Genomic DNA, 57,156 nt, shown 5'->3' on the forward strand with positions numbered 1-57,156 from the left:
CGGACCGAGCTGCCATTGGCCGATAGGCAGGCAATCTCGCATCGGTCGTCCAGAGAGAGCTGCTTGTAAGTCCGCCCCATGGCAACACCTCCTCAAGGAAGTGTTGCACTTCGTTTGTGAACTCAGGCCATCGAGACCGGCGGCACGATGCTCACGGCATCGCCCGACGCAAATTCTTCGACGCCTTCGCCGATCGCCGCGACAATCCCGGCGGCTTCCAGCCCGAGGCCGGACGGCAGCGTCGCGGTCTCGATATAGCTGCCCCGGCGCAGCGAGGCCTCGGCGCGGTTGAGCCCGAGCGCCTTGACTCGGATCTGAACCTCGCCGGGCGCCGGCGGCGCAACCGCGATCTCCTCGATACGCAGCACCTCGGGACCACCATGCTGGTGAAAGCGGACGACGCGGGCCATGGGCCGAACTCCAAAACAATTGAATGGAATGCCGCTATGCCCGGCGGCGATCGCCGGATAAATCACCCGTTGGCTCCGACGATCGAAACTAGGAGTTTTGAATTGGATCGCCTCACCAGCATGGCCGTCTTCGTCAGGGCGGTCGATCTCGGCTCGTTCGCGGCCGCCGCCGATGCGCTCGAGATGTCGGCCCCGATGGTCGGCAAGCATGTGCGCTTCCTCGAACAACGGCTCGGCGTCCGCCTGCTCCATCGCACCACGCGGCGGCAGAGCCTGACCGATTCAGGGCAAGCCTATTACGAGCGCTGCCGCATCGTGCTCGGCGAGGCCGAGGCGGCCGACGCGCTCGCCTCCGATCAATCGTCGCAGCCGCGCGGGCGGCTGCGGGTGACGATGCCGGCGTTGCTCGGCCGCTACTGCGTCGTCCCCACGCTGCTGAAGCTCGCGCAGAAATATCCCGCGCTCGAGCTCGATCTCGCGTTCGGCGATCCGATCGCCGATCTGATAGAGGGCGGTTACGACCTTGCGATCAGGACCGGCGAGCTAAACGAGCAATCCGGCGTGATCGCGCGGCGCATCGCGCGCCAGCGCATGGTGGTGTGCGGCTCGCGCGCCTATCTGAAGGCCCATGGCAGGCCGCGCACGCTCGACGAGCTCGGCCGGCACCAGGCGATCGTCTACCGCCGCTCGGGCCGCGTTCGCCCCTGGCTGTTCCCGCGCGACGGTCTTGCGCCGCACGAGGTCTGGCCGGCCGGGCGGCTCAGGCTCGACGACCTCGAAGCCATCGCGGATGCCGCAGCGCGCGGCATGGGGCTGGCGTGGCTGCCCTCCTGGCTGGTGCGCGAACGCCTCGACACCGGCGCGCTGGTCCGCGTTCTCGGCGACAGCGGGGAATTTCCCTACGATTGCCACGCGCTGTGGCTGCCGACGCCGCGACTGCCACTCAAGATCCGCTTTGCGGTGGATGCGCTCGCGGCCGCGCTGCCGAAGCTCGTGGCGTAGCGCCGCGCCCCCGATTTGTTTGCAACGATTTCGCGCGCGCATCGTTGGCCGGTCAGCGCGGAACGTGCGGTCTCGTCCGATCCAGGTTCCGTGCCGCCTGTTGATGGAGCGCCAGTATGAACCAGCGCGATGACGACCTGAAAACCGCGATCGAGCGCAGCAACCCGAACGGCGTCGAGCCGCCCTTCTCCGAGGACGATCTGCAGCGCCGGCAACTCGGGCCGCGCGGCGTGCCCGGGCAACCGGACCCGGCGAAGATGACGCCGCAACGCGCCAAGAAGACGCCGGTCGATTCCGGTTCCGGCGGCCACACCGCCTGAACGCCGAAACAACGAAGAAACAAGAAAGGTTTCACGATGAGGATCACCAGCTTCAAGGACATGTATGTCGCCGAGCTTCAGGAACTCGCAAGCGTCGAGGATCAGCTCGCCGTGGCGCTGGCGCGGATGGCGGAGATCGCCTCGCATCCGTCGCTCAAGGATGCGTTCAGCCGCCATCACCGCGAGACCATCGTGCAGGGCGAGCGGCTGAAGTCGCTGCTGCGCATGCACGGCGCCGATCCGCTTGAGCACACCGACCAGGCCATGCAGGCGCTGATCCACGAGACCGCCAAGATGGTTTCGCTGCTGCCCGACGACAATCTGCGCGATGCCGGCCTCGTCGCGTCGGCGCAGAAGCTCGCGCATTACGAGATCGCCGCCTATGGCAGCGCGGCCGCCCTCGCAGGCCAGCTCAACCTGCGCGACGACCAGCGGCTCCTGCACGACAGTCTCGACGAAGAGCGGCACGTCGACACGCTGCTGACGGCGCTCGCCAAGGGTGAGATCAACCAGGACGCCCTCGCCGCGTGACACGGCAGGATGGGTAGCCCGTAGGATGGGTAGAGCGCAGCGAAACCCATCAGCTCATCTCGCGAGCGGCACCACTATGGGTTTCGCGGAGTTCTATCATCGGGCCGCGCCTTGCGCGGCCCCGTTGGCTCTACTCATCCTACGCATCGACGCGCGCGGGAAAAATGCTGCTGCAAATTTCGCGCTTCGCGGAGCTGCTGTCGTTTTTATCTCGCGACTATTGCCCTGCATGGGCCGTTCGATCAGCCTCTCGTGATTGATGCCATGGGGAAGACGAACGATGAGCTTCAGGTTCAGGCAGGTTTTCGCAGACACCCAACAGGCGCTCGGCGCCGATCCGGCGCAGGCGCAGGCCGTGTTCCAGGCGACTTCGCAACTCGGCGACGGCGTCAATAGCCGCGTTGCCGTGCGGCAATTCAATGTCAGCGTCGACGAGCCGCCGGCGCTGGGCGGCCTGGACACCGCACCGAACCCGGTCGAGTACATCCTCGCCGCGCTCGGCTCATGCCAGGAGATCACTTATCGGCTCTATGCCGACGCGCTCGGCATTCCCCTCAACGGCGTGTCCGTCAAGCTGTCGGGCGCCATCGATCTGCGCGGCTTCTTCAGCGTCGATCCAGACGTGCGAGCTGGTTTCCAGCAGATCGAGGCCGAGGTCGCCATCGACAGTCCGGCCTCCGCGGCAGACATCGCTCGGCTGAAGGACACCGTCGACCGTCATTGCCCCGTGCTGGACATCCTGCGCAACCCGACCCCGGTGGATCTGAAGCTGCGCACCGGACCGCTCAGCGTGGCCGCCTAACGCTCCATGTGAGCGTTAACTCACTCTCCACCATGCGCCGAGGCCGGCAGCGGTAACCATAAGGCTTAACAGCGCGTCAACGCTCCCCCAACAAGTCTAACTGTTTCTGATGGGGGAGAATGGCCCGTGGACGCATTTGCATTCGAATTTATGGGATTGGCGATGATCGCGCTCTGTCTCGTCGTGTTGGCGATGCCCGCCGCGCGCCGGCCGTCGAAGAACATCCGCTGCGAGTGAGAGCCGCGAGAAATAACGCGCTCAAACGTCATCGAATGGCGATATGCTCGCGCTGACGAGTCCTGACCTGGGACGCAAATTGCGGGAATTGACGACGCTTGAACGACACCGACGTCCCGCAGCCCGGCACACCGCCCTCCACCGCGAGCTCGACGCACTCGCCGCTCGAGGTGCTGCTCATCTTCTTCAAGCTCGGCGTCAGCTGCTTCGGCGGCCCGATCGCCCATATCGGCTATTTCCGCGACGAGTTCGTCACCCGCAGGCGCTGGCTTGACGAACAGGCCTATGCGGATCTGGTCGCGCTCTGCCAATTCCTGCCGGGCCCTGCGAGCAGCCAGGTCGGCTTTTCGCTCGGCCTGATGCGCGCCGGGTACCTGGGGGCGCTGGCGGCCTGGACCGGATTCACGCTGCCCTCGGCGATCGCGCTCGTGCTGTTTGCCTTCGGCGCCAGCGGATTGAGCGGCCCTGCGGGTAGTGGCCTGGTGCATGGCCTCAAGCTGGTTGCGGTGGCGATCGTCGCCCAGGCGGTCTGGGGCATGGCGCGCTCGCTCTGCCCCGACCGCGAACGCGCCTCGATCGCGACGGTCGCGGCACTCGTCATCCTCGCCAGTTCGTCGTCGATCGCGCAGATCGGCGCCATCGTGCTCGGCGCTATCGCCGGGCTTTGGCTCTGCCGGGCGCAACAGGCCAACGGGGTCACCCATATCGCGATGCCGGTATCGCGCCGTGTTGGCGTCGCGGCGCTGATCCTGTTCGTCGCGCTGTTGGTCGGACTGCCGCTGCTGTCGCGGACATGGCCCGGCCTCGGCCTGTTCGAGGCCTTCTACCGCTCGGGCGCGCTGGTGTTCGGCGGCGGCCACGTCGTGTTGCCGCTGCTGCGCGAAGCCGTAGTGACGCCGGGCTGGATCGGCGACGATGCGTTCCTGACGGGCTACGGCGCCGCGCAGGCGGTACCGGGCCCGCTATTCACCTTTGCCGCCTATCTCGGCGCCGTGATCGGCCGCCTGCCGGGCGCGATCGTCGGCCTCGTCGGTATCTTCCTGCCGGGAATTCTCGTGCTGCTCGCGGCGCTGCCGTTCTGGGACAGCTTTCGCAAACGGCCGGCGGCGCAGGCGATGATGCGCGGCGTCAACGCCGCCGTCGTCGGCATTCTGGGGGCCGCGCTCTACAATCCGGTGTGGACCAGCAGCATCCACCGTCCGCTCGATTTCGGCATCGCGCTGGCCGGCTTTGTCCTGCTCACGGCATGGCGCGCGCCGCCGCTCGTGGTGGTCATGCTCAGCGCGGCCGCCGGCATCGCCACGGGGCTCCTGCAATCGTGAATGACCGCGCGGTCGTTTCGCCGGGTGGATTAAGAACGCCTTCATGCCTCGCCGCCACGATAGCGGATATATGCCGAACGCTTCTAAACAACCGGATCCGACCCGGGTTCCCGTGCTGGACCTGCTGCGGCTTGCCGCGGTCGGGGCCGTGATCCTGTATCATTACGGCTTCTGGGGCGTGGCATCGAACGGCGTGCAAAAAGTGGCGATTCCATACCTCGCCCCGGTCGCGCAATACGGCTTCCTCGGCGTCCCGGTGTTCTTCGCGATCTCTGGCTTCGTCATTGCCTATTCGGCCGAAAGCCGCACGCCGGTCGGTTTCGCAATCGCCCGCTTCAGCCGGATCTATCCGACCTTTGTCATCTGCATGACGCTGACCTTCCTCGCGACGTTGCTGCTGGGCCACGCGTATTTCCACGTGACGTGGGGGCAATGGCTGGCAAACCTGTTCATCGCGGCCCCGATGCTCGGTCAGCCCTACATGGACGACGCCTACTGGTCGCTGGTGATCGAGGTCGTGTTCTACGTCTGGATCGCGCTGTTCCTGGCCTGGGGCATCTTTCCGCGGCGCATCGACACGATCATCGTGGCGTGGATCGCGATCACCTTCGCCAATGAGCTGACCCTCGACGTTCCCCTGTTCGAGAAGCTGTTCATGGCCGACGACAGTGGCTTCTTCGCCGTCGGGCTCCTGATCTATGAGCACTACCGCGGACGGCGCGACACCAGGCTCTACAGCCTGCTGACGCTGGCGATAGGCACGGCGACGTTCCAGGCCGTGCACAAGCTGGAGCGGCTCGGCGTCCACACCCATGGCAGCTTCGATCCCCGCGTCGTGACGGTGATCTGCATCGTCTCGCTCGGCATTGTGTTCGCCGCCACCCGTATCAAGTCGGTGCCGCTGCCGGAAAGCCTCGTCAGGGCCGTGGGAGGCATCACCTACCCGCTCTATCTGCTGCATCTGCAGCTCGGCTACGTCATCCTGCTCCTGATCACGCCAACGCCGGACGCGCTGTCGACCGCGCTGGTCGTGACGGGCATGGTGCTGCTGGCATGGTTCGTCTGGCGCTTCCTCGAAGGCCCCGTGCATTATCTCGTCAGGGACAGGCTGACGACGCTGGCCTCGCGGCACGGATGGCCGTCGCGCATTCGTGCGGGCGAAGCCCGGATCGATCGGGACGACGTTGCCCCGCCAATCGAGGCCAGGCGCATCGCCAACCGCTGATCAGTCCGGCGCACATCGCCGGAACAGCATCCACCCAACGTTGCCGCCGCCGCGAACTTGGGCCGAAGCGAACACCATCATTCATCTGCGATGCGTGGAGACGACGGTCAGGCGCAAGCGGGCGGACGGCGCCCGGGGCGCCTCTGTATCCTCAGACCCGCCCGCTCCATTCATGATCTCCGGGCATTTCCATTGTCAGTTCATTCGCCAGCTCGAGCGCTTCCTTGACGTCAGGCGTACCTAGACCTTCCGTGAACGTTCGGACAACGGGTAGCAGCAGCTCGGCCGCTCGCGCCTGTTTGCCGGAATGTCGCCAAAGGCGCGCCAGGCTGACAGCTGACCGCAATTCTAAGGACCGCGCGCTTTGCCTGCGCGCCAGCTCGATCGAGGCGAGGAACATTCGCTCGGCGGATTCGACGGACGATGATTTCGCGTGATTGAGTGTCATCTCACCTTGCAGACGATAGATCTCGGCTTCGTAAAAATGCTCTCCCGTTCTTCTCCCGATCGCCAATGCGCTGTCGAGTTCGTGCAAGGCAGCATCCGGCAAGCCGGCACTTGCATAAGCCTTCGCGAGCAGGCTCCTGAACCAGCAACTGGCTAGCCGAGCGCTCATGCCCTCGTAACCGTCGATGGCCATTCGCATCTGGTTCAATCCCTCATCGACATTCCCAAGCTCGGTCATCGCCCATCCTCGCAGGATGGTCGTCTGATGCTTCCAATGCAGGAAGCCGTGTTCCGATGAGAGAGCCAGTGCCCTGTTGGTGTAGTCGTGGGTCCCTTCGACATCGCGGAGATGCTGGCAAACGTAAGCGCCGAATGTCAGCGCAAACGACAGCGTGAAGGGGTGGCGAAGGTCTTCCGCTTCCGAAATAGCCTGCTGGCTATATCGGCACGCCGCGTCAGGACGGCCCAGAAACCACGACACGTACCCGAGATACGAGAGCGAGACGATGCCAGGATGGATGCCATGCGTTGCCGTCAGGGCGCCGTGTAGATCAGGACTGTACAGATTCCTGAAGCGATGAAGGTGATGTTCGGCGGCGACAAACCGCCCGCGGTACAGCATGGTCATCGCGATCGCCCGATGCGCCTCGATCAGATATCCCGTCTGTTGCGTCGCGGACGAACTTTGGTTCGATGCCTCGCGCCTTGCGAACCGCAGGAGCTCCGCGCTCAGCTCATGCGCCCGTGCGAGATCGCCGCGGATGAAGTGGCACACCCAAAGTCCGCGCGTCGCCGCAAAGACCTTCGCCATGTTGCCAAGATTCCGGCCGAGTTCGAGCGCGCGAACATAGTTCTCCTCGACTTCCTGGACGGCGTATCCCTTTGCCGCGATCAGGGCGGTGCCCAGGGCGATGCGAAGCTCAAGCTCGGACTCGTTTCGGTCCTGCATGCGGGGTGAGGCTTGCAGAACCCCGAGCCCACGACGCAAATGACCGATCGCCTCCAGAGTCGCACCCTTCATTGCGGCCTGCTTTCCGGCCTTGAGCCAGAAGCCCGCAGCCGGCTCGCTTTGGCCAGACTCGGTCAGGTGGTAGGCAAGAAGCTCCGGTTCGCGCTCGATCTTTTCCGGATATTTTTCGGCCAGCACGCGTGCGATCTTGGCGTGCAGCGTCCGTCTTTCCCTGTGCAACAAGCTTTCATGCGCCGCATTCTGGATCATCACGTGCTTGAACGAGTACAGCGCCTCCGGCAGAAAGCCGAAGCGGACGATCAATCCGGCTGCCTCCAGATGGTTCAGGGCGGCTTCGATCTGGTCCGCCGGCGCCTCGGCAACCTCGCGAAGGATCTCATAAGAAAACTCGCGGCCGATGGTGGCGCCGATCTGCGCGATTTTCTTGAATGATCCCATCCGGTCGAGGCGGGCCATCAGGGAATCGTTCAATGTCGCGGGAATAGCGAGCTGATGCCACGGACCGGACAAGACGTAACGTCCATGTTGCTCAGTCAAGACGTCGGATTCGAGAACGGCCTTGGTCAGCTCTTCAAGGAAGAGCGGCACGCCATCGGTTTTGACAATGATGTCCTCAATCACCTCTCGGGGAAGCTCCTTTTCTCCAGCCACACGTTCGACCAATATCGTGCGGACCTGTCGGCCGAGACGCTTGAGGTTCGCACTGATGGTGTGCGCGTGATCCTTCCAGCCCGGCTGAAACTCCGGACGACAGGTGATCACGACAAGGATCGACGTGGTGCGAACGTTCTCCACCAGCAGATCGAGCACGGCCCGCGAGGTGGGATCGATCCAATGTGCGTCCTCAAAATCGACCAGGAGCGTCTGCTCGCGCGCTTGCGCGAGCAGATGGTTGACGAGCGTGGCGATCGTCGCATCCTTCAGCTGTTGCGGCGAGAGATCCAGGGCCGCGTAGCGGTCCCCGGTGGGAATTGAAAGCAACGCCGCAAGGATCGGCACCACTGTCGCCGCCTCGCCGTTCGAGGCGGCGACACCGGCTTCAAGCTTTGTCAGCCAAAGCGCAGACGCGTTCTCGCCGTCAAGGCCAAGCGCGAATTTGAGATGCTCGATGAAGGGATGAAAAGCGGTGCTGCTGTAATAGGGAGAGCACTGGAACGAAACTTGTCCGTGCTGATCACCTGCGATCCGCTCCCGCAATTCCTGAACGATCCTGGATTTTCCAATTCCCGGCTCGCCCGTCAGCAGCACGACCTGCCCCTCATGGGCTTTCGCTTGCTGCCAACGCGTGAGCAGCAACGCCACCTCTTCGGTGCGGTTGACGAGCGGCGTCAATCTGGAGCCCATGGCCGCGGCAAATCGCGTCTCGGCGCGGCAGGGCCGAACCACGAGCCAGGCCTGGGCCTTCGCGGATATCCCCTTCAGCGCGTGCAATCCGAAGTCCTGGTAGTCGAACTTTCCTCTCAGCAGGGATTGCGTCGAAGACGCAATGACGACGCCGTCCGGAGGCGCCAAGGCCTGCAGACGGGCTGCCAGATTTGGCGTCTCGCCGACTGCGGAATCGTGCTCCTCGGTGTCCTGTCCAACCAGGTCTCCGACGACAACAAGGCCGGTCGCAATCCCGATGCGCACACTGGGCCCATGACTTGCAACGTCGCGGGCGTCACTCGCTCTCGCCGACGACAGGCTCCGTACAATTTCGAGCGCCGCACGCACCGACCGCTCGGCGTCATCCTCATGGGCATTCGGATAGCCAAAATAGACCAGAATGCCGTCCCCGAGGTAGCGGGCCGCGAAGCCTTCGTACCGCTTGACCACGCTGACGCACTTTTCCCTGAAGCTCGCGATCATGTCGCGGACGTCTTCGGGATCGAACTGCTCGGACAGCGAGGTCGATCCGACCATGTCGCAGAACATCACGGTCAGCTGGCGCCTCTCGGCGCTCACCGCTGCGCCTTCCGCGACGCTCCTACCGCCGGCGGGACCTTTTGCCGAACGGGTCAGGGAAGCAACCGCGCGCTGCAAGCGCTTGCGGTCTCCCAGCGGAAGTCCAAGTTCGACCAGATCCTGCTCGGTCAAATCGGGCAGGATGTCCAAACCGATGCGATGCAGGACAAAGAGGTCGCTATACTGGCCGAGATCAACGGTTTCGAGCCAGTGCTTGAGAGCAGCCTCCATATCGGCGCTTGGCTGTTTCTCCGGCATTGTGATCCGTCCGACTGCGGGCCATTGGCGACAATGGGCCTCGTTCGACGATGCCAAGGGACCTGTTTACCCCAGACTGGACGCGTTCACAAAGTGCGAAAACAAGGAGCAGGCCGATCGAAGACGCACTCTGCCCTCGGTCGCTCGGATATTCGAGATAGAGCACGCGCTGGTATTTTGGCCCTTCGCCGACTGCGATGACGTTCGCCAATTCTGTAGGCGAAACCAGAGTCGCCCCCTCGGGCGCCACCATCCGACCTCCGGCATGCTCGGCACTCGGCGCGACAAAGGCGCCCGGCGAACGATGGCGTGACGTACGAATTTGCGCGCGGAGCCATTCGATTTTGCGCGCCATGACAGGCCCCCTGCCACTGAGTTGCCCGACGGCGCAAGCCCCAACGCGAAAATATTTCGCTTTATCCGAAAGACAAACTCAGCGTATGGTTCGCCCGTCTCACCTGATCGAGGGGCGCTTCGCGATCGTCACGAATGCGGGTCGAGATGCGCCGGGCAACTCATGTCCTGAGGATGCGAAGGTGTGACCCACCGGCAGCGCAATACATTCGGTGTCGTCCCGGCGAAGGCCGGGACCCATAACCACGAATGCGAATTGGCTTGCAGAGCTGTGGCCACAGCTCGTTTCAACAACACAGCCCTGTGGTTATGGGTCCCTGCTTTCGCAATAGCGTATATACATATCCTCCGCAGTCTTTCCGGAGTCTTCTCAAAGAGTTGGCCGAAAACTGCGGAGAACTTGCTCGTCTGCACTAGGGTTGCGCCCACCGATTTCGGCTCTCGCCTTGTAGCTAACCCCTTGATGATGAGTCGGTTTTCTAGCCTCGAAGAGATGTGTAAATGCCCTAGTGCTTTCGCAGGGACGACGATTGTGGACGTCGGCGGTACCATACGTTCGGTGCCGTCCTAGCGAAGGCCAGAACCCGTTACTCCATGTGAGAATTGTTGCGCGGTGCTGGGGCAGCGATCCCATTCAGTATCAAATTCAATGGCTACGGGCCCCAGCCTTTCGCCCGCACGACGGCCGAATTCCCGGCACGACCGGGCCGAAAACACCCTCGAATCATGCCCAATCAATTCAAAAATGGCCCGTCCCTCACCCCGCGCGGGGCCAAAATCCCTGCAAGACCCTTGACATAGCTGCCCTTTCGGCAGAACGCGTGTGGTCAAGCCGTTATGGACACTTCATGGATTTGATTAGCACGACCTCCGACCTCGCCGCCGCCTGCGACCGGCTCGCCAAACACAAGGTCATCACTGTCGACACCGAGTTCCTGCGGGAGACGACCTACTATCCGCTGCTCTGCGTCGTGCAGATGGCGAGCGCGGAAGAAGCGGTCGTGGTCGACGCGCTGGCACCCGGCATCGACCTCAAGCCGTTCTTCGACCTGATGTCGAACGAGGCCGTGCTCAAGGTATTCCACGCCGCGCGGCAGGACATCGAAATCGTCTGGCACCTGTCCGGCACGATCCCGCATCCGATCTTCGACACCCAGGTCGCCGCCATGGTGCTCGGCTATGGCGACAGCATCGCCTACGACCAGCTCGTCGACCGCGTCACCGGCCACCGCCCCGACAAGACCCATCGCTTCACCGACTGGTCGCGCCGGCCGCTGAGCGACGAGCAGCTGCATTACGCCGTCTCCGACGTGACCCATCTGCGCGAAGTGTTCGCGGCGCTCGACGCCGATCTGAAGAAGCGCGACCGCAGCGACTGGGTCAGCGAGGAGATGGAGGTCCTGACCTCGCCGAAGACCTACGACTTCCATCCGGAGCGCGCCTGGGAGCGGCTCAAGACCCGCGTGCGCAAGCCGCGCGAGCTCGCGGTGCTGATCGAGGTCGCGGCCTGGCGCGAGCAGGAGGCGCAGAGCCGCGACGTGCCGCGCTCGCGCGTGCTCAAGGACGATGCGGTCGGCGATATCGCCACCCATGCGCCGACCTCGCTGGAGAAGCTCGGCAATCTGCGCTCGCTGCCGAAGGGCTTTGAGCGCTCGAAATGGGGCGCCGACATCATTGCCGCCGTGCAGCGCGGGCTCGCCCGCGACCAGGCCATGCTGCCCAAGCTGGAAAAGCCGAGAAACAATTCCAACGGCGCGGCGACCGTCGAGCTGTTGAAGGTGCTGCTGCGCATGACCTCGGAGCGCCACGGCGTCGCCAGCAAGGTGATCGCCACCGTCGACGACCTCGAGCAGATCGCGGCCAGCGATCAGGCCGAGGTCGGCGCCCTGCACGGCTGGCGCCGCGAACTGTTCGGCGAGGCCGCGCTCAAGCTCAAGCACGGCCAGCTCGCGCTGGCGATCGACAAGGGCCGCGTGGTGCGGGTGGACCGGGGTTAGCGCGTCCGCCTGATGCGCGCCAGGTTCCACCGGCAGTCGGCCAGTGGCCGAACGCGTTGCCCCGGAGTTCGACCGGCACAGGCTGAGGTTGCGTCACGCAAGACCACCGCGCTTGCTAAGGCGCAATTTTCGTGTTGCAATCCGTTCACAATCGGATTTGCGGCCGTTCGACTGTGCGTTTCGCGACGTTGATATCCAAGGCTTCGATGTACAGGGCCTCGAGAGGCGAAACTTCGGACTTGAAGACTTTGGATCTGACGACCCGGGAAGTGAACAGACAGCGCAAAGTCCGCTTGTGGCGTGGCACGTGGAAAACGTGGCCGCGTCTTTTTTATGTCTAAACTGGGAGAGAGACGATGCCGAAGGGTACCGTCAAATGGTTCAACCCGACCAAAGGTTACGGGTTCATCAAGCCAGCCGTCGGCGACAAGGACGTGTTCGTCCACATCTCGGCGGTCGAGCGCGCGGGCCTCAGCACATTGAACGAGAACCAGTCCGTCGAGTACGAGCTGGTCGAGAACCGCGGCAAGGCGTCGGCAGAGAACCTCAAGGTTCACTGAACGCCGCTGCCAGCGGAATTCATCCTGATGCCTCCCCCGGCCGCATCACCCCGGGGGATGTCTCCTGCAACCGCGCGCTAAGGCGCCGGCGCGATCAGGGTATGGTCGGTTGCGCCGCTGCCCAGGGTCTTGCAGAGATCGCCTTCGAGCTTGAGCCGGCCGCTTGCCAGCAGCCGCAGCGCCTCCGGATAGATGCGATGCTCGATGGTGATCACGCGCGCGGCGAGCGTCTCGGCGGTGTCGTCGTCAGCGACCGTGACCGCGCCCTGCATCACGATCGGTCCGGCGTCGGTCTCCGGGATCACGAAATGCACCGTCGCTCCGGACAGCTTGACCCCTGCACGCAACGCCTGGCCGTGCGGATCGAGACCCGGAAAGCAAGGCAGCAGCGAGGGATGGATGTTGAGCATCCGCCCGTACCAGTGCCGCGCGAACTCGGCGGTGAACAGCCGCATGAAGCCGCCGAGGCAGATCAACTCGACCTGCCTGTCGTCGAGCGCGCGCTGCAGCACGGCCTCGAAGCCGGCGCGGTCCTTGCCGAACGGCTTGCTCTCGATGACGATGGTCGCAATGCCGCTGGCGGCCGCCTTCTCGAGCCCGGCGGCATCGGCGCGGTTCGAGATCACGGCCACGATCTCGGCTGGGAAATCCGCAGCCTTCGCAGCCTCGATCAGCGCGGCCATGTTGGAGCCGCGGCCGGAGATCAGGATGGCGACGCGGCGCTTCATCGCGAGAGATCGAGATGACCGTTATAGACCACGCGATGCTCGCCTTTGGCTTCGATCACCTCGCCGAGCAACGTCACGGTCTCGCCGCCGGCGGTGAACGCCTCGGTCACGGCGTCGACCGCATCAGCCTTGACGATCGCGATCATGCCGATGCCGCAGTTGAAGGTGCGCAGCAGCTCGAGCTCGGCGATGCCGCCCTGCTCGGCCAGCCATTTGAACACCGGCAGCACCGGCAGCCGCGCCAGATCGATGCCGACGCCGAGATGCTTCGGCAGCACGCGCGGAATGTTGTCGGTGAAGCCGCCGCCGGTGATGTGGGCGAGGCCCTTCACCGCGCCGGTGTCGCGGATCGCGCGCAGGCAGGATTTCACATAGAGCCGGGTCGGCGTCAGCAGCGCGGCGCCAAGCGTCATGACCGGCGCGAACGGCGCCGGCGCGTCATAGGCAACGCCGGACTGCTCGACGATCTTGCGCACCAGCGAATAGCCGTTGGAATGCACGCCGGAGGAAGCCAGCCCGATCACGGCATCGCCGGCCGCGATATCCTTCGTCGGCAGCAAGGTGCCGCGCTCGGCCGCGCCGACCGCGAAGCCGCCGAGGTCGTAATCGCCATCCTTGTAGAGGCCGGGCATCTCGGCGGTTTCGCCGCCGATCAGCGCGCAGCCGGATTCCCGGCAGCCCTCAGCGATGCCGGCGACGATCTGCGCGGTGGCCTCCGGATGGAGCTTGCCGCAGGCGAAATAGTCGAGGAAGAACAGCGGTTCCGCGCCCTGCACGACGAGGTCGTTGACCGACATCGCGACCAGATCGATGCCGATGCCGCCATGAATGCCGGTCTCGATCGCGATCTTCAGCTTGGTGCCGACGCCATCGGTCGCGGCCACCAGGACCGGATCCTTGAAGCCGGCGGCCTTGAGGTCGAACAGCCCGCCGAAGCCGCCGATCTCGGCGTCCGCGCCAGGCCGCGCGGTGGCCCGCACCATCGGCTTGATCAGATCGACCAGTCGATTGCCGGCGTCGATATCGACACCCGAATCCGCGTAAGTGAGCCCGTTTTTGCGCTCGGTCATGCCCAATTCCAGATGATCAGGGGCTGGTTACGAGGAATTCCGCCCCCGCGCAATGGCTCGCGGCGCTGCCGCCGCGATACTATGTAGATAACACAAGGCGGCTGCGCAAAAGAGCCGGATATCGAGTAAAATCAGGCTTCTAGCCGGGAAGCGATCCAAGTTGAGCATTCCGAACATCATCACCCTCGGCCGCATCATCCTGGTGCCGGTGATCGTCTGGGCCATCGTGTCCAGCCAGATGGAGATTGCGTTCGCGATCTTCGTGATCGCCGGCGTCTCGGACGCGGTCGATGGTTTCCTCGCCAAGCGCTTCAACATGACGAGCGAGCTCGGCGCCCTGCTCGATCCGCTCGCCGACAAGGCGCTCCTGGTGTCGATCTATGTCGCGCTCGGAATCTGGGGCGCGGTGCCGCGCTGGATCGTGATTCTCGTGGTGTCACGCGACATCATGATCGTCTCCGCCGTGATTGTGTCATGGTTGTTCGACAAGCCGGTCGAGATGAAGCCGCTGATGGTGTCGAAGCTGAACACGGTGGCGCAGGTCGCGTTCGCAGCGCTGGTGCTGGCCTCGCTCGGCTTCGGCTTTCAGCCACACCCTTACGACCTGATCCTGATGGGCCTGGTCACGATCTTTACTTTGGGTTCGGTGTCCCTCTATCTCGTGGAGTGGGTGCGGCACATGAGCACGATCGAAGCTCGGTAGGCGGGATCCGGAAAAGCGGAAGCCGGTTTTCCCGCGACAAACGCGACGCGTTTGCGCATGGCTAAAATGAAGTGGTTTGGAGACTTGCGTGGCCAGTAGCGTTCAACCTCGTCAATTGGCCTTGGCCCTGCCGCACGAGGAGAAGCTGACCCGCGACGATTTCCTCGAGGGCCCTGCCAATGAGGCGGCGCTGGCGCTGATCGACGGCTGGCCGGACTGGCCGAACCGAATCATGCTGCTGGTCGGGCCTGACGGCTCCGGCAAAAGCCACCTCGCCGCGATCTGGGCCGAGACCGCCGGCGCGCGCTCGACCGCGGCGCATGCGCTGACCGCCGACACGGTGCCGACCGCGCTTGCGACCGGTGCGCTGGTGGTCGAGGATCTGAGGCCGTCGGATTTCGACGAGCGCGCGATGTTTCATCTGATGAATCTGGCGCGCCAGGACGATGCCTACGTGCTGATCACGGCGCGCGTTCCGCCGTCGGCGTTCGAGATCGAATTGCGCGACCTGCGGTCGCGGCTCCGCGCGGTGCCGACCGTGACGCTGCTGCCGCCGGACGACCAGCTGTTCCGCGGCCTGATCGTCAAGTTCTGCGCCGACCGCCAGATGAGCGTGGACGAACCGCTCGTCAGCTATCTGAGCAACCGGATCGAGCGTTCCTACGTTGCCGTCCGGCAAGCGGTCGAGCTCCTGGATACCGAGGCACTCCGGCTCGGCCGTCCGGTCACTCGGGCGCTGGCGGCGGAGCTGTTGCGCGATGCCTGATCCATCCCCGCGGCTTGACGGCGCAGGTGAGCGGAACATCAATGTCATCGAAACGTCATCGCAATATCACATGGTCTCTGCGGCTCTCGGCTAGACCGCCCTGGCCCCCTGCCCTGAATTGGACCAGCACTTGATGGACTCGGTACAAGCTACTGAAATCAAAGAAAAAGAGGCGGAATTTCCCGCCATTCCCGCAATCGCGACCAGCCCCGAGCGCTTCATTAACCGGGAGCTCTCCTGGCTGCACTTCAACCGGCGGGTGCTCGAGGAATCGGTCAATCTCGGCCATCCCGTGCTGGAGCGGGTCCGCTTCCTGTCGATTTCGGCGAATAACCTCGACGAGTTCTTTATGGTCCGTGTCGCCGGCATCAAGGCGCAGGTCCGCGAGGGCATTACCGAGCGCAGCCCGGACGGCCTGCTGCCGGCCGATCAGCTCGTGATGATCAACAAGACAGTCTCGCAGCTCGCCTCCGACCAGCAGGCGATCTGGAGCGACCTGCGGGATATCCTGGCCAAGGTCGGCATCCAGCTGGTCGACGCCCGCGACGTCACCAAGTCCGAGCGCAGCTGGATCGAGGATCACTTCCTCCACAACATCTTCCCGTTGCTGACGCCGCTGGCGATCGACCCGGCGCATCCCTTCCCGTTCATCCCGAATCTCGGCTTCACGGTGGCGCTGCAATTGTCGCGGATCTCCGACGGCAAGGCGATGAACGCGCTGATCCGCATGCCCGGCAAGATCGACCGCTTCATCCGCATCCCCTCCACCAAGGAAGGCGCGCCGGCGCGGCTGATCACGCTGGAGCAGGCTACCGGTCTCTTCATCGGCCGCCTGTTCCCCGGCTACACCGTCAAGGGCCAGGGCGCATTCCGCATCATCAGGGACTCCGAACTCGAAATCGAGGAAGAGGCCGAAGACCTCGTTCGCCTGTTCGAGACCGCGCTCAAGCGGCGCCGCCGCGGGTCGGTGATCCGGCTCGAGATCGAGGCCACGATGCCAGAGGAGCTGCGCATCTTCGTGCAGCACGCCCTGTCGGCAGCAGACGACGAAGTGATCCTGGTCGACGGAGTGCTGGCGATGAACGAGCTGTCGCAGCTCACCCGCCTCAATCGCCCCGACCTCGAATTCCCGCCCTATGTGCCGCGCCACCCCGAGCGGGTGCGCGATCATGGCGGCGATATCTTCGCCGCCATTCGCCAGAAGGACCTCGTGGTCCATCACCCCTACGAATCCTTCGACGTCGTGGTGCAGTTCCTGCAGCAGGCAGCACGCGATCCCGACGTGGTCGCGATCAAGCAGACGCTCTATCGCACCTCGAACAACTCGCCGATCGTGCGGGCGCTGGCGGAAGCCGCCGAAGCCGGCAAGTCGGTGACCGCGCTGATCGAGCTGAAGGCGCGCTTCGACGAGGAAGCCAACATCCGCTGGGCCCGCGACCTCGAACGCGCCGGCGTGCAGGTGGTCTACGGCTTCATCGAATTGAAGACGCATGCCAAGCTGTCGATGGTGGTGCGCCGCGAGGGCGGCAATCTCACGACCTATGTGCACACCGGCACCGGCAACTATCACCCGGTCACCGCGCGCATCTACACCGACCTCTCCTACTTCACTTCGGATCCGATCATCGGCCGCGACGTCGCGCGGGTCTTCAACTACATCACCGGCTATGCCGAGCCGAGCGACATCGAGAAGATGGCGGTGTCGCCGCTGACGCTGCGCAAGCGGATCATCGAGCACATCCACGGCGAGATCGCCCACGTCAAGCACGGCCGGCCCGGCGCGGTCTGGATGAAGATGAATGCGCTGGTCGATCCCGATATCATCGACGCGCTGTACGAGGCCTCGCAGGCCGGCGTCTCGGTCGAGCTCGTGGTGCGCGGCATCTGCTGCCTGCGGCCGGGGCTGCCGGGACTGTCGGAGAACATCCGCGTCAAATCGGTGATCGGCCGGTTCCTGGAACACGGCCGAATCTATTGCTTCGGCATGGGTCAGGGCCTGCCGAGCACAAAAGCTGCTGTGTATATCTCGTCCGCCGACATGATGCCGCGGAACCTCGACCGTCGCGTCGAGGTTCTCTGTCCGCTGCAAAATCCCACGGTGCATCAGCAGGTTCTCGAACAGATCATGGTCGCGAACCTGAAGGACACCGAGCAAAGCTGGCAATTGTTGCCGGATGGGTCGTCAACGCGTATGAAGGCCGCGAAAGGCGAAGAGCCCTTCAATCTGCATGACTACTTCATGACAAATCCGAGTCTGTCCGGCCGTGGTAAGTCTCTCAAGGAATCTTCACCGCGCCGTCTCACGCGTCGCAACGAGCGTCAGCAGCCATCGTCTTAAGGGGGCCTTACGGTGAAGCGGCCGCGGAAGCGCGCTTCCAGCGTCGCTGTCATCGATATCGGCTCGAACTCGGTTCGTCTCGTGGTCTACGAGGCGATGGCGCGCAGCCTCATCACCATCTTCAACGAGAAGGCGCTGTGCGGGCTCGGACGCGAGGTGCAGAGCACCGGCCTGCTCGCAACCGATGCCGTCAACAAGGCGCTCACCGCGCTGCGCCGTTTTCGTGCGCTGTGCAAGATCCAGCAAGTCGGCCGCGTCTACGCGATCGCGACCGCGGCCTGCCGCGACGCCAAGAACGGTCCGGACTTCATCGCCAAGGCCGAGCGCATCTGCGGCGCCAAGATCGAGATCCTCACCGGACCGCGTGAAGCGAAGCTGTCCGCGCTCGGCGTCGTCTCGGGCGTGCACAATCCGAACGGCATCGTCGGTGATCTCGGCGGCGGCTCGCTCGAATTGATTGACGTCAAGGGCAGCCGCGTGCGCAGCGGCGTGACGCTGCCGCTCGGCAGCCTCGCGCTGCAGGACCTCTCCAACAAATCGCTCAAGCGCGCCGAACGCATCGTCAAGAACGAGCTGCTCGGCGTCGCCCAGCTCAAGACCGGGCGCGGCCGTACCTTCTATGCGGTCGGTGGCACCTGGCGTGCGCTGGCGCGCATTCACATCATCCAGAGCGGCTACCCGCTCAAGGTGATGCACGGCTATTCGATCCCGGCGGCCGACGCACTCGACTTCGCGCAGCGGCTGCGACGGCTGGCGGCCACCAACATGCTGGCCAATATCGAGTCGGTCGCCGATGCGCGGCGGCCGCTCTTGGCCTACGCCGCGCTCGTGCTCGAATACATCATCCGCGTGGCCCAGCCGAAGACCATCGTGTTCTCGACCTTCGGCGTACGCGAGGGCCTGCTCTACGAGATGCTGCCGCAGGCCGAACGCGCCAAGGACGGACTGCTCTGCGCCGCGCAGAATCTCAACGAATTGCTGTCGCGCTCGGCCCGCCACGCCCAGGAGCTGACGGCGTGGACCGACCGGCTGGTGCGCGTCGTCAGGCTGCGCGAGACCGAGGAAGACCGCAGGCTGCGGCACGTCGCCTGCCTGCTCTCCGACATCGGCTGGCGGGTGCATCCCGATCATCGCGGCGAGGAAACCCTCAGCCTGATCATGAACGGCAATTTCGGCTCGATCACGCATCAGGGCCGCGCCTTCGTCGCGCTCTCGGTGTTCTATCGCTACGCCGGGCTCAGCGAGGAAAACGAGCCGCCGCCGCAGATCCGCGCGCTGGTGACGCCGGCGATGGACGAGCGCGCCCGCGTGCTCGGCGCCGCATTTCGCGTCGCGCATCTGATCACGGCGGCGCGCACCGGCGTGCTGCCGGCAACCCATTTCCGCACCCAGGGCCGCAAGCTGATGCTGGTGTTCGAGCACCGGATGGTGGATCTGGTCGCCGACCGCGTCGGCAGCCGCTTCAAGCAATTGGCGCGGCTGGTCGGGCGCGCCGGCTCGATCGTGCGGCGCTAGACCTCACGCCGCCTTGGCGGCGTGCTTGGCCTTGCGGAGTGCGTGGCGGCGCCAGATCGACCCCACGACCAGCACCACGATGATACCGAGCACCGCGAGCGCGATCTCGCCGCCATTGCCGCCATGCGCGAATTGCGGCGACATCCCGACCGACGTCAGCCAGGAATCGAGCTTGGTACCGAGCGGTCCGGCGAACAGCGCGTCCAGCTTCGGATGCACGGCGGGATCGGTCGCGATGACGTCGCCCGCGATCCAGCCGAGCAGCGCGGCACCGGCCCAGACCAGGACCGGCAGCTTGGTGAGCAGCGCCATGATCAGCGCCGCGCCGGCAACGATCAGGGGAACGCTGATCGCAAGTCCGAGCACCAGCAGCGGCACGCTGCCGTTGGCGGCGGCGGCCACCGCGATCACATTGTCGAGGCTCATCACGATGTCGGCGACGACGACGATCTGAACCGCGGCCCACAGATGCGAGGCCGCGTGCACGCTGTCCTCGTCCTCCTGCTCCGGCACCAGCAGCTTGGCGGCGATCACGATCAGCGCCAGCCCGCCGACCAGCTTCAAATAGGGAAGCTCCATCAGGCTGGCGACGATGCCGGTGAAGATGACGCGCAGCAGCACCGCCGCGGCGGCGCCAAGAATCATGCCCCACAGGCGCTGGCGCGGCGCGAGCCCGCGGCAGGCGAGCGCGATCACGAGCGCGTTGTCGCCCGACAGCAGGACGTTGATCCAGATGATCTTGCCGACGGCGACCCAGAACGTCGGCGTCGCCATCTCGTTCTTGAATTCGGTGAAGAACGCGCCGATGTACGCCGGATCAAAGATCTGCCACAGCCAGTCCACAGCGAGTCCTATTCGGCCTTGCGGCCGCCCCTGGCGGCGGTCGTCCGCCGCTCCCCGGTTCTACTTCGACGCGATCTCCTCGGGAGACCGCGCCACTTTCAGCAATACGGTGTCAGCCGACGATCTCGTTGCCGGCGAAGAACTGCGCGATCTCGATCACCGCGGTCTCCGGCGCATCCGAACCGTGCACCGAATTCTCGCCGATCGACTTCGCATAGAGCTTGCGGATGGTGCCTTCGGCGGCCTTCGACGGGTCGGTCGCGCCCATCACGTCGCGATATTTCAGGATGGCGCCCTCGCCTTCCAGCACCTGGACCACGACCGGGCCCGAGGTCATGAAGTCGACCAGCTCGCCGAAGAACGGACGCGCCTTGTGGACGGCGTAGAAGGTCTCGGCCTGGCCGCGGGTCATGCGGATGCGCTTCTGCGCCACGACCCGCAGGCCCGCCTTCTCGATCACCGCATTGACCGCGCCGGTCAGGTTGCGCTCGGTGGCGTCGGGTTTGATGATCGAAAAGGTGCGTTCAATCGCCATGATTTCGTCCTTGTAAACGTGGCCGGGAGTTGCCGGGGCTTATATCGGCGCGATGGGGTAACGGCAAGCGACCCTGTGACGCGTTAGCCTTTAGTTTTGACGCATTTTCGCGACGAAAATCGTCGTTTGGGCGCCCTCCAGACAGCGGCCGGCTCGGCCAACTTACCGCGATTTCACCTAGGTGAACCCATTCTGTCAGCGCCGTGCCGCTGCCGTTCAGCTCAAGCCACATAGGCTCTGCAGCGATCGGACGCCTTGCTGGCCCCCATCCGCAAGCCTCACAGGACGTCTCGGGAAATGTCACCGCGGGCGCGTCGCGCGCGCCCATACCTCGAGGAGACGATCATGTTACGCAAACTCTCGCTTGCCGCCGTCGCCGCGGTTTCGCTCGGTGCCGCCGCGCTCGCCCCGACCTCCGCTTCTGCGTGGGGTGGTTGGCATGGCGGCTGGCACGGTGGATGGCACCACGGCTGGTGGGGCGGTCCGCGCGTCATCGTCGGCGGCCCGGCCTATTACGGCGGTTATGGCTACGGTGGCGGCTGCTACGTGCGCCGGGTGGTGCCGACGCCGTGGGGCCCCCGCTGGCGCCTGGTCAACCGCTGCTACTGATCCATCGATCTACGACTGCTCCCCTGACTTGCTTCTCGCCCCGGCCCTCGCGCCGGGGCTTTTTTCAGGCGCGCCGGGGAACCCGGGCATACGAGGGGACCCACTACCTCAAAGCGAGAGCAAGGCGCGGAAACCAAATTCGGGGTCGCGACTTGTCATGGCGAGGAGCTACTCGAACATGCGAGGTGGAACTCGCCGAGAGACATGCCATGACGATGACAATGAGCAAGATCGACAGGGACGCCGATCAGATTGATCACAAGACCTGCCGTTACATCTGCGATGCCGTGGGTGAACGGCTTCAGCAAAGCATGCGGCCAGAGCCCGCGCTTTCGTCTCGCCTCCAGCAACTCCTCGATGAGATGCAACGACGGGAAGCCGATCGCCACTAGATGTTGAGGGCTGACGAGCAGCCCAATCGCGTTTTTGCAACAGCCCTTCGGGAGAGATTTTACAAACAGACGGGTTGCGTTTAGCGGCGTGTCCGGTGACAACGCTGCATGCTTTCCATCACTGACATCTCGGTCCGGATCGCCGGACGGCTGTTGATCGATCACAGCTCGGCGCAAATTGTGCCCGGAGCCCGCGTCGGATTTGTCGGCGGCAACGGCGTCGGCAAATCGACGCTGTTTCACGCCATCCGGGGCGACATCCCGACCGAGAGCGGCAGCATCGCGCTGCCGCCGCGCTGGCGTATCGGCAGCCTCGCGCAGGAAGCGCCCGACGGGCCCGAAAGCCTGATCAATGTCGTGCTGAAGGCCGACCTCGAGCGCGACGCGCTGCTGCGCGAGGCCGAGACGGCGCACGATCCGCACCGGATTGCCGAAATCCAGACCCGGCTGGTCGACATCGACGCCCATTCCGCGCCCGCCCGCGCCGCGGCGATCCTCTCCGGCCTCGGCTTCTCGACATCAGACCAGGCGCGGCCGTGCGCGGAATTTTCCGGCGGCTGGCGCATGCGCGTGGCGCTGGCGGCAACACTGTTCTCCGCGCCCGACCTTCTGCTGCTGGACGAGCCGACCAACTATCTCGATCTCGAAGGCACGTTGTGGCTCGAGAACCACCTCGCCAACTATCCACGCACCGTGATCGTGATCAGCCACGACCGCGACCTGCTGGACACCTCGGTCGATCAGATCTTGCACCTCGATCGCGGCAAACTGACGCTCTACAAGGGCACCTATTCCTCGTTCGAGGAACAGCGCGCCGCGCGCGAATTGCTCGACGCCAAGCACGCCAAGCGGCAGGCCGATGAGCGCAAGCGCCTGCAGGACTTCGTCGACCGCTTCAAGGCCAAGGCCTCGAAGGCGCGGCAGGCGCAGTCGCGCGTGAAGATGCTGGAGCGGATGAAGCCGATCACCGCGCTGGTGACCCAGGATGTTCATGAGATCTCGTTCCCGGCGCCGGAGAAGCTGCTGTCGCCGCCGATCATCGCGGTCGATGACGTCTCGGTCGGCTACGAGCCCGGCAAGCCGGTGCTCAATCGCGTGACGCTGCGCGTCGATACCGACGACCGCATCGCGCTGTTAGGGGCCAACGGCAACGGCAAGTCGACGCTGGTCAAGCTGCTGGCGGGCAAGCTCGCGCCGTTTGCCGGCAGGATCACGAGGGCCGACAAGCTGTCGGTGGGCTATTTCGCCCAACACCAGGTCGACGAGCTCAATCTCGATGGCTCGCCCTATGATCACATCCGCAAGCTGATGCCGGAGGCGCCGGAGAGCAAGGTGCGCGGCCGCGTCGGTGCGATCGGCTTCTCCGGCAAGGCCGGCGACACGCTGGTGAGGAGCCTGTCGGGCGGCGAGAAGGCGCGGCTGCTGCTCGGGCTCGCGACGTTCTACGGCCCCAACATGATCATCCTGGACGAGCCGACCAACCATCTCGATATCGACAGCCGTGCGGCGCTGGCGGAGGCGATCAACGAATTCCCCGGCGCCATCATCATGGTCTCGCACGATCGCTATCTGATCGAGGCCTGCGCCGACCGCTTGTGGGTGGTGGCGAACCAGACCGTCACGGCCTATGAGGGCGATCTCGACGAATATCGACGCATGATCCTGTCGGCCAATGACGGCCGGCCGGCCTCGCGCGAACGCGTCAAGGAGGCCGCGAAGCCGGAGCGCAGCCGCATTGAGAAGCGCACGTCGCCCAGGCAGCGGGTCACGCAAGCCGAGGCCGAGATCGAGCGCATCAACGGCATCATCGCCAAGATCGATACCGCGCTCGCATTGCCCGATATTTTTACCCGCGACCCCAAGCAGGCCGCGCAACTGACCAAGGCGCGCGCCGGCGCCGAGAGCGCGTTACAGCGCGCCGAGGAAGACTGGCTGGAAGCCAGCGCCGAACTCGACGAAGCTGCGAGTTAGACCGGGCGGAGCCACATATCCGTGTCGTCCCTGCGAAAGCACTAGCGTATATACATATCCTCCGCAGTCTTTCCGGAGTCTTCTCAAAGAGTTGGCCGAAAACTGCGGAGAACTTGCTCGTCTGCACTAGGGTTGCGCCCACTGATTTCGGCTCTCGCCTTGTAGCTAACCCCTTGATGATGAGTCGGTTTTCTAGCCTCGAAGAGATGTGTAAATGCCCTAGTGCGAAAGCAGAGACCCACAACCACAGATGGTCGTTGCTGCGCGATCGTCGAACGACGAGTCCCCTCAACCACATCGGCCGCGGCGTATGGGTCCCTGCTCCCGTGCGCAATTGCGCACTAGGCAGGGACGACGTGTGGAGAGAGCCGGGGCTCTCATCTATCCGGTGTGATGTCCGCGCGTCCGGTGTCATGCCCGCGCACGCAGATCTGCCGCTGCGGCGAAAACGCTCTAGCCGTGCGAGGCCTTTTTCTTCTTCGGCTTCGCCTGCTTCGGCTCGGGCACGGGATCCGGGCCGCGCTCGACGGATGACAGGCGCCCCGAGGTAAAGGTGTAGATGCCGGCGCGCGCGCCACGCGACCAGGTCACGACCGCAACGCGCCCGCCGCCCGGAGCACTGGACAGGTTGACGCTGTCGGGAGCGCCGATGCCGCGCACGACGTCGCATTCAGTGTGGCCGAGTGCAACGCTGCCGCCCGTTGGCTGCGGCGGCGGTGCACCGCCGGCCTGCGCGTTGGCATCGGTGGCGCCCGGCGGCGGTGCCATGCCTGGACAACTGCCGTCGGCACTGACGAGATCGTCGTTCGTTACCGGCTTGTCCGGCGTCAGTGGCGGCGATTCGATCGAGATGTTGCGGATGAACACCCGCCCGGGACGCGAGAACCATTCCGCATCGCGCGAAAACAAATCGGATCCGGCGCCCGAACAGCCGGCAAGTCCCGGTGCAAGCACCAGCAACGCCAGCAGCGACTTCCGACTGAATGTTCCGTCCCGCACGATCGACAAAGCTCCTACCCCTTACCTAAGGGCTTGTCCGAACATCACTTTGCGGCATGACCGTGGCCCGCCCCAAGAAACGTCGAATTATCATTAATTAGTAGCTATCGCTATTGGCGCCGCTGCCAGCGTCCCCGCTCGTCGGTCTGCCAATAGGTGACCTCGAAGCCGCGCGCCTTGCAAGCGGTCCAGCTTTCCCTGGCCGAGGCCACCGCGTCGGGGTCGTCGCCGTTGAACACGAGGACCACCCGCTCGTAGCTGTCGCAGTCGGCCGGCAGCGCCGCGTTGTCGACCAGGAAGCGGACATTGGCCCGATTCGGATTGCCCTCCTCGATCGACAGGATGATCGGCTGGTCCTGCGCGTCGGCGACGCGCGAGGTCGCGTGCGGCAGGAATGAATCGTCGCTGTAGGTCCACAGATGCGCGTCGAGCGTCTCGGCGCGCTCCTGCGACGTCGATTGCACGACCACGCGCCAGCCGCGCTCGAGCGACTTCTCGAGCAGCGGCGGCAGCACGCTCTCCAGCGTGATGTTCTGCAGGTGGTAGAACAGAACCTCGGTCATGCGCCGGCCGACACTCTATTTCCCGGCTTCATAATAGTCGGAGACCAGCCGCTCGAGCAGCCGGACGCCGTAACCCGAACCCCAGCTCTGATTGATCTCGGTCTTCGGCGCGCCCATCGCGGTGCCGGCGATGTCGAGATGCGCCCACGGCGTGCCGTCGACGAAACGCTGCAGGAACTGCGCTGCCGTGATCGAGCCGCCGTTGCGCCCGCCGGTGTTCTTCATGTCGGCAAATTGCGAATCGATCTGCTTGTCGTATTCGGGACCGAGCGGCATGCGCCACACCTTCTCGCCGGTCTCGAGGCCGACCTTGGCCAGGCGCTCGGCGAGTTCGTCATTGTTGGAGAACATGCCGGCGTGATCGGTGCCGAGCGCGACCATGATCGCGCCGGTCAGCGTGGCCAGATCGACCATGAATTTCGGCTTGAACTTCTTGGCGACGTACCAGAGCACGTCGGCGAGCACGAGGCGTCCCTCGGCGTCGGTGTTGATGATTTCGATGGTCTGGCCGGACATCGAGGTGACGATGTCGCCCGGACGCTGCGCATTGCCGTCGGGCATGTTCTCGACAAGGCCGATGGCACCGACCGCGTTGACGCGGGCCTTGCGCGCCGCCAGCGCGTGCATCAGCCCGACCACGCAGGCCGCACCGCCCATGTCACCCTTCATATCCTCCATGCCGCCGGCCGACTTGATGGAGATACCGCCGGTGTCGAAGCAGACGCCCTTGCCGACGAACGCGACCGGCGCCTCGCTCTTCTTGCCGCCGTTCCAGCGCATGATCACGGTGCGGCCGGGTCGCGCCGATCCCTGCGCGACGCCGAGCAGCGCGCCCATGCCGAGCTTGGTCATCGCCTTGACGTCGAGCACCTCGACGCTGACGCCGAGTTTGCGAAGTTGGCTGGCGCGGCGTGCGAATTCCTCGGGATACAGCACGTTCGGCGGCTCGTTGACGAGTTCGCGCGCCAAATTCACACCGTCGACGACGGACGCTTCAGGCGCATAGGCCTTCCTCGCGGCGGCAACATCGTCGATGGCGATCGAGACGTCGGCCCGCAGGGTGCCGTCCTCGCCGTCCTTCTTCTTGGTCTTGTAGCGGTCGAACTTGTAGGCGCGCAGACGGATGCCGGTGGCGATCGCGGCGGCCTGGCCGGCGGCCATCGCGGCATCGGGCAGTTCCGCGACCACGGTCATCGAACCGCTGCCGGCATTGAGCTTGCCGGCCACCGCGCCGCCAAACTTGAGAAAATCCTTCTCCTTGAGGTCGGCCGCCTTGCCGGTGCCGATCACGATCAGCCGCTCGACCTTGATTCCCTCCGGCGCCAGGATGTCGAGGACCGCCCCACTCTTGCCCTTGAACTGGTTGGCGGCCGCGGCCCGCTTGACCGTCTCGGCGGCGGCCCCCAGCGCCTTCCGGGCGGCGGCTCCCAGCTTCAATTGGTCGTCGCAAAAGACCACCAGAATACCGCGAGCGGACGCGGAGATCGGAACAAAGCCGACCTTGACGGCGTCGGACATAGGAAAATCCTCCAGAACTCAGGGTGTTGCTCGGACCTGAGGCGGTCCTTCCGGCACGCGGGGTGAGCATTGCGATGGCGGTCCGGAACCAGTCCGGACCGGGCTTGTCATACACTATGACCTGCCGGCTGCGCCGCTGCCAAGCGCCGGAGTGGCCGGAAGGCCACAAAAGCGATTAATTAACCATAAATTAAGCGTGCCTTGGCCCGGCCATTTTGTTGACGGATCAAAGGGATGGTAGTGAGAGAGTGACTAGAGAGTGAGCCGGACGGGTCCGCGGCTCGACCATAGGGGAACCCGGGTTGACGGGGATGGTCGAAAGCCGTGCGTTTGGTTGCGTGCAGGGGGCCTTGGGGGTCGTGCGGTAGCGATGGGGTCGATCGACAAGTACATCTTTAAGACGACGCTGGCGTCGTTTGCGCTTGTCCTGGTCAGCCTCACCGGCGTGATCTGGATTACGCAAGCGCTGCGCGGCATCGACCTGATGACCAGCCAGGGTCAGACCATCCTCACCTTCCTTGGCATCACCGGTCTCGTGATTCCCGCCCTGGTGCTGATCATCGCCCCGATCGCGCTGATGATCGCGATCTCCCACACGCTGAACAAGCTCGCCACCGATTCCGAAATCATCGTCATGAACGCGGCGGGCTTCTCGCCGATCCGGCTGTTCCGGCCGTTCTTCCTTGCCACCTGCGTGGTGGCGGCGCTGGTCGCCTTCATCGGCGCCTATCTCGCCCCCGACGGCATGCGCCGAATCAAGCAGTGGGACGCCGAGATCACCGCCGACGTGCTGACCAACATCCTGCAGCCCGGCCGCTTCGCCCAGCTCGACCAGAACCTGACGATCCGGATTCGCGAGCGCTTGCCCGGCGGCGTGCTCGGCGGCGTCTTCGTCGACGATCGCCGCGATCCGCAGGAGCGCGTCACCATCATCGCCGACCACGGCACCGTGCAGAAGACCGATCGAGGCTCGTACCTCGTGCTCTATGACGGCAATCTGCAGCGGTTCGAGGTTGGCAAGCGCGATCCGGCGCTGGTCGCGTTCGCCCGTTACGCCTTTGACATGTCGAAATTCTCGCAGGGCCGCGACGTCACGCTCGGGATTCGCGAGCGCTATCTCTGGGAGCTGATGTGGCCGGACGAGGAAGACAAGACCTATCAGCAGCTGTCGGGCCAGTTCTTCGCGGAGCTGCATGATCGCTTCATGGCGCCGATCTATCCGTTTGCGTTCGCTGCCCTCACCTTCGCCTTCCTCGGCGCGCCGCGCACCACGCGCCAGAGCCGCAATTTCTCGATCGGCGGCTCGGTATTCGCGGTGTTCGGCCTGCGCATGGTCGGGTTCGCCTGCTCGGTCATGGCGGTGAAGACGCCGCTCGCGGCGCTGGTGCAATATCTGATGCTGTTCGGCGGCATCGGCATCGGCATCTGGATGATCGTCGGCGGCGTGGTCGTCGAACCGCCGCCGCGGCTGATGGAAGCGATCAACAGGAATAACGAGCGCATTGCGCGCCTCTTCCGGAGGCCGGCAACCGCATGAGCATGGTCACAAACACGCTCGGGCGTTATTTCGCCGGCCGCTTCGTGGTCGCGGCGGTGGGCGTGTTCGCGGGCATCTTCGTGCTGCTCGTGCTGGTCGATTACATCGAGATGGTGCGCAAGACGTCGGGCCTCGTCTCGGCCTCCGCGATCACGGTCGCGGAAACTTCGCTATTCCGGGTGCCGCAGCTGCTCGAGAAGCTGATGCCGTTCTGCGTGCTGATCGGCGCCATGACCTGCTACCTCGCCTTGTCGCGTCGGCTGGAGCTCGTCGTGGCCCGCGCCGCCGGCGTCTCGGCCTGGCAATTCATCTCGCCGGCGCTGGCCAGCGCGATCATGCTGGGCATCTTCGCGACCACCGCCTACAATCCGGTATCGGCCAATCTGCGTGAGCTCTCCAAACGGATGGAAGCCGAGCTGTTCGGCTCGGCGCCCGGCGGCGGCATTCAGGACGCGTCCGGCTTCTGGCTGAACCAGATCAACGACGAGGGTCAGGCGATCATCAATGCGGCCCGCAGCGAGCAGCAGGGCGTCCGCCTGACCGGCCTCACCGTGTTCCGATTCGATACGGCGCTCCAGTTCAAGGAGCGAATCGAAGCGCGCGAAGCGGCGCTCGAAGACGGCCGTTGGGTGTTCAAGGGCGTGCGCCGATTCACCCTCGATAAGCCTCCGGTGGATCAGGACACCTTCTACCTGACCACCACCCTTACCCCGGCACAGGTGCGCAACAGTTTCTCCACCCCGGAAACTGTGTCCTTTTGGCAACTGCCGAACTACATCCGTTCGTCGGAGAGCTCAGGGTTCGCGACGGCTGGCTATCGCTTGCAGTATCACAAGCTCATCGCGCAGCCGTTTTTGCTGGCTGCGATGGTGATGTTGGCGGCTTCTGTGAGCCTCCGCTTCTTTCGGATGGGCGGCGTGCAGAAGATGGTTTTGAGTGGCGTGGGCGCAGGCTTTCTGCTCTACGTGCTGTCGAAAGTAACTGAAGATTTGAGCAAGGCTGAGTTGATGCATCCCATCGCTGCGGCGTGGTTGCCCGTCGTTGTGGGCAGCCTCACCGGTTTCTTAGCCTTGCTGTACCAGGAGGACGGGTAGTGGCTATCGTCGCCGCCCGCCAGTTGAGGTCGCCTGCTCTCGGGCGGCGCAGTGTGCTGCGCCGTCAACGGAGCCGCATGGCCGCGTTTGGCGTTTCGATCTCAGCTCTCCTCGCCGCGTTCGTCGTGGTCAGCGCGCTCGACGTTGTCGCGTCGACGCCGGCTGCTGCGCAGGCCTTCACCTACAATCCGCGTCCGCCGAAGCCGCCCCGCCCGCCGGCCAAGAATGACGGGCAGATGCTCGTTCAGGCGACCGAGGTCGATTACGACTACAACAACCAGCGCATCTCGGCCGTCGGCAACGTCCAGATGTTCTACAACGGCACCAGCGTCGAGGCCGACAAGGTCATCTACGACCAGAAGACCAAGCGTCTTCATGCCGAAGGCAACATCCGCATGACCGATGCGGAAGGCAAGATCACCTACGCCAACATCCTTGATCTCAGCGACGACTACCGCGACGGGTTCGTCGATTCGCTGCGCGTCGACACTGAAGACCAGACCCGCATGGCGGCGACCCGCGCCGATCGGTCCAGCGGCAATTACACGGTGTTCGACAACGGCGTTTATACCGCCTGCGCGCCCTGTAAGGATGATCCGAAGAAGCCGCCGCTCTGGCAGGTCAAGGGCGCGCGCATCATCCATAACCAGACCGAGAAGATGCTCTATTTCGAGAACGCCCAGCTCGAATTCTTCGGCGTTCCGATGGCGTATCTGCCCTATTTCTCGACGCCCGATCCGACCGTGAAGCGCAAGAGCGGCTTCCTGATGCCGGGCTTCACCACGTATTCGGCGTTCGGCGTCGGCGTCGAAATCCCCTATTACTTCGCGCTCGCGCCGGACTTCGACGCGACGTTCAATCCGCGCATCACCTCGAAGCAGGGCGTGCTGTTCCAGGGCGAATTCCGTCAGCGCCTGTCGAACGGCGCCTATCAGATCCGGCTCTACGGCATCGACCAGCTTGATCAGGACGCTTTCAAGGGCCAGCCCGGTGACCGCCAGTTCCGCGGCGGCATCGAGACCAAGGGTCAGTTCGCGCTGAACGACAAATGGACCTGGGGCTGGGACGGCGTGCTGCTGTCCGACTACTACTTCATGTCCGACTACCGGCTGGCCCAGTACAAGGATCCGTTCGGATCGTTCCTGTCGCTGCCGACCGAGGCGATCTCGCAGCTCTATCTGACAGGCGTCGGCAACCGCAGCTTCTTCGACGCACGCGCGATCTATTATCTCAGCTACTCCGGCAACCAGAACCAGGTTCCGGTGGTCGCGCCTGTTATCGACTACAACAACGTGATCAACAGCCCGATCTTCGGTGGTGAGTTCAGCTACAAGGTGAACTTCACCAACCTGACCCGCGAGACCGCGGTGTTCGACCCGATCACGACGACGGCCAACACCAACGGCCTGTGCCTGACCACATCCGCTGATCCGATGGCGCGGACGCCGTCGCAGTGCCTGCTGCGCGGCATGCCGGGCACCTACACAAGGCTGACCGCCGAGGCGCAGTGGCGTAAATCCTATACCGACCCGCTCGGCCAGATCTGGACGCCGTTCGTCGGCGTCCGCGCCGATGCCATCAACGCCGACATCTCGAACCAGCCGGGCGTTTCCAACTTCCTGCCGGTCGGCGACACCCAGACGGTCCGCCTGATGCCGACCGTCGGCTTCGAATACCGCTACCCCTTCATCAATGTGCAGCCGTGGGGCACGACGACCATCGAGCCGATTGCGCAGGTCATCATCCGGCCCGACGAACCCAGCGCCGGCAAGCTTCCGAACGAGGACGCGCAGAGCCTGGTGTTCGATACCTCGAACCTGTTCGCGATCGACAAGTTCTCGGGCTACGACCGCGTCGAAGGCGGCAGCCGCGCCAATGTCGGCGTGCAGGCCACCACGCAGTTCGATCGCGGCGGCAGCGTCAAGGCGATGTTCGGACAGTCCTACCAGATGTTCGGGCTGAACTCGTTCGCGGTCGCGGACGTCACCAACACCGGCATAGATTCCGGCCTGCAGAATCCGCGTTCGGACTATGTCGCGAGCCTCGCCTACTCGCCCAACCGCACCTACACGTTCAGCGTCCGCTCGCGGATGGACGAGGCGACCTGGAACATCAACCGGTTCGAGGCCCAGGCCAGCGCGAACTTCGACCGCTGGTCGGTCAGCCTGATGTACGGCGACTATGCCGCGCAGCCGGAGCTTGGCTATTTGACGCGCCGCGAAGGCATCCTCGCCAGCGGATCGATCAAGGTGGCGGCGAACTGGGTGGTTCAGGGCGCGGCGCGCTGGGACCTTGAAGCGAACAAAATCAACCAGTACGCGTTCGGCGCGGGCTATGTGGACGACTGCTTCGTGCTGGCCGCCAACTATGTCACGTCCTATACCTATCAGGCCGGCTCGACGCCGCCTGTCCTCAGCCACGCGTTCATGTTCCAGATCGGGCTGCGGACGATCGCGCAGACTTCCACGTCCAGCAGTTCGGCTGGTATGCAGTAGCGAGCGAGCGGTCTAGCGGGGGGCTTGGATTGCCTGCGGGCCTGTGGCTCCGGCTTGAATTGGTTTAAACGGCTGACATGACGATAATGACGACCGCTAGCCTGCCAACGCGCCGCCATCAGCTAGTGTTGAGTTCCCTGCTGGCTCTTTTCCTCCTGTTCGGAGGCGGCGCGCGACTGCATGCCCAGACCATCGCCGTGATGGTCAATGGCGAGCCCATCACCAATTACGACATCGAGCAGCGCGCCAAGCTGAACGCCCTGACCGGCGGCAAGACGCCCGATCGGAAGACCGTCCTCGACGAACTGATCGATGAGAAGCTGAAGATCAAGGAAGCCAAGAAATTCGGCGTCGATCCCTCCGCCGGCGATATCGACCAGTCCTTCGGCGGCATGGCGCAGCGGATGCGGCTTTCCGGCGACCAACTCACCAAGGTGCTCGAGGGCAAGGGCATCCGCCCGGACACGCTGAAGCAACGCATCAGGGCCGACATGGTCTGGACCAGCCTGGTCCGAGGCCGCTTCAAGGAAAGCCTGCAGGTTGGCGAAAAGGACGTGGCCAACGCGGTCAAGGAGACCGGAGGCGCGGCTGAGGCCGAGGCATTCGAATACAGGATGCAGCCGGTCGTTCTGATCGTGCCCCGCGGCGCGCCGCAGTCGGAGTTCGAGGGACGCCGCAAGGAAGCGGATAGCCTGCGCGAGCGCGTTACCAGTTGCGAGGAAGCCAACACCTTCTTCAAGTCGATGCGCAACGCCGCGATCCGCGAGATCGTCGTGAAGACCTCGGCTGACCTGCCGCAGTCGCTGCGCGACATCCTGGACAAGACCCCGGTCGGCCACCTCACCCCTCCCGAGGTCACCAAGCAGGGCGTTGAAATGGTCGCCCTCTGCGGCAGGAAGGCAACCACCGTCGACACGCCGAAGAAGCGTGAGATGCGCGACAAGATGTACGTGCAGAAGTACGAAGCGAAGTCGAAGGCCTACCTGCAGGAAGTCCGAAAAGCCGCGATGATCGAATATCCAGGCGGGCGATGATCGACTATCGTTGACGCATGGCTCAACCTCTCGCACTTACATCCGGCGAGCCCGCAGGCATCGGCCCCGACATCACGCTCGCCGCATGGCTGCGCCGCCGCGAACTCGATCTCCCGCCGTTCTATCTGCTGGGCGACCGCGCCGCGCTTGCCGAACGCGCCAAGACGCTCGGGCTTGCCGTCGAGTTGGCCGAGGTCAGCGCCGCGGAGGCATCCACGACGTTCGCACGCGCCCTTCCCGTGGTTGCGACCGGCAAGACGGCGACGGCGCGACCGGGCCAGCCCGACGGCACGAGTGCCGATGCGGCGCTGGCATCGATCCGGCAGGCCGTCGCCGATGTCGCCGCCGGTAAGGCCAGCGCCGTCGTCACCAATCCGATCGCCAAGAACGTGCTGTACCGCGCCGGCTTCCGGCATCCCGGCCATACAGAGTTCTTGGCCGAGCTTGCCGCAAGCGGCGGGCGCGCGCAGCAGCCGGTGATGATGCTGTGGTCACCGGCGCTCGCCGTTGTCCCGGTGACGATCCATGTGTCGGTCCGCGAGGCGCTGGCGCAATTGACGACCGACCTGATCGTGTCGACCGCACGGATCGTAATCGCGGACATGAAGGCGCGGTTCGGCCTCGCAGCGCCGCGGCTCGCCATTGCCGGCCTCAATCCGCATGCCGGCGAAGACGGCACGCTCGGCATGGAAGACGTCGAGATCGTCGCGCCCGCGGTCGAGATCCTGCGCCGCGACGGCATTGCCGTCCGGGGCCCGCTGCCGGCCGACACCATGTTCCACGCGGCCGCGCGCAAGACCTACGACTGCGCGATCTGCATGTATCACGACCAGGCCCTGATCCCGATCAAGACCGTCGCGTTCGCGGACGCCGTCAACGTCACGCTGGGGCTGCCCTTCATCCGGACCTCGCCCGATCACGGCACCGCATTCGATATCGCCGGCACCGGCAAGGCCAATCCGTCGAGCCTGATCGCCGCCCTCCGGCTCGCCGCGCGCATGGCCGCGGCATCAAGCTGAGTGAGCACGATCGACGATCTGCCGCCGCTGCGCGACGTCATTCGCGAGCATTCGCTGTCGGCGCGCAAATCGCTCGGCCAGAATTTTCTGCTCGATCTCAACCTCACCGCGCGCATCGCCCGCGCCGCGGGTCCGCTGGAAGACTCCACCGTGATCGAGGTCGGGCCCGGTCCCGGCGGCTTGACGCGCGCGCTGCTTGCGCTGGGCGCCAAGCGCGTGATCGCCATCGAACGCGACGAGCGGGCGCTGGCCGCGCTCGACTACATCGCCAAGCGCTATCCCGGCCGCATCGAGATCGTGCATGGCGACGCGCAGCGCTTTGACCCGCGTCCCTTGCTCGATGGCGCCAAGGCCAAGATCGTCGCCAACCTGCCCTACAACATCGCGACCCAGCTGCTGGTCGACTGGCTGTCGATCGAGCCGTGGCCGCCCTGGTATGACATGATGGTCCTGATGTTCCAGCGCGAGGTCGCCGAGCGCATCGTCGCCCATGAGGACGAGGAAGCGTATGGCCGGCTCGCGGTGCTCGCCAACTGGCGCGCCGAGACCAAGATCCTGTTCGACATCTCGCCCGCGGCCTTCGTGCCGCAACCGAAGGTTACGTCCTCGGTGGTACGATTGATACCGCGCGCCGCGCCCGAGCCGTGCGACCGCCGCATGCTCGAGCAGGTCGCGGCCGCCGCCTTCGGCCAGCGCCGCAAGATGTTGCGCCAGAGCCTGAAATCGCTGTCGGTCGATCCGGCGCGGCTTGCGGCCGCAGCCGGTATCGACGCGACGCGGCGCGCCGAAACCATTCCGGTCGCGGGCTTTGTTGCCATGGCCCGGGAATTGGCCGATATACGGGCCACAAAATAGAACAACAGGAGAAAACGTAATGGTGCGTATGGTTCGCCAATCCCTCGTCAAATTCGATGCACCGCTGTGCGAAACCATCGTCGACACGCCGAAGCCCCAGGGACGCGAAGTCCTGGTGCGCATCGAACGCTGCGGCCTGTGCCATTCCGATCTCCACATCCAGGACGGCTACGCCGATCTCGGCGGCGGCAAGAAGCTCGACACCACCCGCGGCATGACCCTGCCCTTCACGCTCGGCCATGAGATCGCGGGCGTGGTCGACGAGGTCGGCCCCGATGCGCCGAAGGACCTGATCGGGACGAAGAAGGCCGTCTTCCCCTGGATCGGCTGCGGCCAGTGCCGCGACTGCCTCGCCGGCGACGAGAATCTCTGCGTCAAGCAGCGCTTCCTCGGTGTCTCGATCGACGGCGGCTTCGCCACCCACGTGCTGGTGCCCGACGCAAAATACCTGCTCGATTACGATCCGCTGCCGGTCAACCAGGCCGCCACCCTGATGTGCTCCGGCGTCACCGCCTATGGCGCGCTGAAGCGCCTGGTCGATCGTCCGCGCCAACGCAATTTGCTGCTGATCGGCCTTGGCGGCGTCGGCATGATGGGCCTGTCATTCGCGCAGGCGATGTTCAAGCAGCCGATCACAGTCGCCGATCTCAGCCCCGCGGCGCGCGAGACCGCGCTGAAGAACGGCGCGGCGGCCGCCTATGACCCGGCAGAGCCCGATGTCGTCAAGCGCATGCTGAAGGAGAGCGACGGCGGCTTCGACGGCGTCGTCGACTTCGCCGGCAACGAGAAGTCGATGGCGTTTGCGGTGTCGACGGTCGCGCGCGGCGGCAAGATCGTGGTGTCCGGCCTGATGGGCGGCCAGTTCACGCTGCCGATGGTGCAGTGGGTGTACAAGCGCATGACCATCGAAGGCTTCATGGTGGGCACGCTGGCCGAAGGTCAGGAATTGATGGCGCTCGCGCGCGCCGGCAAGATCAAGCCGACGCCGATGAAGGAAGAGCCGATGGCCGACGTCCAGAAATGGATCGACGAGCTGCGCGCCGGCAAGGTCGTCGGACGCATCGTCCTGAAGAACTAGAGCATGATCCGGGAAAGTGTGACGCGGTTTTCCGAAAGATCATGCTGAGACATGACGTGCCGCCGGTGCTGCTATCGCCGGCGGGACGCGGCCGCTCCGATGGAACCTGACGGTCGAACCAAGCCATCGCTCGGTTCATGTTCCGCGGCCTCGGGCTCGCCGCAATTGCGGCACGCCGCGAGCCCCAATTAAGCCCTACCCGTTCCGGATTTGCGGCGCATTGCGACCCAACTCTTTGCCGAGATTGGGATCTCCAGCGTTTGCGTTAAAAAAGAGATACCGGGGACGCGTATGTCAAATTGTTCAGCGAAATTCGCTGCGGCGCTTGCCGCCAGCATCCTGGCCGGCGCCAGTTGCAGCGCTATGGCCCAGACCGCCGCCAATACGGCCAATAGCACCAACACGGCGGACACCTGTTTGTCCGCGCCCAAGGGAACCGCGCCTGCGGGAAGCCACTGGTTCTACCATCTCGATCGCAGCAAGAAGAAGTGCTGGTATCTCGGCGAGGCCAAGAACGAGGCGAAGAACAAGGCGGCCAAGACGGCGACCACGAGCACGCAGCAGCCGCCAGCGGCAGCCGCGCCCGATACCACAACGGCCGACGCGACGCCGCCACAGAGCCAGCCGGCGCCGCAGAGCCAGCCCGCGCCGCAGCAGCCGGCGATGCGCAAATCAGTCGCCGATGCCCATGCCGAATGGCCCTCGCCGCAGGTCGCAGCCATACCTTCGCCAAGCGCCGACGCCGGCCAGGCCGGCGGAACGGCAGCGACGCCCGACCCGGCAGCCACGCCCGCCGGTGCCAACGCGCAGCCGTCCGATGTGAACGTCAGATGGCTCGATGCATCGAGCATGGCCGGAACCAACGGAACCAGGCGCGCCGCAGACCAGCCGACCGTGGTCGCGCAGGCAGATGCGACACCGCAACAAGCGGCCGCGCCGGTGCCTGCCGCGCCCGCCTCGGCCGAGGCATCCGTGGAGAAGTCACCGTCGTCGACGCAGATGCTGCTGATCGTGATGGTTGGAGCCCTGGCGCTGGCCGGCATGGTCAGCGCGCTGGTGTTCGGGCTGACCCGCACGCGTACGCCGCCTTACGAGACCAAGGATGAGTGGCAGGCGCCGTGGGATTCGCTGCACACCGAGCCGGCGCCCCCAATGGCAGTTGTCAGCCGGGACCGTCCGCTGCGGCTGTCCGAGGCTGCGCCGCGCCGCGCCGAGACGCCCGCTCCACGCCGCGCCGAGAAGCCAGCTCCACGTCGCGAGACTACGCGTGATCGGGATCAAAGGGAGCAGGACAACAAGCAGATCGCCGCAATGCTGCAGCGGCTTGCGCGCAGCGCGACGAACTAAGGTCCGCTTAGGAAAAAATGCAAACGGACGTGATGCGGTCGCATCACGTCCGCAACGCGCTACTTCTCGAGCTGACGCTGCAGGCCGCGCACGAATTCGGTGAGGCCAGTGCGGCGCTCGCGCTTGAGGCGCTCGGCCTTCAGGATCGACTGCACCTCGGCAAAGGCATCGTCGACGTTGTGGTTGACGACGATGTAGTCGTATTCCGCCCAATGGCTCAGCTCATGACTGGCGCGGCTCATCCGTCCGCGGATGACCTCTTCCGAATCCTGCGCCCGGGTATGCAGCCGCCTCTCGAGATCGACGGCCGACGGCGGCAGGATGAACACCCGCACCACATCGGCGCTGGCTTTCTGGTGGAGCTGTTGCGTGCCCTGCCAGTCGATATCGAACAGAACATCCTGCCCCACCGATAGGGCGGCCTCGACCGGCGCACGCGGCGTGCCGTAGCGGTTGTCGAATACGGTGGCCCATTCGAGCAGTTCACCGTGCTCGACCATCTTCTCGAACTTCTTCTTGTCGACGAAGAAATAGTCGCGGCCCTCGACCTCGCCCGGCCGCATCGGGCGCGTGGTCGCCGACACCGACATCTTCAGGCCCGGCTCGCGCTCCAGCAGCATGCGCGACAGCGTCGTCTTGCCGGCGCCCGACGGCGACGACAGGACGAACATCAGTCCGCGCCGCTCTACGCCGTCAAAACCCTGCGCCGTCATCATTCACTCCAGATTCTGGACCTGTTCGCGGAACTGCTCGACCACGTTCTTCATTTCAAGCCCGGTGTTGGTCAGCTCGACGTCGTTCGACTTCGAGCAGCAGGTGTTCACCTCGCGATTGAATTCCTGGGCGAGGAAGTCGAGCCGGCGCCCGACCGGACCGCCCTTGCCGATCATCTCGCGCGCCTGGGCGATGTGCGAGGCGATGCGGTCGAGCTCCTCGCGGATATCTGCCTTGGTGGCGATCAGGATCGCCTCCTGGTTCAGGCGGTCGGCATCGAAGCGGTCGGATGTCTCCAGCAGGGCCGCGATCTGCTCGGCAAGCCGCGCCTTGATCGCCTCGGGTTTGCGGCCGGGAGCGGTCTCGGCGCGCCTGGCGAGCCGCTCGATCTCGTCCATCCGCTGCATCAGGATCTGCCCCAGCGCATCGCCCTCGCGGCGGCGCATCTCGACAAGGCTGCCGAGCGCCTGCTCGAAGGCCATCGCCGCCGCCTCGCGCGCCGCCTTGTCCTCGTCCTCGTTGCTCTCGGGCTCGACCACCTCGATGACGCCCTTGATGCCGAGCAGTCCGTCGATGCTCGGCGCCACCGCGTCAATCCGCTGCGCGAGCGTGCCGGCGACCTTCACCACGGCGGCGAGCACGTCCTCATTGATCCGGATCGTCTGCGCCGCGTCGGTGCGCTTGACGCTGAGATTGGCGTAGACCGTGCCGCGCGACAACAGCTCGCCGGCCCGCTTCTTGGCAAGCGCTTCCAGTTCGTCCCAGCCCGGCGGCAGCCGCAACCGCAGGTCAAAGCCCTTGGCATTGACCGATTTCAGCTCCCACTCGAACCTATAGGGACCGCTTGCGCCATGGCTTCGGGCAAAGCCAGTCATGCTCGACAGCGCCATCGCGTGAACTCTCCAACAGAAGGATATGGGACTCACCCGGAGCCGGCGAGACTCGTGGGGGAGCCGGTGCGACCTTAAAACGGATTCCGTGAAAGTGGAATTACGTTCCACCACCGGAAAATGCAGAGCTACAGCATGATCCGGAAAAGTGTGTGGCGGTTTTCCGAAAGATCATGCTCAAACAAGAAGCTAAGGCGCGATGACGATCGCGCTTTAGCGCTGCACCACCGGCGGCGAATTGGTCTGCTGGGCTGCGCCCTGCCGACCGCGCGGCGGCTTCTTTTGATTGGTGGGCTTCGGCGTCGTCGCCGTGGGATTGGTGTCGGCGCCGGGCGCCGCGGCGGCGGGCGCCGGATCATCCGCGGGCTCGACGGTGTCGTTCTGGATCTGCTTTTCCGACGCGCGCAGCTTGGCGACGTTCTTCGCGTGCTGGTCGTAGGTTTCGGTGAAGGCGTGGCCGCCGGTTCCGTCAGCGACGAAGAACAGGTCGCGGGTGCGCGCCGGGTTGGCGGTCGCCTCCAGCGAGGCGCGGCCGGGATTGGCGATCGGTCCGGGCGGCAGGCCGTCGATTACATAGGTGTTGTAGGGCGACGGCTGCGTGATCTCGCTGCGCTTGATCGGGCGGCCCAGCGTTCCCTTGCCGCCCACCAGTCCGTAGATGATGGTCGGATCGGACTGCAGCTTCATCCGCTGGCGCAGGCGGTTGACGAACACGGCGGCGACACGGCTGCGCTCGTCGGCGCGGCCGGTTTCCTTCTCGACGATCGAGGCCAGCGTCACCAGCTGGTCCGGCGATTTCAGCGGCGTGTCGGTGTTGCGGCGTTCCCAGATTTCGGCGAGCACGCGCTTCTGCGCCTGCTGCAGGCGCTGGATCACCTGGTCGCGCGTGGTGCCGCGCGGGAATTTGTAGGTCTCCGGCAGCAGCGTGCCCTCGCGCGGGATCTCGCGCACCGAGCCGGTGAAGATGTCGTTGTCGGAGAGCCGCGTCACGATCTGCTCGGAAGTCAGGCCTTCCGGTATCGTGATGGCGTGCTGCACCACCTTGCCATCGACGATGGTGGCGATGACGTCGCGCAGGCTGGCATTCTTCTGGAACGAATATTCGCCGGGCTTGAGATCGGAGCTTGCCTTCAGCGCGAACACGCCGCCGATGAAGACCCATGGATTGACGTTGATCACGCCCTCACGCGAGAGCACGTCGGCGATGTCACGCTTGCCGGCGCGCGCCGGGATGTTGACGATCTTGTCCTCCTGCAGCGGTCCCGGCGATTCCAGCGCCTGCTTGCCGTAGTAGTACGTCGCGCCGGCGCCGATCATCAGGATGATCAGGATGGTGAAGATGGCATTGCCGACGATCACGAAGGGATTGCGGGCGCGATCCGAGCGCTTGGGCGGCGGCGGAAGCTGTTCGGGCTCCAGCGCGGCGCGTGGACTCCTCGGTGAAATGGGCGGCCTCTCACTCATCGATGCAAACCAATATCCTGCCGGTTGAATCGTGGCCGGACAAACCCCTGCCCTGCCAATAGCATACGCCCGCTATTAGGAGTCACCGCGGAATACGGCAAAATGGTGGACTAGTTCTAAAGTCCCGTCCCGATCGAATCGGAACGGGACTTTGGATTCTCTTTTTCGACGCGTTTCCTTCACGCGAACCGGCACCCACTTCGCTCGAAAACGCTCTAACGACCTACTAATTGGTCACGCGCTGCACGATCACGGAAGCGTTGGTGCCGCCGAAACCGAAGGAATTGGACAGCGCCACATTGACGTCACGCTTACGCGACGTATGCGGCACAAGATCGATCGCCGTTTGCACCGACGGATTGTCGAGATTGACGGTCGGCGGCACCACGTTATCGCGAATCGCCAGGATCGCGAAGATCGCCTCGATCGCGCCGGCCGCACCGAGCAGATGTCCGGTGGCGGACTTGGTCGACGACATCGAAACCTTCGATGCCGCATTGCCGAGCAGGCGCTCGACCGCGCCGAGCTCGATCTCGTCGCCGACCTGCGTCGAGGTGCCGTGCGCATTGATGTAGTCGAGATCGGATGCCGCGAGGCCGGCGCGCTTCAGCGCCATGGTCATGCTGCGGAAGCCGCCATTGCCGTCCGGCGGCGGCGAGGTGATGTGGAAGGCATCGCCCGACAGGCCATAGCCGGTGACCTCGGCATAGATCTTCGCGCCGCGGCGCTTCGCGTGCTCGTATTCCTCGAGCACGAGGACGCCGGCGCCCTCGCCCATCACGAAGCCGTCGCGATCCTTGTCGTACGGCCGCGATGCCTTTTCCGGGGTCTCGTTGAAGCCGGTGGACAACGCACGCGCCGCGCAGAAGCCGGCGATGCCGATGCGCGAGATCGGCGATTCGGCGCCGCCCGCGACCATCACCTCGGCGTCGCCGAGCGCGATCAGCCGCGCCGCGTCGCCGACCGCATGCGCGCCGGTCGAGCACGCCGTGACCACCGCATGATTGGGTCCCTTCAGGCCGTGCTCGATCGAGACATAGCCGGAGGCCAGATTGATCAGGCGGCCCGGAATGAAGAACGGAGAGACCCTGCGCGGTCCGCGCTCCTTCAGCAGCACCGCAGTCTCGGCAATGCCGGTGAGGCCGCCGATGCCGGAGCCGATCATCGTGCCGGTGGCGAACTGGTCCTCGTCCGACTTCGGATGCCAGTCGGCATCGTCCAGCGCCTGCTTGGCCGCGCACATCGCATAGACGATGAAGTCGTCGACCTTGCGCTGGTCCTTCGGCTCCATCCACTGATCGGGATTGAAGGTGCCGCCAGTGCCGTCGCCGCGCGGAATGTAGCAGGCGACCTGGCTCGGCAGGTCGGACACGTCGAACGTGTCGATCTTCTTGCCGCCGCTGTCTCCGGCGAGGATGCGCGCCCAAGTTGCGTCAACGCCGCAGCCGAGCGGTGTAAGCATGCCCAGCCCCGTGACGACAACTCGTCTCATTTCCACGTCTCCGGCCAGCAATGCGCGGCTGATAATAAGAAGCCGGGGGACCGCTCGATCACGGTCCGTCCGGCCCCGTCAACTTCGCGATCGGCGTCAGCTCTTCGCGTTCTTCTCGAGAAACTTGGTCGCGTCGCCAACGGTCAGAATCGTCTCCGCCGCGTCGTCGGGAATCTCGCAACCGAATTCTTCTTCGAATGCCATCACGAGCTCGACGGTGTCGAGGCTGTCGGCGCCGAGGTCATCGATGAAGCTCGCGCTATCGACCACCTTCTCGGGTTCGACACCAAGGTGCTCGACCACAATCTTCTTAACCCGCTCGCCAATCTCACTCATCGTTCAACCTCGTTGTTCCATTGGACCCGACCCCAAGACGATACGAGCCATCGTGGTCGTCTCGATTACTCAGTCGCGCATAGTCTTGATTCGGCCCGGTCGTAGCCGATTAAAGCCCCGGCGAACGGCAGGCGTCGCCACGCCAATATACAGGGTTTCAAAATCCTGCAATGGCGTTCTTCGCCCATCCACGGGGGCTTCAGCTACCATACTTCCAAAGCCTTGACTACACGCCTGAACCGGCTCCCGAAAACGGCTTTTCGCCGCATTGCGAGAGCCGGCCAGTAGCTCAAATCATAGCCATCCCGCCGTTGACGTGGATCGTCTGTCCGGTGACGTAGGCGGCCTCGTTCGAGGCCAGATAGACCGCCGCGGCGGCGATGTCCTCGGGCGTTCCGAGCCGCGCCGCAGGAACCTTCGCCAGGATGGATTCGCGCTGCTTGTCGTTGAGCGCATCGGTCATCGGCGTCTTGATGAAACCCGGCGCGATGCAATTGGCGGTCACGCCGCGCTTGGCGTATTCGGCGCCCAGCGTCTTGATCAGGCCGATGATGCCGGCCTTCGACGCGGTGTAGTTGCCCTGCCCCGGATTGCCGGTGACGCCGACGATCGAGGTGATCGCGATGATGCGGCCGAAGCGCTTGCGCATCATCAGCTTGGTCGCGGCGCGCGCCAGGCGGAACGTCGCGGTCAGGTTGACCGCGATCACGTCGTCCCAATCCTCGTCGCGCAGCTGCACGAACAGGTTGTCGCGGGTGATGCCGGCGTTGGCGATCAGGATGTCGACCTGTCCCATCGCAGCTTCCGCTGCCGGCACCAGCGCCTCGACGTCATCCTTGCTGGAGAGATTGCACGGCAGGACATGCACGCGCTCGCCGAGCTTGGCCGCGAAGCCGTCCAGCACCTCGCGCCGCGTCCCCGAGATCGCTACCGTCGCGCCCTGCGCATGCAGCGCCTGTGCGATCGCGCCGCCGATGCCGCCGGTTGCGCCCGTGACGAGCGCCGTCTTGCCAGTCAGATCAAACATCGAATTCTCCTTCCGGCTGCTTCAAGCCGAAGCTGCGAGCGCGTCCTTGGCCGCAGCGATATCGTTCGGACCGCCGACGGACACGCCGACCGCGCCGTCGGCAATGCGCTTGACGAGGCCGCTCAGCACCTTGCCGGCGCCGATCTCGAAGAACCGCGTCACGCCCTGCCCTGCCATATAGGCAACCGACTCGCGCCAGCGCACGGTGCCCGTGACCTGCTCGATCAGGCGGCGGCGGATCTCGTCGGGATCGGTGATGGCGGAGGCCAGCACGTTGGATACGAGCGGCGCCGCGGGCGCCTTGATGGTCACGCCGGACAGCGCCTCTGCCATCGCATCGGCCGCCGGCTGCATCAGTTTGCAATGGAACGGCGCCGACACCGGCAGCAGCATGGCGCGCTTGGCGCCCTTGGTTTTGGCAATTTCGACCGCGCGATCGACGGCGGCCTTGTCACCGGAGACCACCACCTGGCCGCCGCCATTGTCGTTGGCGGCCTGGCAGACTTGTCCCTGCGCCGCCTCGTTGGCGACCGCCACGGCGGTTTCGTAGTCGAGACCGAGCAGTGCGGCCATCGCGCCGACGCCGACCGGCACCGCCTTCTGCATCGCGAGCCCGCGGGTGCGGAGCAGCCGCGCGGTGTCGCTGACGGAGAGGCTTCCGGCGGCGGCCAGCGCCGAATACTCGCCGAGCGAGTGCCCGGCAACAAAGGCCGCGTTGCGGCCGACCGAAAAGCCGGCTTCGCTCTCGAGCACGCGCAATGTGGCGATCGACACCGCCATCAGGGCGGGCTGGGCATTTTCGGTGAGTTGCAATGTCTCGCCGGGACCATCCCAGATGATCGCGGTCAGCTTCTCGCCCAGCGCGGAATCGACCTCGTCGAACACCGCCTTGGCCGCCGGAAAGGCGTCGGCCAGGGCCTTGCCCATGCCAACCGCCTGCGAGCCCTGCCCGGGAAACGTAAATGCTGCCGTCATCGGCGATCCCTACCTTGTTGAGCGTGATCTCCGCGCAGGCGCTTTAGGCCTGCCGCAGGGGAAAACGGTATCCGCGTCGCGCAAAACGCGCCACAGCGGGTCCGGGCCAGTCCCTTGCAACCCAACAGGCCTTGGCAACCAAACCCTGCAACGGGCCCCGGACCGGGCCGTAAGACACTGACGGAGGCGGTGCTGTCAAGCCGCGCCGGAGGAACCCTGGGGATGCCGGTCCCGGCTCCGGGCTAGAACCCACCGGCATTCTGGTCGGCGTTAACCTCGGCGCCGGCCCTCGCCCGGCGTGCGCTGTTGACCAGCTGGCCCGGGCGATCCTCGCTGGCGGGCCTGGCGGTCGCCAGCCGCAGCACGGCGCCATAGCCCGGCTGCACTTCCATCCGGCCGGCATAGCGGCTTTCGCTCAAGATGCGGTGGACGCGCGGCAGGTTGTAGCAGGGCACGTAGAACAGCAAATGATGCTCCAGGTGATAGTTCACGTAGTACGGCGCGATGAAGAGGCGCTCGAGGACGTTGGCCCGCGTGGTGCGGGTGTTGCGCAGGGGATCGGAGCTGTCAGGCACGACGGCGTGTTCGGCAATGTTGCGGATGCGCGTGATCACCATCATCCAGGTCAGCAGCGGCACCAGCCACAACAGCGGATAGGCCCACCACACGCCGGCGGCCGCGAGGCCCGCGAACAGCAGCGCGTTGGTGACGCATTGCGGCCCGAGCTTCTGCCAGAAGTTGGCGGCGCGCCGCGACAGCGGCCACTCCTTCGGCCCGATCGCATTGAGCAATTGCGCCTTGCGCTGCTGGTAGCCGGTCTGCCCCGTGATGTCGCGGAAGAACTTTCGGCGGTAGCTCAGCTTCGTGATCGGAAACGGCGCCGACAGCACGAGATCGGGATCATCCTCCTGCTGCGTCCGCGCATGATGCTGCAGATGATAGCGGCGATAGCCGCGGGTCTCCGCGAAGATCGGATAGGCGCAGAACCACTGGCTCAGCGTCAGATTGGTCCTCTCGTCCGCCGACAGACAGCCGTGCGCCCCGTCATGCATCAGGATCGCGAGCCCGAGCTGGCGCGAGCCGATGATCGCAACGGCGAGCAGATAGGTCAGCGGATTGGGCCACCACGCGACCAGCGCGATTGCGCCCAGGATCAGCGCCCAGGCGTGCACGATCAGGGCTGCGCCCTTCCACGTCGTGCGCTCGCGCACCGCGACCAGTTCGTCCTCGGTCAGGAAATCGCGGGCTCGCATGCGAAGCGCGGTCATGTGCTTGTCTCCCCGTCCGTTGAGGATGAAGTGCTGGGATCGCCGACCAGGCGCAGCCGCGTCCCGTCATTGGCCGACGTCGAAGTTGATGTCGCCTGCTCGCCGAGCGCGCGCAGCAATTCGCGGCACATCTCGTCGGAGCCGCGGCCCATGGCGAAACCTTCGACAATCACGCCGATCGCGATCGCCCAGAACCGCCGCGAGCTCTCCTCGGGCGCGCGCAGCGACCGCCAGCCATGGCGCTCGACCTGGCCCGCATAGGCGCGCGCGCCTTCGCTGTGCAGGCGTTCGATGGTGCGCTCGACGAGGGGCGCGAGGTCCTGCCGGCGCCGCGTGAGGGTCAAGGCCTCCGCGAAAAAGGCGACCGTGTCGGTCGCGGTCACGGTCTCGGCCAAAGCGTGGGTGTAGTCACGCGGGGTGTGGGCATTCAGGGCGGCCTGCTCGGTCGCGCGCGCGAGATAGAGCATGTCGCGGCTGGCGGCTTCGACGAACAGCGCCTCCTTGGTGCGGAAGTAATAGGTGATCTGGCTCGGAAAGGCGTCGGCGGCCGCGGCGATATCGGAGATCGAGGTGCCCGAGAGCCCGCGCTCCTTGAACAGGCGGCTGGCGGCATCGAGCAGCAACGAGCGCATCTTGCGCCCCGCCGACCGCGTCGCGCGGACCGCGTGCTTCGGATCGGGCGCAGACATGCCGCTGGCGGTCTCCGAACCCATATCTCGTCCTCCCAAAGATGTTTGTATGATATACAAACAAAGAAATCAACGGGAAATCGCCCGAGGTTGCGTCAAACGGCCTGGAGGGCTACGACGCCTCGCACATCCGGGGGCCGAGAACCCTTGCTTTCGCGGCCAAAATCCGTATAAGCGCGCCATTCGTGGGCTCCGGCCGGGAGCTGAACGGACGGTCTCAGCAAATTCACCCGTTGATTTTGATGTGGCAGGGCCAGTCGGCCCGTCGTCCCGTGCTCCCGCCTTCTGAGCAGCTCGAGTCCTTTCCGAAGGTCTCGAAGGGCTTGTCGCCGGAAACCGCGCCAACACAGGAAAGGACAACCATGCCTCTTTACGAGCATGTTTTTCTCGCGCGTCAGGATGCGAGCACCCAGCAGGTGGATGAACTGACGGCCCAGATGACGGGGATCGTCGAACAGGGCGGCGGCAAGGTCACCAAGACCGAGAGCTGGGGCGTGCGCTCCCTCACCTACCGCATGAACAAGAACCGCAAGGCGCATTTCGTGCTGATGAACATCGACGCACCGTCGGCTGTCGTCACCGAGATCGAGCGTCAGGAGCGGATCAACGAAGACGTCATCCGCTATCTCACCGTGCGCGTCGAAGAGCACGAGGAAGGCCCGTCCGCGATGATGCGCAAGGCCGACCGTGACCGCGAGCGCGATGACCGTGGTGGTGGCTTCCGTGGCGACCGCGAAGGCGGCTTCCGTGGTGACCGCGATGGTGGCGGTTTCCGTGGCGACCGTGGCCCGCGCCGTCCGCGCGAAGAAGAAGCTGCGACCGAGGAGTAATGAATCATGGCTGATGCTGGTGCCCGCCGTCCGTTTTTCCGTCGTCGCAAGTCCTGCCCGTTCACGGGCGCGAATGCGCCGAAGATCGACTACAAGGATTCCAAGCTGCTGATGCGTTACGTCTCCGAGCGCGGCAAGATCGTGCCGAGCCGCATCACGGCCGTGTCCGCCAAGAAGCAGCGTGAGCTCGCCCGCGCCATCAAGCGTGCGCGCTTCCTCGGCTTGCTGCCTTACGTGATCAGGTAATCGTTTCCGGCCGGCGGCATACGTCGCCGGCCGCTCATTCTCATAAGGCTTCCGGGTCGTCCGGTCGCCGATGGTTGGGGTTCTCGAAGCAGGACCCCTAACCGCTCAAAGGGGGCGGGACAGCTGATGATCGGGATACTCATTGTTGCACTTGCCGCCGGCGCCGCGTCGGCGCTGATGTTCGCCTCGATCAGTTCGGGCGCGCTGATCTCGATATTGCTGTTCTATCTCGCATCGCTGCCGATCATGGTGGCGGCGCTCGGCTGGGGCCCCCTCGCCGCCGCTATTGGTGGAGTGGGTGCGGCATCCGTGCTCGGCACGCTGTTCGGCCTTCCCTACAGCATCGCGTTTGCCATGATGGTCGCCGTGCCCGGCTGGTGGCTCGGCCACCTCGCCCTGCTCGGACGGCCGATCGCGGGCGCAGCCGGCGACAGCGCCAAGCAGCAGCCGCCTGCGATTGAATGGTACCCCGTCGGCCGCATCCTGCTCTGGATTGCAGCCTTCGCCATCGTTACCACGACCGTCGCGCTGCTCACGCTCGGCACCGATACCGACACGATCACCGGCACGCTGCGGCGCGGCCTGCTCAAGATGCTCAGCGCCGGCGAAGCCCAGCCCAGCGGTGACATCGAACGGCTGGTCGACGCGTTGGTGATCTTCGCGCCGCTCGCGGCGACGGTCATCGCAATGGTGACGCTAACGCTGAACCTTTGGCTCGCCGGCAAGATCACGCAAACCTCCGGGCGACTGAACCGGCCGTGGCCGGACTTCCGCACCACGGCGCTTCCCGCCGTGACGCTGGTCGCGCTGCTGGCGGCGGTCGCCGTCAGCTTCATCGGCGGCATGCTTGCACTGCTGGCGCAGATCGTCACCGCGGCACTCGTAATCGCCTATGCGCTGGTCGGTTTCGCCGTTCTGCACACCTTGACGCTGTCGCTCACCAATCGCGGCTTCTGGCTCGGTGGCATCTATGCGGTCGTCGTCATGTTCGGCTGGCCGATCGTGGCGATGTTCGCGCTCGGCATCGCCGACGCCGTGTTCGGGCTGCGCCAGCGCTATCTGCAGACAAGACCGCCGCCTTTGCCCGCGGCTTGAGATTCGATCCAACCACTTAAACCCGTACTTTGCATCTAAAGGAGAACGAAAATGGAAGTCATTCTGCTCGAACGCGTCGCCAAGCTTGGCCAGATGGGCGAAGTCGTGCGCGTCAAGGACGGGTTCGCCCGCAACTTCTTGCTGAAGCGCGGCAAGGCGCTGCGCGCCACCGAGGCGAACCGCGCCAAGTATGACGGCATGAAAGCCGAGCTCGAGGCCAACAACATCAAGGCCAAGGGCGAAGCCGCCAAGGTCGCCGAGAAGATCGACGGCCGCGACATCGTCATCATCCGCCAGGCCTCCGAATCCGGCCAGCTGTTCGGCTCGGTCACGGTGCGCGACATCGTCGCCGCGCTGGCGACCGACGGCGTGACGGTGTCGCGCCCGCAGGTCTGGCTCGACTCGCCGATCAAGGTGATCGGCGCGCAGAAGGTGACGATCGCCGTCCACCCCGAGGTTGAGACTAGCGTCACCGTGACGGTCGCCCGCTCCGCCGAAGAGGCCGAGCGGATCAAGCGCGGCGAGGACATCTCGACCCGCCAGGAAGACCAGGACGCTGCCGCCGAGGCGCTCGCCGCCGCCGGCGAATTCTTCGATCCGGAAGCCCAGCACGACGAGGAAGCCGCGCCGGCTCCGGCCGCCGAAGAGAAGTAAGCTTCTCTCCATCGTCCAACCGACTAAACGCTACGAAGCCCGGCCCCATCAGGCCGGGCTTTGGATTCGTGCCGCCGCCTTGTCGTCGAGCATGGCGATCGACGCCAATGCGGTCGCGGTGTGCTTCTCCTTGCCGTCGATCACGCAGAACACGTCGGCTGCAACGACGGCGACCTGACGTCCCGGCTTGATCACGCGCGCCCGGCAGATCAGACGATCGCCCGAGGCCGGCGACAGCAGGTTCAGCTTGTACTCCGCCGTCAGCGCCGGCTGGCCGCGCGACGTCGCCGCTGCGATCGTGGTGGCGTTGTCGACCAGAAACGCCGTCACTCCGCCGTGAAACAGGCCATGCTGCTGCAACAGCTCCGGCCGGCGGTCGACCGCGAGCGTGCAGGTGCCGCGCGACAGCTCGGCCACCTCGGCACCGACAAGACCCATGAAGCCCTGCCGGCCGACATTGTCGCGAATTCGCGTCGCAATCGGTGCAAAGTCCGGATCGGTCTCGCTCATGAAGTCTCTCCTGTTCGTTCCGGCGCACCCGGCGCCACCACCGCGCGGACCGCGCAGGCGATCAGCGTCTCGACCTGTTCGCGCGGATCGCCGGTGTGGCGGCCCGATAGCCAGGCGCGGCAGAAGATCTGCGCCGGCCCGATGATCTGGCTGAAGAACAGCACGGCGCTCATCGGCAGCAATTCGCCGCGCGCGAGCAGCGGCGCGCGCCAGCGCTCGATGCCGTCGGTGAGCCGCGAATTCTCGCTGCGCTGCGCGCCGCGCACCTCCTCGCCCCACTCGCTGCGCGAAATCTCGAACAGGAAGCGCGCCTCGCGCCGGTTGCTCACGACCCAATCGAGATGGGCGTGGATCAGCCGCGCAACGCCCTCGCCCGCCCCGCAGCTGGCGTCGACCGAGCTGATGATGGCGCCGTGATAAGCCTGCAGGATTTCCAGGAACAGCGTTCCGGCGAGCGCCTTCTTCGAGGTGAAGAAGTGGAAGAAACTGCCGTTGGACGCGCGGGCGCGGGAGCGGATCTCGGCCACCGTCGCGCCCTCAAATCCGTCGCGGTCGAACACCGCCAGTCCCGCTGCCAGCAGATCTTCGCGCGCCGTGCTCAAGTCGTCCTCCTGACTAGATTAACACTCTAGAGCACCGCTCTAACGATGGTCAAACAAATACGCCGGACCTTGCGGCCCGGCGTTGGCGATTACTTCGAGGTTGGGGCTTCCGGTGGGCCGGAGCCTGGCGTCGTGGGCGGTGGCGGCGGCGGCGCGGTCGCAGTCACCGGCGGCGCGGCTGGCGCCGGAGCGGGAGATGCGGCGGCGGCCGGCTCGGATGCGGCAGGCGCAGCCGCCGCAGGCGCCGGTGTGACCTGAGGAACCGGATCGGATCGCACGGCAGCCGGTTCACCGCCACCATTGCTCTTCGGCGCGTCGACCTTTGCCGTGTCGGGCTCGGCGGCAGGCTTCGCCGGCTTCTCGGCTTCACCCTTGTCATCATGCCTGGTGGAGGTCTTTGGCTCCGTGTTGGGCTCGTCGCTGGTCGCCGCGCCCTTGGGCGCCTCCTCGGACTTCGGCTCCTCGACGGGCTTGCCACGACGGCCGTGCTTCTGACGCGACGCCTTGCCCTCGCCCAAAGCCTGCGGCGTCTGGCCGTCGTCCGGCTTCGCGCCCTCCGGCGCCTCGCTCGGGCGGGCCATCCGCTTGCCGCGATGAGCTGGACGTCCTTCGGGATTCAAACCGTCGCTGTCGGGCTTGGCCCCTTCCTTGGCACCTTCCTGCGGCGCTGCATCCTGGTGCCGTCGGCGGGCTGGACGCTCAGACGGCTGCTCCGGGGACTGGTTGGCCTCCTGCCTGCCTTCCCTACCGCCCTTGGCACCCTTGGGCTGATCCTTGGCCTGGTAGCGCGGGTCGTTGGCGCCGTTCGAAATCAGATAGGACGCGAGCACGCCGGCCATGTCGCTGGACGTCGTATAGTGCTGGCGCAGGAAGCCCGGCAGCGAACCGGCCGGCACCGATTTCAGCAGGCCGCGCGGGCTCTTGTGGCAAGCTGTGCAGGTGCTTGCGAAGATCTGGGAGGGGCTCTTGCCGGCCTCGAGGTTTTGCGCCTGCGCCGATACGGCTGACAGGCAGCCAATCAGAAGCGCCACCGTCGCCAGACTGAGGGCTCGGCTCAACATTCCTTAAGTCTCCAGATTCCGGAAAAATCGCCGCCAGCGCCTGATGGATCGGCCGCGGCGGTCACCTTTTAGCCGATTATCGCGCGAATGGAAGCGCGCCCATGACGCATCCACGCAATTGTCACATTTTGGAATATCGGCTTTGACCACAACGCTATAGCGCGATCTAATTCCCTGCCTATCTTGAGGTTGGGGACACATTGGAGTGATCAACTCCGGTGGTGTCGGTGTGCAGCTTGCCGTTCCGTTGGTGTTTCGATGGACCGATTGTTGCGATACTTCTTGGGGCGCTTCATCCGCCGCGGTTCGATCACGTTCACGACCGCGAGCGGCGCTCAGTTCACCTGCGGTGACGGCACGGGCGTACCGGTTGCTGTGCGCTTCATGACGCGAGGGGCTGAACTCCGCGTCCTGGTCGATCCCGAGCTTTATCTCGGCGAAGCCTTCATGGACGGCACGTTCGTGGTGGAGCAAGGCACCGTCGCCGACGTGTTGGCGGTGCTTATGGGTCAGGCAGCCATGCTGCCGAACTTCGCCAGACTGCAGGCCTGGGTACGCTTCCTGGGGCGCCGCGCCCAGCAGATCAATGTACGCGGCCGATCCAGAAGCAACGTCGCCCGTCATTACGATCTCGACGGCCGCCTCTATTCCCTCTTCCTTGACGCGGACAAGCAATACAGCTGCGCCTATTTCGAGACGCCGGACACGACGCTGGACGATGCCCAGCTCGCCAAGAAGCGTCACCTCGCCGCAAAACTCCTGATCAAGCCCGGGCACCGCATCCTCGACATCGGTTCCGGCTGGGGTGGCCTTGGGCTCTATCTCGCCGAGATGAGCGGCGCCGACGTCACCGGCGTCACGCTGTCGACCGAGCAGCTGCAAATTTCCAACGCCCGGGCGGCGGAGCGGAACCTGGCGCAATCGGCGCGCTTCCTGCTGCAGGACTATCGCGACATCCCCGGGCCGTTCGACCGCATCGTCTCGGTCGGCATGTTCGAGCATGTCGGGGTCGCCTACTATGAAACCTTCTTCGCGCGCTGCGCCGAACTGCTGAGCGACGACGGTGTCATGGTGCTGCATTCGATCGGCCGCTCGACCGGCCCCGACGTCACCAGCCCCTGGATCCGCAAATACATCTTCCCCGGCGGCTACATTCCGGCGCTGTCCGAGGTCATGCCGGCGATCGAGAAGGCCGGATTGCTGATCTGCGACATGGAGATCCTGCGCCTGCACTATGCCGAGACGCTGAAAGCATGGCGCGAGCGCTTCATGGCGCGGCGCGAGGAGGCCGTGCGGCTCTACGACGAGACCTTTGCCCGGATGTGGGAATTCTACCTGGCTGCCTCGGAGATGTCGTTCCGCGTGCAGAATATGATGAACTTCCAGCTCCAGCTCACCAAGCGCCAGGGCATCGTCCCGATAACCCGCGACTATATCGGCGGCGAAGAAGCCCGCCTGCGGCTGAAGGAGGCCGGCGCGGCCAAGCCCCGGCTACAACTGGCCGGCGAATAGGTCTGAAGGAACGGGTGCGGCTAGTTGCGCAGGCTGTAGGCCGACCCGCAATGGCCAAAGGTCGGCGCCGGACGCGCCAGATGGGCTGCGGCGGCCGAAATCAAGCTGGCATCGCAGGGAACATTGCGGACCTCGGGACGCGCCGCCTGCTCCATGGCATCGACAAGCGCCGCCAGCCAGCGACGGTCCATGCCATCTGCCCGGCCAAGCCTTGATCGCGCTGTCTGAAACTCTCGAGCCATCGCCGCCGTATCTTGCCTGAGCGTAGACAACCCGGAATCCGCTGGGTCGTTCCCGCGAACCTGCCGCAAAAAAAGTGCGGCGCATGTGATCTGCTTCACAGAGGTCTGTCCCGGACTGTCGTAGTGGTCCGGAATGACCCGAGAAACACACCGGACGATGTTGGACCCGCAGCGCGATATCGCGACTGACTACGCCCTGATCGCCACTGGCGTGGTGGCCGCCTTGATCGCGCTGGCCTTCCTCATCCTCGTCTGAGAAATCGACGCCAACAGCCGCCTCGCCTCTCCATGGGTCCGCTCGCCTGGCAAAAGGTTCAGGCGGCGCCCAATTTTTGCCAACGACCGTGCTGATCGGCCGGCTCCCGCCCGGTTTCGGACAAAACCCCAGTCAAGCGGAATGCATCCGGCTGTTTCGGATTCACACCTGGCGTTGTGTGAATCGTGCATAAGAAACATCCGTCCTTTCGCTTCGTGCCGGGCTGGCGCTTCATCGCCGCCCCACAGCCGAAAATCTCAGTAACGACGAAATCAGAAGAATAAGCTCGTCCATGGCCTTGATTGATTCGAACGTCCACAAGCTCGCGCCCGACGCCGCATCCCCGGCCTACCGAAGTGCGCCGCACAACATCGAAGCGGAACAGGGCCTGCTGGGCGCGATCCTGGTCAATAACGACGCCTTCTACCGGGTCTCCGATTTCCTGGAGCCGAAGCATTTCTTCGAAACCATCCATCAGCAAATCTATGAAACCGCCGGAAGCCTGATCCGGATGGGCAAGGTCGCGAACCCCGTGACCTTGAAGACGTTCCTGCCGGCCGAACTCGACATCGGCGGCATGACGGTCGGCCAGTACCTCGCCCGGCTTGCCGCCGAAGCGACCACCATCATCAACGCGCAGGACTACGGACGCACCGTTTACGATCTCAGCCTGCGCCGCAACCTGATTCAGATCGGCGAGGACATCGTCAACGTCGCCTACGACGCGCCGGTCGACTTCGCGCCGCGCGCCCAGATCGAGGATGCCGAGCGGCAGCTCTACGGCCTTGCTGAAACCGGCCGCTATGACGGCGGCTTCCAGCGCTTCGCACAGGCACTGACGATCGCCGTCGACATGGCGGCGAAGGCGTTCCAGCGCGACGGCAAGCTGTCGGGCATCTCGACCGGTCTGCGCGACCTCGACGCCAAGATGGGCGGCCTGCAGCCGTCCGACCTCATCATCCTCGCCGGCCGCCCCGGCATGGGCAAGACATCGCTCGCCACCAACATCGCCTACAACATCGCCAAAGCCTATGTGCCCGAAGTCCAGGCGGACGGCACCACCAAGGCAGTCAATGGCGGCTGTGTCGGCTTCTTCTCCTGCGAAATGAGCGGCGAACAGCTCGCCACCCGTATTCTCGCCGAGCGCACCGGCATTCCCTCGAGCTCGATCCGTCGCGGCGGCATCTCCGAGCTCGATTTCGAGAAGATCCGCGACTGTTCGATCGAGCTGCAATCGCTGCCGTTCTACGTCGACGAAACCGGCGGCCTCTCGATCTCGCAGCTCACCGCGCGGGCGCGACGGCTCAAGCGCCAGAAGGGCCTCGACCTGATCGTGATCGACTATATCCAGCTGCTGCAAGGGTCGGGCAAACGCGGCAACGACAACCGCGTGCAGGAAATCACCGAGATCACCACCAACCTGAAGGCACTGGCCAAGGAACTGAACGTTCCGATCATCGCGCTGTCGCAGCTGTCGCGTCAGGTCGAAAACCGCGACGACAAGCGGCCGCAACTGTCCGACCTGCGTGAATCCGGCTCGATCGAGCAGGACGCCGACGTCGTGATCTTCGTCTATCGCGAGGAATACTACCTCGCCAACAAGGAGCCGCGCGCGGGCACGCCGGAATATGAGAAGTGGCAGATGGACATGGATCTTGCCCACGGCAAGGCCGAAGTCATCATCGGCAAGCAGCGCCACGGCCCGACCGGCACGGTCGATCTGCACTTCGAGGCCAGCGTTACGCGCTTCGGCGACCTCGCACCCGACGGTCAGGTTCCGGATCACGGCCACTGAGATCCGGACTCGGTTGAACGACGCAAGGCACCCGCGTACAACTGAGCCATGAACATCGTGACTGACGCGAAATCGCAACTGACCCCCGAAGCCAGTTTGCTGGCGGCCCACCCGACCGCCAGCGGTATCCTCACCATCGACCTCGACGCCATCATCGCCAACTGGCGCAAGCTCGAGAAGACCGCGGTGCCGGCCGAATGCGCCGCCGTGGTCAAGGCCAACGCCTATGGCTGCGGCGCCGAGCAGGTTTCGCGGGCGCTGGCCAAGGCCGGCTGCAAGACCTTCTTCGTCGCCAGCGTCGAGGAGGCCGCCGCGGTGCGCACGGCCGCTCCCGAGGCGACGGTGTATTCGCTCGGCGGTTTCTTCCAGAACACCGGCGACGCCTACGCCAGGATCGACTGCAAGCCGGTGATCGGCGATCTCAACGAGCTCGCCGAATGGGACGTGTTCTGCCGCCGCTCCGGCTGGTCCGGCGGCGCCGGCATCCATATCGACACCGGCATGAACCGGCTGGGACTCACGGTCAGCGAGGCACAGGGCATCATCCCGCGGATCAATGCCGGCGACCACGGCATCACGCTGGTCATGAGCCACCTCGCCTCCGCCGAATTGCTCAACAATCCCGCCAACGCCAAGCAGCTTGCGAGCTTCCGCGAGATCGCGAGCCTGTTCACCGGCGTGCCGGCCTCGCTGGCGAATTCTTCCGGCGTGTTTCTCGGCGCGCAATTCCAGTTCGAGATGGTGCGGCCGGGCTGCGCGCTCTATGGCGTCAATCCGACGCCGGAGGCCGACAACCCGATGCAGCAGGTGGTCGATCTCAAGGCGCGCATCGTGCAGATCCGCAACATCGACCGCGGCGAGACCGTCGGCTATGGCGGCACCTGGACCGCGCGCCGGCCGACCCGGCTTGCGATCGTCGCCGCCGGCTATGCCGACGGCTATTTCCGCGCCGCCAGCGCCAATGACGGCACCCGCGGCGCCGAGGTCGTGGTCGCCGGCAAGCGCTGCCCGATCGCCGGCCGCGTCTCGATGGACCTGATCGCGGTCGATGTCACCGACCTCGACAAGAATGCCGTGCGGCGCGGCCACATGGTGACGCTGATCGGCGAAGGCATCACGGTCGACGAGGTCGCGCATCATTTCGGCACCATCGGCTATGAGGTGTTGACCAGTCTCGGCCGCCGCTTCGTGCGCATCTACAAGGGCGGCGATGCCGTCGCCGCGAGAAGCGACGCGGTCGCCGAGACGAGCGAGCCGGCTGCCACGCCCGCAGCGCCGCCAGCCTTGCCAACAGCAGCGCCCGCTGCGCCGCCGCCACTGCCGGCCGCCGAGCCAACGGCGACGTCCACCTGACATGATCAAGGTTCGCGATTGCCGGTGCGCATGAAGATCGCGACCTTCAACATCAACAACGTCAACCGCCGCCTGCCGAACCTGCTGCGCTGGCTCAAGACCGCCAAGCCTGACATCGTCAGTCTGCAGGAGCTGAAGGCCAGCGACGCCGAGTTTCCCGCGGCCGCGATCGAGCAGGCCGGCTATGGCGCGGTGTGGCAGGGACAGAAGACCTGGAACGGCGTCGCCATCCTCGCGCGCAAGGCCGAGCCGGTGCTGATCCGCACCGCCCTGCCCGGCGATGCCGGCGATCACGAAGCGCGCTACATCGAGGCCGCAGTGCGCGGCATCGTCGTCACCAGCCTCTATCTGCCGAACGGCAATCCGCAGCCCGGGCCGAAATTCGATTACAAGCTCGCCTGGTTCAAGCGGCTGCGCGCCCATGCCGCCCAGCTGCTGAAAGAGGACGTCCCGGTGGTGCTCGCCGGCGACTACAATGTCGCGCCGACGCCGTTCGACATCTACCCGACGCGCTCCTGGGACAAGGATGCGCTGATCCAGCCGAAGAGCCGTGCCGCCTTCAAGGCGCTGGTCGATCAGGGCTGGTGCGATGCGATCCGCACCCTGCATCCGGACGCGCCGATGTTCACCTTCTGGGACTACAAGCGCCAGCGCTGGCCACGCGATGCAGGCCTGCGGCTCGATCATCTCCTGCTCAGCCCCGCAGTGGCGTCGCGGCTTGTGAAAGCCGGCGTCGACCGCGCCATCCGCGGCGAAG

At 65.0% G+C, this 57,156-nt stretch carries 52 protein-coding genes and 1 pseudogene (1 of these 53 only partly in view); 31 read left to right on the plus strand and 22 right to left on the minus strand.

Annotated elements, in window-relative coordinates:
- Window positions 1-128: 128 nt before the first annotated feature.
- A pseudogene (locus I6F38_RS03390) lies at window positions 129-410 on the minus strand (alcohol dehydrogenase catalytic domain-containing protein); the annotation flags it as partial.
- A 102-nt stretch (window positions 411-512) separates the two neighbouring features.
- Here I6F38_RS03390 and I6F38_RS03395 point away from each other — a divergent pair.
- The 6 genes from I6F38_RS03395 (at window position 513) to I6F38_RS03420 (ending at window position 5,849) form a co-directional block, all read left to right on the plus strand.
- The gene (locus I6F38_RS03395; protein WP_225159059.1) at window positions 513-1,412 is read left to right on the plus strand and encodes a LysR family transcriptional regulator; all 900 of its coding nucleotides are present in this window, start codon (window positions 513-515) and stop codon (window positions 1,410-1,412) included.
- A 116-nt stretch (window positions 1,413-1,528) separates the two neighbouring features.
- Window positions 1,529-1,732 carry a hypothetical protein gene (locus tag I6F38_RS03400; RefSeq protein ID WP_076832011.1) on the plus strand — a complete coding sequence of 68 codons (204 nt, stop codon included), beginning with the start codon at window positions 1,529-1,531 and terminating at the stop codon, window positions 1,730-1,732.
- A 36-nt stretch (window positions 1,733-1,768) separates the two neighbouring features.
- The gene (locus I6F38_RS03405; RefSeq protein WP_225159060.1) at window positions 1,769-2,263 is read left to right on the plus strand and encodes a DUF892 family protein; all 495 of its coding nucleotides are present in this window, start codon (window positions 1,769-1,771) and stop codon (window positions 2,261-2,263) included.
- A gap of 280 nt (window positions 2,264-2,543) precedes the next feature.
- Window positions 2,544-3,065, plus strand: a complete 522-nt coding sequence (locus tag I6F38_RS03410) for an OsmC family protein (RefSeq protein WP_225159061.1) — start codon at window positions 2,544-2,546, stop codon at window positions 3,063-3,065.
- A 335-nt stretch (window positions 3,066-3,400) separates the two neighbouring features.
- The gene (gene chrA, locus I6F38_RS03415) at window positions 3,401-4,624 is read left to right on the plus strand and encodes a chromate efflux transporter (protein WP_225159062.1); all 1,224 of its coding nucleotides are present in this window, start codon (window positions 3,401-3,403) and stop codon (window positions 4,622-4,624) included.
- A gap of 70 nt (window positions 4,625-4,694) precedes the next feature.
- Window positions 4,695-5,849, plus strand: coding sequence for an acyltransferase (locus tag I6F38_RS03420; protein ID WP_225159063.1), 1,155 nt, complete (start codon window positions 4,695-4,697; stop codon window positions 5,847-5,849).
- Between the two features lie 151 nt (window positions 5,850-6,000).
- Here the strand turns inward: I6F38_RS03420 and I6F38_RS03425 are convergent, their stop codons facing one another.
- The gene (locus I6F38_RS03425) at window positions 6,001-9,468 is read right to left on the minus strand and encodes an adenylate/guanylate cyclase domain-containing protein (RefSeq protein WP_225159064.1); all 3,468 of its coding nucleotides are present in this window, start codon (window positions 9,466-9,468) and stop codon (window positions 6,001-6,003) included.
- A 1,202-nt stretch (window positions 9,469-10,670) separates the two neighbouring features.
- On the opposite strand from I6F38_RS03425, the gene rnd reads away from it, so the two are divergent.
- Entirely contained in the window at window positions 10,671-11,819 is a 1,149-nt protein-coding gene (gene rnd, locus I6F38_RS03430) for a ribonuclease D (RefSeq protein WP_225159065.1), read from the plus strand.
- Between the two features lie 356 nt (window positions 11,820-12,175).
- Entirely contained in the window at window positions 12,176-12,379 is a 204-nt protein-coding gene (locus I6F38_RS03435) for a cold-shock protein (RefSeq protein ID WP_016847412.1), read from the plus strand.
- Window positions 12,380-12,456: 77 nt separating this feature from the next.
- Here the strand turns inward: I6F38_RS03435 and purN are convergent, their stop codons facing one another.
- Window positions 12,457-13,107, minus strand: a complete 651-nt coding sequence (purN, locus tag I6F38_RS03440) for a phosphoribosylglycinamide formyltransferase (protein ID WP_225159066.1) — start codon at window positions 13,105-13,107, stop codon at window positions 12,457-12,459.
- Window positions 13,104-14,177 (minus strand): phosphoribosylformylglycinamidine cyclo-ligase, encoded by a 1,074-nt coding sequence (purM, locus tag I6F38_RS03445; protein WP_225159067.1) that lies wholly within the window; start codon window positions 14,175-14,177, stop codon window positions 13,104-13,106. Before purM ends, purN begins: the two co-directional genes overlap by 4 nt.
- A 160-nt stretch (window positions 14,178-14,337) precedes the next feature.
- Between purM and I6F38_RS03450 the strand changes: the two genes are divergently transcribed.
- From I6F38_RS03450 to ppx, 4 genes are all read left to right on the plus strand, one after another.
- Entirely contained in the window at window positions 14,338-14,880 is a 543-nt protein-coding gene (locus tag I6F38_RS03450) for a CDP-alcohol phosphatidyltransferase family protein (RefSeq protein ID WP_028332358.1), read from the plus strand.
- 88 nt (window positions 14,881-14,968) lie between these two features.
- Complete coding sequence (locus I6F38_RS03455; protein WP_225159068.1) at window positions 14,969-15,646, plus strand: DnaA/Hda family protein; 678 nt, start codon at window positions 14,969-14,971, stop codon at window positions 15,644-15,646.
- 133 nt (window positions 15,647-15,779) lie between these two features.
- On the plus strand, window positions 15,780-17,984 hold the full coding sequence (locus I6F38_RS03460) for an RNA degradosome polyphosphate kinase (RefSeq protein WP_225159069.1): 2,205 nt from the start codon (window positions 15,780-15,782) through the stop codon (window positions 17,982-17,984).
- A gap of 12 nt (window positions 17,985-17,996) precedes the next feature.
- Window positions 17,997-19,499 carry an exopolyphosphatase gene (gene ppx, locus I6F38_RS03465; RefSeq protein ID WP_225159070.1) on the plus strand — a complete coding sequence of 501 codons (1,503 nt, stop codon included), beginning with the start codon at window positions 17,997-17,999 and terminating at the stop codon, window positions 19,497-19,499.
- A 3-nt stretch (window positions 19,500-19,502) separates the two neighbouring features.
- Here ppx and I6F38_RS03470 read toward each other — a convergent pair whose 3' ends face one another.
- Complete coding sequence (locus I6F38_RS03470) at window positions 19,503-20,342, minus strand: TerC family protein (RefSeq protein WP_057019890.1); 840 nt, start codon at window positions 20,340-20,342, stop codon at window positions 19,503-19,505.
- A gap of 112 nt (window positions 20,343-20,454) precedes the next feature.
- Window positions 20,455-20,877 (minus strand): nucleoside-diphosphate kinase, encoded by a 423-nt coding sequence (ndk, locus tag I6F38_RS03475; protein ID WP_016847423.1) that lies wholly within the window; start codon window positions 20,875-20,877, stop codon window positions 20,455-20,457.
- Between the two features lie 345 nt (window positions 20,878-21,222).
- On the opposite strand from ndk, the gene I6F38_RS03480 reads away from it, so the two are divergent.
- From I6F38_RS03480 to I6F38_RS03490, 3 genes are all read left to right on the plus strand, one after another.
- A complete protein-coding gene (locus tag I6F38_RS03480; RefSeq protein ID WP_018271306.1) occupies window positions 21,223-21,486 on the plus strand; it encodes a hypothetical protein in 264 nt (87 codons plus the stop codon).
- A gap of 221 nt (window positions 21,487-21,707) precedes the next feature.
- Window positions 21,708-21,878 (plus strand): hypothetical protein, encoded by a 171-nt coding sequence (locus tag I6F38_RS03485; RefSeq protein WP_225159071.1) that lies wholly within the window; start codon window positions 21,708-21,710, stop codon window positions 21,876-21,878.
- A gap of 108 nt (window positions 21,879-21,986) precedes the next feature.
- Complete coding sequence (locus I6F38_RS03490; RefSeq protein ID WP_225159072.1) at window positions 21,987-23,849, plus strand: ABC-F family ATP-binding cassette domain-containing protein; 1,863 nt, start codon at window positions 21,987-21,989, stop codon at window positions 23,847-23,849.
- Window positions 23,850-24,302: 453 nt separating this feature from the next.
- On the opposite strand, the gene I6F38_RS03495 is transcribed toward I6F38_RS03490, so the two are convergent.
- From I6F38_RS03495 to I6F38_RS03505, 3 genes are all read right to left on the minus strand, one after another.
- Window positions 24,303-24,857, minus strand: a complete 555-nt coding sequence (locus I6F38_RS03495; protein WP_225159073.1) for a hypothetical protein — start codon at window positions 24,855-24,857, stop codon at window positions 24,303-24,305.
- Window positions 24,858-24,958: 101 nt separating this feature from the next.
- Entirely contained in the window at window positions 24,959-25,411 is a 453-nt protein-coding gene (locus I6F38_RS03500) for a DNA polymerase III subunit chi (RefSeq protein WP_225159074.1), read from the minus strand.
- 15 nt (window positions 25,412-25,426) lie between these two features.
- Window positions 25,427-26,929: a leucyl aminopeptidase gene (locus tag I6F38_RS03505; RefSeq protein WP_225159075.1), complete on the minus strand. Its 1,503-nt coding sequence runs from the start codon at window positions 26,927-26,929 to the stop codon at window positions 25,427-25,429.
- A 370-nt stretch (window positions 26,930-27,299) separates the two neighbouring features.
- On the opposite strand from I6F38_RS03505, the gene lptF reads away from it, so the two are divergent.
- The 8 genes from lptF to I6F38_RS03545 all read left to right on the plus strand — a co-directional run bounded on the left by lptF (window position 27,300) and on the right by I6F38_RS03545 (window position 37,388).
- Window positions 27,300-28,466, plus strand: coding sequence for an LPS export ABC transporter permease LptF (lptF, locus tag I6F38_RS03510; protein WP_016847429.1), 1,167 nt, complete (start codon window positions 27,300-27,302; stop codon window positions 28,464-28,466).
- A complete protein-coding gene (gene lptG / locus I6F38_RS03515) occupies window positions 28,463-29,560 on the plus strand; it encodes an LPS export ABC transporter permease LptG (protein ID WP_028335173.1) in 1,098 nt (365 codons plus the stop codon). Before lptF ends, lptG begins: the two co-directional genes overlap by 4 nt.
- A gap of 77 nt (window positions 29,561-29,637) precedes the next feature.
- On the plus strand, window positions 29,638-32,055 hold the full coding sequence (locus I6F38_RS03520) for an LPS-assembly protein LptD (protein ID WP_225159076.1): 2,418 nt from the start codon (window positions 29,638-29,640) through the stop codon (window positions 32,053-32,055).
- A gap of 86 nt (window positions 32,056-32,141) precedes the next feature.
- A complete protein-coding gene (locus I6F38_RS03525) occupies window positions 32,142-33,089 on the plus strand; it encodes a SurA N-terminal domain-containing protein (RefSeq protein WP_225159077.1) in 948 nt (315 codons plus the stop codon).
- Window positions 33,090-33,106: 17 nt separating this feature from the next.
- Window positions 33,107-34,108 carry a 4-hydroxythreonine-4-phosphate dehydrogenase PdxA gene (gene pdxA, locus I6F38_RS03530; RefSeq protein WP_225159078.1) on the plus strand — a complete coding sequence of 334 codons (1,002 nt, stop codon included), beginning with the start codon at window positions 33,107-33,109 and terminating at the stop codon, window positions 34,106-34,108.
- Complete coding sequence (gene rsmA / locus I6F38_RS03535) at window positions 34,109-34,963, plus strand: 16S rRNA (adenine(1518)-N(6)/adenine(1519)-N(6))-dimethyltransferase RsmA (RefSeq protein WP_028335169.1); 855 nt, start codon at window positions 34,109-34,111, stop codon at window positions 34,961-34,963.
- 19 nt (window positions 34,964-34,982) lie between these two features.
- A complete protein-coding gene (locus I6F38_RS03540; protein ID WP_225159079.1) occupies window positions 34,983-36,041 on the plus strand; it encodes an alcohol dehydrogenase in 1,059 nt (352 codons plus the stop codon).
- Window positions 36,042-36,332: 291 nt separating this feature from the next.
- Window positions 36,333-37,388: a hypothetical protein gene (locus tag I6F38_RS03545; protein WP_225159080.1), complete on the plus strand. Its 1,056-nt coding sequence runs from the start codon at window positions 36,333-36,335 to the stop codon at window positions 37,386-37,388.
- Between the two features lie 59 nt (window positions 37,389-37,447).
- On the opposite strand, the gene gmk is transcribed toward I6F38_RS03545, so the two are convergent.
- From gmk to I6F38_RS03590, 9 genes are all read right to left on the minus strand, one after another.
- Window positions 37,448-38,101 carry a guanylate kinase gene (gene gmk, locus I6F38_RS03550; protein WP_225159200.1) on the minus strand — a complete coding sequence of 218 codons (654 nt, stop codon included), beginning with the start codon at window positions 38,099-38,101 and terminating at the stop codon, window positions 37,448-37,450.
- A gap of 3 nt (window positions 38,102-38,104) precedes the next feature.
- Window positions 38,105-38,992, minus strand: a complete 888-nt coding sequence (locus I6F38_RS03555; protein WP_225159081.1) for a YicC/YloC family endoribonuclease — start codon at window positions 38,990-38,992, stop codon at window positions 38,105-38,107.
- Window positions 38,993-39,205: 213 nt separating this feature from the next.
- Window positions 39,206-40,456, minus strand: coding sequence for an endolytic transglycosylase MltG (gene mltG / locus I6F38_RS03560; protein ID WP_016844279.1), 1,251 nt, complete (start codon window positions 40,454-40,456; stop codon window positions 39,206-39,208).
- 226 nt (window positions 40,457-40,682) lie between these two features.
- A complete protein-coding gene (gene fabF / locus I6F38_RS03565; protein ID WP_225159082.1) occupies window positions 40,683-41,948 on the minus strand; it encodes a beta-ketoacyl-ACP synthase II in 1,266 nt (421 codons plus the stop codon).
- A gap of 96 nt (window positions 41,949-42,044) precedes the next feature.
- The gene (locus I6F38_RS03570; RefSeq protein ID WP_002716125.1) at window positions 42,045-42,284 is read right to left on the minus strand and encodes an acyl carrier protein; all 240 of its coding nucleotides are present in this window, start codon (window positions 42,282-42,284) and stop codon (window positions 42,045-42,047) included.
- Between the two features lie 289 nt (window positions 42,285-42,573).
- A complete protein-coding gene (gene fabG / locus I6F38_RS03575; RefSeq protein ID WP_076831958.1) occupies window positions 42,574-43,311 on the minus strand; it encodes a 3-oxoacyl-[acyl-carrier-protein] reductase in 738 nt (245 codons plus the stop codon).
- Between the two features lie 21 nt (window positions 43,312-43,332).
- Window positions 43,333-44,286 carry an ACP S-malonyltransferase gene (gene fabD / locus I6F38_RS03580; RefSeq protein ID WP_225159083.1) on the minus strand — a complete coding sequence of 318 codons (954 nt, stop codon included), beginning with the start codon at window positions 44,284-44,286 and terminating at the stop codon, window positions 43,333-43,335.
- A 242-nt stretch (window positions 44,287-44,528) separates the two neighbouring features.
- Window positions 44,529-45,554 (minus strand): fatty acid desaturase family protein, encoded by a 1,026-nt coding sequence (locus tag I6F38_RS03585; RefSeq protein WP_092088248.1) that lies wholly within the window; start codon window positions 45,552-45,554, stop codon window positions 44,529-44,531.
- Window positions 45,551-46,267 carry a TetR/AcrR family transcriptional regulator C-terminal domain-containing protein gene (locus I6F38_RS03590; protein WP_225159084.1) on the minus strand — a complete coding sequence of 239 codons (717 nt, stop codon included), beginning with the start codon at window positions 46,265-46,267 and terminating at the stop codon, window positions 45,551-45,553. The genes I6F38_RS03585 and I6F38_RS03590 overlap by 4 nt, the downstream gene beginning before the upstream one ends.
- A 338-nt stretch (window positions 46,268-46,605) precedes the next feature.
- Here I6F38_RS03590 and rpsF point away from each other — a divergent pair, with 338 nt between their 5' ends.
- From rpsF to rplI, 4 genes are all read left to right on the plus strand, one after another.
- The gene (gene rpsF, locus I6F38_RS03595; protein ID WP_026192679.1) at window positions 46,606-47,073 is read left to right on the plus strand and encodes a 30S ribosomal protein S6; all 468 of its coding nucleotides are present in this window, start codon (window positions 46,606-46,608) and stop codon (window positions 47,071-47,073) included.
- Window positions 47,074-47,079: 6 nt separating this feature from the next.
- Window positions 47,080-47,319: a 30S ribosomal protein S18 gene (gene rpsR / locus I6F38_RS03600; RefSeq protein WP_016844287.1), complete on the plus strand. Its 240-nt coding sequence runs from the start codon at window positions 47,080-47,082 to the stop codon at window positions 47,317-47,319.
- A 126-nt stretch (window positions 47,320-47,445) separates the two neighbouring features.
- Window positions 47,446-48,414, plus strand: a complete 969-nt coding sequence (locus I6F38_RS03605; protein ID WP_225159085.1) for a hypothetical protein — start codon at window positions 47,446-47,448, stop codon at window positions 48,412-48,414.
- Window positions 48,415-48,465: 51 nt separating this feature from the next.
- Window positions 48,466-49,068 carry a 50S ribosomal protein L9 gene (rplI, locus tag I6F38_RS03610; protein WP_016844289.1) on the plus strand — a complete coding sequence of 201 codons (603 nt, stop codon included), beginning with the start codon at window positions 48,466-48,468 and terminating at the stop codon, window positions 49,066-49,068.
- Between the two features lie 48 nt (window positions 49,069-49,116).
- On the opposite strand, the gene I6F38_RS03615 is transcribed toward rplI, so the two are convergent.
- The 3 genes from I6F38_RS03615 to I6F38_RS03625 form a co-directional block, all read right to left on the minus strand.
- Entirely contained in the window at window positions 49,117-49,578 is a 462-nt protein-coding gene (locus I6F38_RS03615; RefSeq protein WP_028344793.1) for a PaaI family thioesterase, read from the minus strand.
- Entirely contained in the window at window positions 49,575-50,180 is a 606-nt protein-coding gene (locus tag I6F38_RS03620) for a TetR/AcrR family transcriptional regulator (protein ID WP_225159086.1), read from the minus strand. Before I6F38_RS03620 ends, I6F38_RS03615 begins: the two co-directional genes overlap by 4 nt.
- 89 nt (window positions 50,181-50,269) lie before the next feature.
- The gene (locus I6F38_RS03625) at window positions 50,270-51,241 is read right to left on the minus strand and encodes a hypothetical protein (RefSeq protein ID WP_225159087.1); all 972 of its coding nucleotides are present in this window, start codon (window positions 51,239-51,241) and stop codon (window positions 50,270-50,272) included.
- A 258-nt stretch (window positions 51,242-51,499) separates the two neighbouring features.
- Here I6F38_RS03625 and I6F38_RS03630 point away from each other — a divergent pair, with 258 nt between their 5' ends.
- Window positions 51,500-52,753 carry a cyclopropane-fatty-acyl-phospholipid synthase family protein gene (locus tag I6F38_RS03630; protein ID WP_225159088.1) on the plus strand — a complete coding sequence of 418 codons (1,254 nt, stop codon included), beginning with the start codon at window positions 51,500-51,502 and terminating at the stop codon, window positions 52,751-52,753.
- A 20-nt stretch (window positions 52,754-52,773) separates the two neighbouring features.
- Here the strand turns inward: I6F38_RS03630 and I6F38_RS03635 are convergent, their stop codons facing one another.
- Complete coding sequence (locus I6F38_RS03635; RefSeq protein ID WP_194295401.1) at window positions 52,774-52,944, minus strand: hypothetical protein; 171 nt, start codon at window positions 52,942-52,944, stop codon at window positions 52,774-52,776.
- A 599-nt stretch (window positions 52,945-53,543) separates the two neighbouring features.
- Here I6F38_RS03635 and I6F38_RS03640 point away from each other — a divergent pair.
- The 3 genes in view from I6F38_RS03640 to I6F38_RS03650 are tightly spaced (at most 48 nt apart) and all read left to right on the plus strand, a layout consistent with a single transcriptional unit that may run on beyond the window.
- Window positions 53,544-55,046 (plus strand): replicative DNA helicase, encoded by a 1,503-nt coding sequence (locus I6F38_RS03640; RefSeq protein ID WP_057019871.1) that lies wholly within the window; start codon window positions 53,544-53,546, stop codon window positions 55,044-55,046.
- A gap of 48 nt (window positions 55,047-55,094) precedes the next feature.
- A complete protein-coding gene (gene alr / locus I6F38_RS03645; protein ID WP_225159089.1) occupies window positions 55,095-56,399 on the plus strand; it encodes an alanine racemase in 1,305 nt (434 codons plus the stop codon).
- A 30-nt stretch (window positions 56,400-56,429) separates the two neighbouring features.
- On the plus strand, window positions 56,430-57,156 hold the 5' portion of the coding sequence (locus I6F38_RS03650; RefSeq protein ID WP_225159090.1) for an exodeoxyribonuclease III. Its footprint extends 44 nt past the window's final position; the window shows 727 of its 771 coding nt (coding positions 1-727); it begins with the start codon at window positions 56,430-56,432; its stop codon lies off the right edge, out of view.

The sequence above is a fragment of the Bradyrhizobium sp. BRP56 genome, assembly GCF_020194035.1.
Classification (GTDB): domain Bacteria; phylum Pseudomonadota; class Alphaproteobacteria; order Rhizobiales; family Xanthobacteraceae; genus Bradyrhizobium; species Bradyrhizobium australafricanum.

Excerpts from the sequence above, each read along its gene's own strand:
- I6F38_RS03590 (WP_225159084.1), bottom strand. The coding sequence starts at position 46,267 with ATGGGTTCGGAGACCGCCAGCGGCATGTCTGCGCCCGATCCGAAGCAC.
- alr (WP_225159089.1), top strand. The coding sequence starts at position 55,095 with ATGAACATCGTGACTGACGCGAAATCGCAACTGACCCCCGAAGCCAGT.
- gmk (WP_225159200.1), bottom strand. The coding sequence starts at position 38,101 with ATGACGGCGCAGGGTTTTGACGGCGTAGAGCGGCGCGGACTGATGTTC.
- I6F38_RS03410 (WP_225159061.1), top strand. The coding sequence starts at position 2,544 with ATGAGCTTCAGGTTCAGGCAGGTTTTCGCAGACACCCAACAGGCGCTC.
- rplI (WP_016844289.1), top strand. The coding sequence starts at position 48,466 with ATGGAAGTCATTCTGCTCGAACGCGTCGCCAAGCTTGGCCAGATGGGC.
- I6F38_RS03460 (WP_225159069.1), top strand. The coding sequence starts at position 15,780 with ATGGACTCGGTACAAGCTACTGAAATCAAAGAAAAAGAGGCGGAATTT.
- purM (WP_225159067.1), bottom strand. The coding sequence starts at position 14,177 with ATGACCGAGCGCAAAAACGGGCTCACTTACGCGGATTCGGGTGTCGAT.
- I6F38_RS03630 (WP_225159088.1), top strand. The coding sequence starts at position 51,500 with ATGGACCGATTGTTGCGATACTTCTTGGGGCGCTTCATCCGCCGCGGT.
- I6F38_RS03520 (WP_225159076.1), top strand. The coding sequence starts at position 29,638 with ATGGCCGCGTTTGGCGTTTCGATCTCAGCTCTCCTCGCCGCGTTCGTC.
- fabF (WP_225159082.1), bottom strand. The coding sequence starts at position 41,948 with ATGAGACGAGTTGTCGTCACGGGGCTGGGCATGCTTACACCGCTCGGC.
- I6F38_RS03605 (WP_225159085.1), top strand. The coding sequence starts at position 47,446 with ATGATCGGGATACTCATTGTTGCACTTGCCGCCGGCGCCGCGTCGGCG.
- I6F38_RS03570 (WP_002716125.1), bottom strand. The coding sequence starts at position 42,284 with ATGAGTGAGATTGGCGAGCGGGTTAAGAAGATTGTGGTCGAGCACCTT.
- I6F38_RS03490 (WP_225159072.1), top strand. The coding sequence starts at position 21,987 with ATGCTTTCCATCACTGACATCTCGGTCCGGATCGCCGGACGGCTGTTG.
- I6F38_RS03480 (WP_018271306.1), top strand. The coding sequence starts at position 21,223 with ATGTTACGCAAACTCTCGCTTGCCGCCGTCGCCGCGGTTTCGCTCGGT.
- I6F38_RS03500 (WP_225159074.1), bottom strand. The coding sequence starts at position 25,411 with ATGACCGAGGTTCTGTTCTACCACCTGCAGAACATCACGCTGGAGAGC.
- purN (WP_225159066.1), bottom strand. The coding sequence starts at position 13,107 with ATGAAGCGCCGCGTCGCCATCCTGATCTCCGGCCGCGGCTCCAACATG.
- I6F38_RS03525 (WP_225159077.1), top strand. The coding sequence starts at position 32,142 with ATGACGACCGCTAGCCTGCCAACGCGCCGCCATCAGCTAGTGTTGAGT.
- I6F38_RS03400 (WP_076832011.1), top strand. The coding sequence starts at position 1,529 with ATGAACCAGCGCGATGACGACCTGAAAACCGCGATCGAGCGCAGCAAC.
- ndk (WP_016847423.1), bottom strand. The coding sequence starts at position 20,877 with ATGGCGATTGAACGCACCTTTTCGATCATCAAACCCGACGCCACCGAG.
- I6F38_RS03420 (WP_225159063.1), top strand. The coding sequence starts at position 4,695 with ATGCCGAACGCTTCTAAACAACCGGATCCGACCCGGGTTCCCGTGCTG.
- I6F38_RS03640 (WP_057019871.1), top strand. The coding sequence starts at position 53,544 with ATGGCCTTGATTGATTCGAACGTCCACAAGCTCGCGCCCGACGCCGCA.
- I6F38_RS03405 (WP_225159060.1), top strand. The coding sequence starts at position 1,769 with ATGAGGATCACCAGCTTCAAGGACATGTATGTCGCCGAGCTTCAGGAA.
- I6F38_RS03425 (WP_225159064.1), bottom strand. The coding sequence starts at position 9,468 with ATGCCGGAGAAACAGCCAAGCGCCGATATGGAGGCTGCTCTCAAGCAC.
- rpsR (WP_016844287.1), top strand. The coding sequence starts at position 47,080 with ATGGCTGATGCTGGTGCCCGCCGTCCGTTTTTCCGTCGTCGCAAGTCC.
- lptF (WP_016847429.1), top strand. The coding sequence starts at position 27,300 with ATGGGGTCGATCGACAAGTACATCTTTAAGACGACGCTGGCGTCGTTT.
- rnd (WP_225159065.1), top strand. The coding sequence starts at position 10,671 with ATGGATTTGATTAGCACGACCTCCGACCTCGCCGCCGCCTGCGACCGG.
- I6F38_RS03485 (WP_225159071.1), top strand. The coding sequence starts at position 21,708 with ATGAGCAAGATCGACAGGGACGCCGATCAGATTGATCACAAGACCTGC.
- I6F38_RS03585 (WP_092088248.1), bottom strand. The coding sequence starts at position 45,554 with ATGACCGCGCTTCGCATGCGAGCCCGCGATTTCCTGACCGAGGACGAA.
- rpsF (WP_026192679.1), top strand. The coding sequence starts at position 46,606 with ATGCCTCTTTACGAGCATGTTTTTCTCGCGCGTCAGGATGCGAGCACC.
- mltG (WP_016844279.1), bottom strand. The coding sequence starts at position 40,456 with ATGAGTGAGAGGCCGCCCATTTCACCGAGGAGTCCACGCGCCGCGCTG.
- I6F38_RS03635 (WP_194295401.1), bottom strand. The coding sequence starts at position 52,944 with ATGGACCGTCGCTGGCTGGCGGCGCTTGTCGATGCCATGGAGCAGGCG.
- pdxA (WP_225159078.1), top strand. The coding sequence starts at position 33,107 with ATGGCTCAACCTCTCGCACTTACATCCGGCGAGCCCGCAGGCATCGGC.
- I6F38_RS03625 (WP_225159087.1), bottom strand. The coding sequence starts at position 51,241 with ATGTTGAGCCGAGCCCTCAGTCTGGCGACGGTGGCGCTTCTGATTGGC.
- fabD (WP_225159083.1), bottom strand. The coding sequence starts at position 44,286 with ATGACGGCAGCATTTACGTTTCCCGGGCAGGGCTCGCAGGCGGTTGGC.
- fabG (WP_076831958.1), bottom strand. The coding sequence starts at position 43,311 with ATGTTTGATCTGACTGGCAAGACGGCGCTCGTCACGGGCGCAACCGGC.
- I6F38_RS03435 (WP_016847412.1), top strand. The coding sequence starts at position 12,176 with ATGCCGAAGGGTACCGTCAAATGGTTCAACCCGACCAAAGGTTACGGG.
- I6F38_RS03545 (WP_225159080.1), top strand. The coding sequence starts at position 36,333 with ATGTCAAATTGTTCAGCGAAATTCGCTGCGGCGCTTGCCGCCAGCATC.
- I6F38_RS03615 (WP_028344793.1), bottom strand. The coding sequence starts at position 49,578 with ATGAGCGAGACCGATCCGGACTTTGCACCGATTGCGACGCGAATTCGC.
- lptG (WP_028335173.1), top strand. The coding sequence starts at position 28,463 with ATGAGCATGGTCACAAACACGCTCGGGCGTTATTTCGCCGGCCGCTTC.
- I6F38_RS03540 (WP_225159079.1), top strand. The coding sequence starts at position 34,983 with ATGGTGCGTATGGTTCGCCAATCCCTCGTCAAATTCGATGCACCGCTG.
- I6F38_RS03555 (WP_225159081.1), bottom strand. The coding sequence starts at position 38,992 with ATGGCGCTGTCGAGCATGACTGGCTTTGCCCGAAGCCATGGCGCAAGC.
- I6F38_RS03505 (WP_225159075.1), bottom strand. The coding sequence starts at position 26,929 with ATGTCCGACGCCGTCAAGGTCGGCTTTGTTCCGATCTCCGCGTCCGCT.